General features: G+C 55.6%; 56 protein-coding genes (2 of these 56 cut by a window edge). 25 read left to right on the plus strand and 31 right to left on the minus strand.

Annotated elements, in window-relative coordinates; genetic code table 11:
• On the plus strand, positions 1-94 hold the end of the coding sequence (locus V5T82_RS07320; RefSeq protein WP_332894956.1) for a hypothetical protein. It extends 758 nt beyond the left edge of the window; only the last 94 of its 852 coding nucleotides appear in the window; the start codon falls outside the window, past its left edge; its stop codon occupies positions 92-94.
• Positions 95-105: 11 nt separating this feature from the next.
• Positions 106-279 carry a hypothetical protein gene (locus tag V5T82_RS07325; protein ID WP_332894957.1) on the plus strand — a complete coding sequence of 58 codons (174 nt, stop codon included), beginning with the start codon at positions 106-108 and terminating at the stop codon, positions 277-279.
• 149 nt (positions 280-428) lie between these two features.
• Here the strand turns inward: V5T82_RS07325 and V5T82_RS18220 are convergent, their stop codons facing one another.
• From V5T82_RS18220 to V5T82_RS07340, 5 genes are all read right to left on the minus strand, one after another.
• On the minus strand, positions 429-680 hold the full coding sequence (locus tag V5T82_RS18220; protein ID WP_442917367.1) for a DUF551 domain-containing protein: 252 nt from the start codon (positions 678-680) through the stop codon (positions 429-431).
• Positions 681-698: 18 nt separating this feature from the next.
• Positions 699-1,340, minus strand: a complete 642-nt coding sequence (locus V5T82_RS07330) for a hypothetical protein (protein WP_332894958.1) — start codon at positions 1,338-1,340, stop codon at positions 699-701.
• Positions 1,333-1,917 (minus strand): hypothetical protein, encoded by a 585-nt coding sequence (locus V5T82_RS07335; RefSeq protein ID WP_332894959.1) that lies wholly within the window; start codon positions 1,915-1,917, stop codon positions 1,333-1,335. Before V5T82_RS07335 ends, V5T82_RS07330 begins: the two co-directional genes overlap by 8 nt.
• A 20-nt stretch (positions 1,918-1,937) precedes the next feature.
• The gene (locus V5T82_RS18225; RefSeq protein WP_442917369.1) at positions 1,938-2,159 is read right to left on the minus strand and encodes a helix-turn-helix domain-containing protein; all 222 of its coding nucleotides are present in this window, start codon (positions 2,157-2,159) and stop codon (positions 1,938-1,940) included.
• A 670-nt stretch (positions 2,160-2,829) separates the two neighbouring features.
• A complete protein-coding gene (locus tag V5T82_RS07340) occupies positions 2,830-4,068 on the minus strand; it encodes a tyrosine-type recombinase/integrase (RefSeq protein WP_332894960.1) in 1,239 nt (412 codons plus the stop codon).
• Between the two features lie 200 nt (positions 4,069-4,268).
• On the opposite strand from V5T82_RS07340, the gene V5T82_RS07345 reads away from it, so the two are divergent.
• The 13 genes from V5T82_RS07345 to V5T82_RS07405 all read left to right on the plus strand — a co-directional run bounded on the left by V5T82_RS07345 (position 4,269) and on the right by V5T82_RS07405 (position 17,138).
• A complete protein-coding gene (locus V5T82_RS07345) occupies positions 4,269-6,224 on the plus strand; it encodes an SLC13 family permease (protein ID WP_332894961.1) in 1,956 nt (651 codons plus the stop codon).
• A 1-nt stretch (position 6,225) separates the two neighbouring features.
• Entirely contained in the window at positions 6,226-6,396 is a 171-nt protein-coding gene (locus tag V5T82_RS07350) for a hypothetical protein (RefSeq protein ID WP_332894962.1), read from the plus strand.
• An 83-nt stretch (positions 6,397-6,479) separates the two neighbouring features.
• Positions 6,480-6,725 (plus strand): ribbon-helix-helix domain-containing protein, encoded by a 246-nt coding sequence (locus V5T82_RS07355; protein ID WP_332894963.1) that lies wholly within the window; start codon positions 6,480-6,482, stop codon positions 6,723-6,725.
• Complete coding sequence (locus tag V5T82_RS07360; protein ID WP_332894964.1) at positions 6,725-7,018, plus strand: type II toxin-antitoxin system RelE/ParE family toxin; 294 nt, start codon at positions 6,725-6,727, stop codon at positions 7,016-7,018. The genes V5T82_RS07355 and V5T82_RS07360 overlap by 1 nt, the downstream gene beginning before the upstream one ends.
• Before the next feature lie 233 nt (positions 7,019-7,251).
• Entirely contained in the window at positions 7,252-8,412 is a 1,161-nt protein-coding gene (locus tag V5T82_RS07365) for a phosphoserine transaminase (protein WP_332894965.1), read from the plus strand.
• A gap of 11 nt (positions 8,413-8,423) precedes the next feature.
• Positions 8,424-10,001 carry a phosphoglycerate dehydrogenase gene (gene serA, locus V5T82_RS07370; RefSeq protein WP_332894966.1) on the plus strand — a complete coding sequence of 526 codons (1,578 nt, stop codon included), beginning with the start codon at positions 8,424-8,426 and terminating at the stop codon, positions 9,999-10,001.
• A 153-nt stretch (positions 10,002-10,154) separates the two neighbouring features.
• Complete coding sequence (locus V5T82_RS07375) at positions 10,155-11,345, plus strand: PAS domain-containing sensor histidine kinase (RefSeq protein ID WP_332894967.1); 1,191 nt, start codon at positions 10,155-10,157, stop codon at positions 11,343-11,345.
• Positions 11,346-11,614: 269 nt separating this feature from the next.
• Complete coding sequence (locus tag V5T82_RS07380; protein WP_332894968.1) at positions 11,615-12,094, plus strand: 4Fe-4S dicluster domain-containing protein; 480 nt, start codon at positions 11,615-11,617, stop codon at positions 12,092-12,094.
• Positions 12,095-12,108: 14 nt separating this feature from the next.
• Positions 12,109-13,956 (plus strand): aldehyde ferredoxin oxidoreductase family protein, encoded by a 1,848-nt coding sequence (locus V5T82_RS07385; protein ID WP_332894969.1) that lies wholly within the window; start codon positions 12,109-12,111, stop codon positions 13,954-13,956.
• A 97-nt stretch (positions 13,957-14,053) separates the two neighbouring features.
• On the plus strand, positions 14,054-15,283 hold the full coding sequence (locus V5T82_RS07390) for an NAD(P)/FAD-dependent oxidoreductase (RefSeq protein WP_332894970.1): 1,230 nt from the start codon (positions 14,054-14,056) through the stop codon (positions 15,281-15,283).
• A gap of 15 nt (positions 15,284-15,298) precedes the next feature.
• A complete protein-coding gene (locus V5T82_RS07395; protein ID WP_332894971.1) occupies positions 15,299-15,550 on the plus strand; it encodes a MoaD/ThiS family protein in 252 nt (83 codons plus the stop codon).
• 1 nt (position 15,551) lies between these two features.
• Complete coding sequence (locus V5T82_RS07400; RefSeq protein ID WP_332894972.1) at positions 15,552-15,914, plus strand: winged helix-turn-helix domain-containing protein; 363 nt, start codon at positions 15,552-15,554, stop codon at positions 15,912-15,914.
• 261 nt (positions 15,915-16,175) lie between these two features.
• Positions 16,176-17,138 carry an IS110 family RNA-guided transposase gene (locus V5T82_RS07405; protein ID WP_332894973.1) on the plus strand — a complete coding sequence of 321 codons (963 nt, stop codon included), beginning with the start codon at positions 16,176-16,178 and terminating at the stop codon, positions 17,136-17,138.
• A 6-nt stretch (positions 17,139-17,144) separates the two neighbouring features.
• Here V5T82_RS07405 and fdhF read toward each other — a convergent pair whose 3' ends face one another.
• A complete protein-coding gene (gene fdhF / locus V5T82_RS07410; protein WP_332894974.1) occupies positions 17,145-19,874 on the minus strand; it encodes a formate dehydrogenase subunit alpha in 2,730 nt (909 codons plus the stop codon).
• Positions 19,871-21,478: an NADH-ubiquinone oxidoreductase-F iron-sulfur binding region domain-containing protein gene (locus tag V5T82_RS07415; RefSeq protein ID WP_332894975.1), complete on the minus strand. Its 1,608-nt coding sequence runs from the start codon at positions 21,476-21,478 to the stop codon at positions 19,871-19,873. The genes fdhF and V5T82_RS07415 overlap by 4 nt, the downstream gene beginning before the upstream one ends.
• A 50-nt stretch (positions 21,479-21,528) precedes the next feature.
• Between V5T82_RS07415 and V5T82_RS07420 the strand changes: the two genes are divergently transcribed.
• The 5 genes from V5T82_RS07420 to V5T82_RS07440 all read left to right on the plus strand — a co-directional run bounded on the left by V5T82_RS07420 (position 21,529) and on the right by V5T82_RS07440 (position 27,828).
• The gene (locus V5T82_RS07420; protein ID WP_332894976.1) at positions 21,529-22,155 is read left to right on the plus strand and encodes a histidine phosphotransferase family protein; all 627 of its coding nucleotides are present in this window, start codon (positions 21,529-21,531) and stop codon (positions 22,153-22,155) included.
• 175 nt (positions 22,156-22,330) lie between these two features.
• Positions 22,331-25,201: a hybrid sensor histidine kinase/response regulator gene (locus tag V5T82_RS07425; RefSeq protein ID WP_332894977.1), complete on the plus strand. Its 2,871-nt coding sequence runs from the start codon at positions 22,331-22,333 to the stop codon at positions 25,199-25,201.
• A gap of 161 nt (positions 25,202-25,362) precedes the next feature.
• Positions 25,363-25,728: a response regulator gene (locus V5T82_RS07430; protein ID WP_332894978.1), complete on the plus strand. Its 366-nt coding sequence runs from the start codon at positions 25,363-25,365 to the stop codon at positions 25,726-25,728.
• 98 nt (positions 25,729-25,826) lie between these two features.
• Positions 25,827-26,954, plus strand: a complete 1,128-nt coding sequence (locus tag V5T82_RS07435) for a protein-glutamate methylesterase/protein-glutamine glutaminase (protein WP_332895189.1) — start codon at positions 25,827-25,829, stop codon at positions 26,952-26,954.
• Between the two features lie 34 nt (positions 26,955-26,988).
• A complete protein-coding gene (locus V5T82_RS07440; protein ID WP_332894979.1) occupies positions 26,989-27,828 on the plus strand; it encodes a CheR family methyltransferase in 840 nt (279 codons plus the stop codon).
• A gap of 18 nt (positions 27,829-27,846) precedes the next feature.
• Here the strand turns inward: V5T82_RS07440 and ctrA are convergent, their stop codons facing one another.
• Positions 27,847-28,548 (minus strand): response regulator transcription factor CtrA, encoded by a 702-nt coding sequence (gene ctrA / locus V5T82_RS07445; protein WP_332894980.1) that lies wholly within the window; start codon positions 28,546-28,548, stop codon positions 27,847-27,849.
• A gap of 253 nt (positions 28,549-28,801) precedes the next feature.
• On the opposite strand from ctrA, the gene fliI reads away from it, so the two are divergent.
• Positions 28,802-30,340 (plus strand): flagellar protein export ATPase FliI, encoded by a 1,539-nt coding sequence (fliI, locus tag V5T82_RS07450; protein ID WP_332894981.1) that lies wholly within the window; start codon positions 28,802-28,804, stop codon positions 30,338-30,340.
• 32 nt (positions 30,341-30,372) lie between these two features.
• Positions 30,373-30,804: a flagellar FliJ family protein gene (locus V5T82_RS07455; protein WP_332894982.1), complete on the plus strand. Its 432-nt coding sequence runs from the start codon at positions 30,373-30,375 to the stop codon at positions 30,802-30,804.
• Positions 30,805-30,813: 9 nt separating this feature from the next.
• Here the strand turns inward: V5T82_RS07455 and V5T82_RS07460 are convergent, their stop codons facing one another.
• From V5T82_RS07460 to V5T82_RS07515, 12 genes are all read right to left on the minus strand, one after another.
• Positions 30,814-31,413, minus strand: coding sequence for a 2-hydroxychromene-2-carboxylate isomerase (locus V5T82_RS07460; protein ID WP_332894983.1), 600 nt, complete (start codon positions 31,411-31,413; stop codon positions 30,814-30,816).
• Between the two features lie 3 nt (positions 31,414-31,416).
• Positions 31,417-31,812: a hypothetical protein gene (locus tag V5T82_RS07465; RefSeq protein ID WP_332894984.1), complete on the minus strand. Its 396-nt coding sequence runs from the start codon at positions 31,810-31,812 to the stop codon at positions 31,417-31,419.
• Between the two features lie 46 nt (positions 31,813-31,858).
• Entirely contained in the window at positions 31,859-33,514 is a 1,656-nt protein-coding gene (locus tag V5T82_RS07470) for a hypothetical protein (RefSeq protein WP_332894985.1), read from the minus strand.
• A 53-nt stretch (positions 33,515-33,567) separates the two neighbouring features.
• Positions 33,568-34,371: a MinD/ParA family protein gene (locus tag V5T82_RS07475; RefSeq protein WP_332894986.1), complete on the minus strand. Its 804-nt coding sequence runs from the start codon at positions 34,369-34,371 to the stop codon at positions 33,568-33,570.
• Between the two features lie 19 nt (positions 34,372-34,390).
• Positions 34,391-36,532: a flagellar biosynthesis protein FlhA gene (gene flhA / locus V5T82_RS07480; RefSeq protein WP_332894987.1), complete on the minus strand. Its 2,142-nt coding sequence runs from the start codon at positions 36,530-36,532 to the stop codon at positions 34,391-34,393.
• A 25-nt stretch (positions 36,533-36,557) separates the two neighbouring features.
• Positions 36,558-37,928 (minus strand): sigma-54-dependent transcriptional regulator FlbD, encoded by a 1,371-nt coding sequence (flbD, locus tag V5T82_RS07485; protein ID WP_332894988.1) that lies wholly within the window; start codon positions 37,926-37,928, stop codon positions 36,558-36,560.
• Positions 37,929-37,942: 14 nt separating this feature from the next.
• Positions 37,943-38,752 (minus strand): motility protein A, encoded by an 810-nt coding sequence (locus V5T82_RS07490; RefSeq protein WP_332894989.1) that lies wholly within the window; start codon positions 38,750-38,752, stop codon positions 37,943-37,945.
• Positions 38,753-38,796: 44 nt separating this feature from the next.
• Complete coding sequence (gene fliN, locus V5T82_RS07495; protein WP_442917431.1) at positions 38,797-39,093, minus strand: flagellar motor switch protein FliN; 297 nt, start codon at positions 39,091-39,093, stop codon at positions 38,797-38,799.
• Between the two features lie 104 nt (positions 39,094-39,197).
• Positions 39,198-40,220, minus strand: a complete 1,023-nt coding sequence (locus V5T82_RS07500; RefSeq protein ID WP_332894991.1) for a FliH/SctL family protein — start codon at positions 40,218-40,220, stop codon at positions 39,198-39,200.
• A 22-nt stretch (positions 40,221-40,242) separates the two neighbouring features.
• Positions 40,243-41,262 (minus strand): flagellar motor switch protein FliG, encoded by a 1,020-nt coding sequence (gene fliG / locus V5T82_RS07505; RefSeq protein ID WP_332894992.1) that lies wholly within the window; start codon positions 41,260-41,262, stop codon positions 40,243-40,245.
• 18 nt (positions 41,263-41,280) lie between these two features.
• A complete protein-coding gene (gene fliF, locus V5T82_RS07510) occupies positions 41,281-42,939 on the minus strand; it encodes a flagellar basal-body MS-ring/collar protein FliF (protein WP_332894993.1) in 1,659 nt (552 codons plus the stop codon).
• 297 nt (positions 42,940-43,236) lie between these two features.
• The gene (locus tag V5T82_RS07515) at positions 43,237-44,310 is read right to left on the minus strand and encodes a hypothetical protein (protein WP_332894994.1); all 1,074 of its coding nucleotides are present in this window, start codon (positions 44,308-44,310) and stop codon (positions 43,237-43,239) included.
• Positions 44,311-44,552: 242 nt separating this feature from the next.
• Between V5T82_RS07515 and V5T82_RS07520 the strand changes: the two genes are divergently transcribed.
• Together V5T82_RS07520 and V5T82_RS07525 are read left to right on the plus strand one after the other, a co-directional pair.
• On the plus strand, positions 44,553-45,041 hold the full coding sequence (locus V5T82_RS07520) for a hypothetical protein (protein WP_332894995.1): 489 nt from the start codon (positions 44,553-44,555) through the stop codon (positions 45,039-45,041).
• Positions 45,042-45,291: 250 nt separating this feature from the next.
• Positions 45,292-47,055, plus strand: a complete 1,764-nt coding sequence (locus V5T82_RS07525; RefSeq protein ID WP_332894996.1) for a tetratricopeptide repeat protein — start codon at positions 45,292-45,294, stop codon at positions 47,053-47,055.
• 1 nt (position 47,056) lies between these two features.
• Here the strand turns inward: V5T82_RS07525 and sciP are convergent, their stop codons facing one another.
• From sciP to V5T82_RS07580, 11 genes are all read right to left on the minus strand, one after another.
• On the minus strand, positions 47,057-47,314 hold the full coding sequence (gene sciP / locus V5T82_RS07530) for a CtrA inhibitor SciP (RefSeq protein WP_332894997.1): 258 nt from the start codon (positions 47,312-47,314) through the stop codon (positions 47,057-47,059).
• 98 nt (positions 47,315-47,412) lie between these two features.
• Complete coding sequence (locus V5T82_RS07535) at positions 47,413-48,384, minus strand: transketolase family protein (RefSeq protein WP_332894998.1); 972 nt, start codon at positions 48,382-48,384, stop codon at positions 47,413-47,415.
• Complete coding sequence (locus V5T82_RS07540; protein WP_332894999.1) at positions 48,384-49,220, minus strand: transketolase; 837 nt, start codon at positions 49,218-49,220, stop codon at positions 48,384-48,386. The genes V5T82_RS07535 and V5T82_RS07540 overlap by 1 nt, the downstream gene beginning before the upstream one ends.
• Before the next feature lie 14 nt (positions 49,221-49,234).
• Positions 49,235-49,969, minus strand: coding sequence for an SDR family NAD(P)-dependent oxidoreductase (locus V5T82_RS07545; RefSeq protein ID WP_332895000.1), 735 nt, complete (start codon positions 49,967-49,969; stop codon positions 49,235-49,237).
• The gene (locus V5T82_RS07550; protein ID WP_332895001.1) at positions 49,966-50,385 is read right to left on the minus strand and encodes a gluconate 2-dehydrogenase subunit 3 family protein; all 420 of its coding nucleotides are present in this window, start codon (positions 50,383-50,385) and stop codon (positions 49,966-49,968) included. The genes V5T82_RS07545 and V5T82_RS07550 overlap by 4 nt, the downstream gene beginning before the upstream one ends.
• Entirely contained in the window at positions 50,382-51,989 is a 1,608-nt protein-coding gene (locus V5T82_RS07555; protein ID WP_332895002.1) for a GMC family oxidoreductase, read from the minus strand. The genes V5T82_RS07550 and V5T82_RS07555 overlap by 4 nt, the downstream gene beginning before the upstream one ends.
• Entirely contained in the window at positions 51,989-52,462 is a 474-nt protein-coding gene (gene fabZ / locus V5T82_RS07560) for a 3-hydroxyacyl-ACP dehydratase FabZ (protein ID WP_332895003.1), read from the minus strand. The genes V5T82_RS07555 and fabZ overlap by 1 nt, the downstream gene beginning before the upstream one ends.
• Positions 52,463-52,491: 29 nt before the next feature.
• Positions 52,492-53,709: an acyl-CoA reductase gene (locus tag V5T82_RS07565; protein ID WP_332895004.1), complete on the minus strand. Its 1,218-nt coding sequence runs from the start codon at positions 53,707-53,709 to the stop codon at positions 52,492-52,494.
• Complete coding sequence (locus V5T82_RS07570; protein ID WP_332895005.1) at positions 53,690-54,775, minus strand: LuxE/PaaK family acyltransferase; 1,086 nt, start codon at positions 54,773-54,775, stop codon at positions 53,690-53,692. Before V5T82_RS07570 ends, V5T82_RS07565 begins: the two co-directional genes overlap by 20 nt.
• Positions 54,745-56,154: an AMP-binding protein gene (locus V5T82_RS07575; protein ID WP_332895006.1), complete on the minus strand. Its 1,410-nt coding sequence runs from the start codon at positions 56,152-56,154 to the stop codon at positions 54,745-54,747. The genes V5T82_RS07570 and V5T82_RS07575 overlap by 31 nt, the downstream gene beginning before the upstream one ends.
• Complete coding sequence (locus tag V5T82_RS07580; RefSeq protein WP_332895007.1) at positions 56,154-56,393, minus strand: acyl carrier protein; 240 nt, start codon at positions 56,391-56,393, stop codon at positions 56,154-56,156. Before V5T82_RS07580 ends, V5T82_RS07575 begins: the two co-directional genes overlap by 1 nt.
• Before the next feature lie 188 nt (positions 56,394-56,581).
• Between V5T82_RS07580 and V5T82_RS07585 the strand changes: the two genes are divergently transcribed.
• Positions 56,582-56,847, plus strand: the 5' portion of a protein-coding gene (locus V5T82_RS07585; RefSeq protein WP_332895008.1) for an AAC(3) family N-acetyltransferase. The gene runs 640 nt beyond the window's last position; 266 of the gene's 906 nt are visible here — the first part of the coding sequence; the start codon lies at positions 56,582-56,584; its stop codon lies off the right edge, out of view.

Consider the following 56,847-nt stretch of genomic DNA (forward strand, 5'->3'; position numbering starts at 1 on the left):
CACATATGGTTCACCCGTGTATGGGGATGCTACCAATATCCACTATTTGAGTGACCGTGAAACAACCCGCAATCGTGTTTATCCGTTCACGTAATCGGTGACAGTATGAGACCGCCCAACAACAAGCAGATCGCGGACGCCCTAGAACAGACCCTGCTTGACCTCGGTACGGACTGGGTCAACGATCCCGATCTGGCTTTGTACCGGTTGCAAGAGTTGGTCTCTGAACTGCACTTGATGCATCGAGAGATTCTCGGTCAGGATGTTCGTGTACACTAACCGCGCCCCGGCTCATCTGGGGGACCGGACCCAAGTTCGCTGAGGCCCGGATATGGGCTTGAACGGCTTTCATCAGTTGTTCATTCATGGGTCACCTCATCAACGTATAGCTTGCGCACGTCCAAGACGTCGCCTTCATTGCAAATCCACTAACGACAAGGTGGAGTCGGTAGGGCCATCCAATGTGTTGGCGTGTGATGCCCCTCCAGCTTTGTCTGTGTGATGCTGTTCTCTATGTAAGACCACCATCCGGTGTCATCATCTGTCCAGCCCATTGACTTGTCGTTGTTGTCAACTTCACGCCAGAATGCGACGTGTACCACCCACACCGTACCAAAGTCATATCCGACAATAATATCTGTCTCATCCTTCGGTGCTGATTCAATTGGTTGCCAATTCATGGGACACCTTACCCTTTTCTAATTCAGTACCGGATAAAAGTCACATTCCCGGTCTGGTAGGTCGGCTTCGATCCGCGCGTCCAACTCGTCCATTGATCTCCACGACTTCGGCTTTTTCAGACTACTAAGACGGATACGGCTAAACCGGGTCGGCTTCGGTTCCGGCTTCGGCTCTGGTTTTTTGAACATCCCCCGGATGTCCTCGACCGTATACTTGAGTTCGGTCCGGGCGGGTTTTTGTTTTTGATCACGGTACTTCGCCATATACTCTTTTACAGATAGCTCGCCGTCCTCGACCACCTGATCCAAATCGACCCCGACGCGGTCGAACGCGGTTCGGAAAATACGATCGGTATCGATCTTGCGAATATCGTCATAGGTGCGGTGTGAGGTCGAGATGATCTCGTTCAGGTCGCGGGAGTCGCCAACCATATCAGTCGCCATTTCAAAGTATTTGCAGATGTTGTCCTTGAACTGGCTCAGATACAAGTCGCCCTCTTTCAGGACAAGCCGTCTGGTGTACCGGGAGAGAGCGCCCGTCTTGTGGTTGTCGCCATGAAAGTGATCGATTAAATGCGCGATAGTCTCCGCCATCAAAACAATTTCTTCCCTGGTCATTTTCAAATAAAATGTGGTCCCAGCTTTGAAGATGTTAGCCATGATCGTCACCCCCTTGATCTTGATGACGTTCGACAAAGTCAGGCGCGATCAGATCGATCAATTCGGGATCGTCCAACGCCTCGACCAGAAGAGACGAGCCCGAACGGCTTGCTTCATTGATCAGCTTTGCGATCAGGTGGTCCGCGTCGATCCGCGCGTTATCGGTTGGGCTGAGGTCACGATTGTACACAGTCTCACCCGCACCTTCGCGGATTTCGAAATAATCAACATCGTTGTCGTCGTTGAACCAACGAGCGAGGAGACCGCGCCAATTGTTATTTGAATACTGGTCCGGTAATTCGTTGTCTTCACGCATCAAGGTCAGCACGAACTTGATGTCAGATTGGACAAGTTCATCCATGGCCGCGTTGGTGTACCGGACGAACTTGTCGTACCAGGACAGAAATGCGTCGGGGTTTGAAGTGATGTGTTCGAAAAAGCGGCGCTCGTTCGCGCACTTCGGGGTGTCATCTTCGAACCGTGAGATGATCGATGTGCTGATCCGCGATCCACACACCTCACTAATGTAGTAGCCCCGCGTATCGTCGGGGGCCGGACGTTTGGGATAGCTTGGCATAGCTGAGGACCTCGTCTGTTTTAATTACTTACACGAGGACGATCAAAACCGTGCACCGGCTCGACACGCATGGCTTCGATATACGCGTCTAGGTCGTCTTGTCGTACCCTGTACCGGCGGTCAAATTTGTAGTAGGGAAAGGGTGTGTTACCCGCGCCGATCTTTGCGTATAACGTCTTAACGGGTAAGCCAAGTTGTTCAGCCGCTTGGCTGAGGGTGATCCAGTGGAATGAGTCTTTCATTGTTTTAGTCTCGATTAGTGTCCGGGCAACTGCCCGCACTGACTAGATGATATCGACACAGCGCGCCGTCAATAGACTCTATTGACAAAAATCATTTATATGGACAAATCACAAAAAGATCGTGACGAAATTAATTTGATCGACTGGTTCATTTCGCATCCTGTCCCCAGAACAACCGCCTCTAACAGGACCCGCCTCTAACAGTGCACCGCCCCTAACGTCAAACCGCCTCTAACAAATGTCGCCCCTAACGAGGACCGCCCCTATTAAACATTAACACACACACCCCTATCCTTGGGAGGTGAACTGGACAGTTGACTGAACCCAGGACGGGAAGTAACACGAACTCCGTTCTGTTGGTTGACCCATTCAATGTTCAGCTTCGCAATCAATCTTTGAATCCTCAATCGCTTCGCTCAATCGGATTCAAAGACGGACCGTCTCGTATCTCGCGAGTATCTTCGATACGTCGCATCGGTGTGGGCGGTCATTTTTGTTTTGATTCGAATTCAAATGAAATGGATCGAATTGATGAATTGGTGAACTCGCTCCGCTCGACCTCTCATCTCGTGATGCCCATTGTCGTGTCGAATCAGAACGGCCCCCCAGTACGCCACAGAGACGCGCCAGGAGGCCGTTGAGAAGTCGAGGGTCAGTTAGACGCCCGGAACTAAACAGGGCCGTCCTCGGTTGATTCTGGACCGGGGTATACCCCGATCATAGAGCCAATTCCGTTGCCGACCGCGTCGTATTTATCACTGCTAGGAGTCATGTAATATTTGCTGGTCGTGTTCGTGTCAGCGTGCCCAACCAAACCGGCTGCATCACTCAGGGTCAACCCTACCCGGTTCGCATACGAAATCAGTCCGGCTCTGAAGTTATGCACGATTAAACCAGGATACCCGGCCCGTTGTTTGACCATATTCCAGGTCCAAAACATTCGCGTCAAAGGTTTGTGCGGGTCCCGACGCATATGCGCGGTACAATTCGACAGGAAGAAATGCTCAGCCTCATCTCGACCCTCTTCGGCTTGAATCTCCAAAACCCGTTTCAGGATCATCATGGCCGCGTCAGACAAATTTATTACTTTCACGCCGGTGTCATGCCCGGTCTTGTGCTGGTCCGGTTGGAAAGTGATCGTTTTGTGACTGAAATCAACCTGATCTTTTCTGAGTGCCATACATTCGCGGTTGCGCATCCCGGTCACCATCACCAACAAGATCGCATGATGCTCATAAATGTTGCCCTCACCAGCCGCGATCATCTCATGAATGATCGCCCCGAATTGCGCATATGCCTCGTCTGGGACAATTTGTTTTCGTGTCTGAATATTGTACCGCTTTGTTAGCTTAACCGGACATGGCCGCTCCCACGGGATATCCCCGCGCTCTTGGCTGAATGTCCAAGCGGAAATCATTATTGATCGCAAATTATTCCAGGTGGATCGGTTGCAGCTTAACTGGTCTCGCCACTCGAAGAACATCGGCGGTGAAAGGTCGGTCCACTTAAGTCGGCCAAGCTTGTCCGTGATCCGACCATCCAGTTGTCGTTGGCATGATTGTTTAGAAGAGGGAGTCTTCCTTCGGGTGTCGATATAATTCTGGATCAGATCAACGAATGCCATGGCATCTTGATCGAACTTGGTCGGGTCCTCGATTGTGCCGGTGCGTTGGTACTCAAGTAAGTAGTCGCGCGCAGATTGTCGAATCTGTTCGAGGCTCGTGTGCACACCGGGCCAATCGGTTATCTTTTTCTTCGATCTCTTCGGCCCGTATTGAAGGAAGAACGACTTGGACCCCTTGGGGGTCACCTTCAAATACAATCCGGGTACCATAGTGTCGCCGACAAGGCGGACCTTGTCGGCGGGTTCAATCTGCTCTATGAATGTTTTTGTCAGTTTCTTTTTCATGGTGGTCTCCTTGACCTTTTCTCAAGTTACCCTCCATCACATGATTGTGATCTGAATATCTCCAGTACGAAAGTCAACCCCAAAAAAGAGATTATACGAGATTGAGATATTTCACGGATCACTAAGTCATTGATAAGAAGGCTTCTTCCTAAACAGTAACACTGCCGTTGGGGAACGTCGGCCAGACGGAAGGAAATTGCATGCACGCCAGCGCGACAGCCGCCGCGGATTTTCAAATGTGGGTGACGTTTTTTGTCATCATCTCTGCTTTTGCTCTCTACGCCTGGGAAAAGGTTGCCATTGAGGTCACCAGCCTGGGCGTGTTGTGCGTGCTCATGGTTTTTTTCTATTTATATCCGGTCGCGGGCACCACTCAGCACGGTGGCAGCGTGCCCAATGTCTTATCCCCGGAAATTTTGCTCGCCGGTTTTTCCAACCCAGCCTTGATCACCGTGTTAGCTCTGCTGGTCATCGGCCAAGGCATGGTGCGCACGGGTGTGTTGGATTTGGTCGCACACGGTGTGCTGAAGTGCTGTGGCGCGACCAATTGGTTAGCGATTTTGGCGGTGCTGTTCATCGCCACCGTGGTCAGCGGCTTTTTGAACAACATCCCCGTGGTGGTGATTTTCATCCCCATCATGCAGGCCTTGGCGGATCGTTTCGATATGTCGCCCAGCAAGCTGATGATGCCGCTGAGCTTTGCGGCCATCTTGGGTGGAATGACGACGCTGATCGGGTCGGGTTCGAACCTGTTGGTGAACTCGGCTTTGTTGGGGATTGATCAGCAGCCCTTCGACTTTTTTGACTTTACTATTCCAGGTCTCGTTCTGGCGGGGGTGGGGCTGGTTTATTTGTTGTTGATCGCACCGCATTTGCTGCCGGACCGCGAAGGCATGGCCGAAACCTTGGCTGGTAGCAAAGGCACCGGCGGCAAGCAATACATTGCGCAAGTTACGGTCGGGAAATCTTCGCACTTGGTTGGCAAAAAAGCCGTCGGCGGTATCTTTCCCGCACTTGGCAATATGACGCTGCGTATGGTTCAGCGCGAAGAAGAAGCCATCTTGCCACCGTTCGAAGATTACGAAGCCCAGCGTGGTGATGTTTTGGTGGTGGCGGCGACCCGTTCAGAAATCCAAGACGCCTTGGCGCGCGATCCCGAAGGTCTCTATCCCGACTTGGAAGAAGCGGGGGGCGGGGCCGTGCTGAAGCGCGACGGCCACCGCATTCAGGAAATGGAAGAAAGCGAAGGCAACTACGACGAAGGTGAATTGGACGACGATGGCATGCCGTGGCACGGCGGCGAACGGGTTCTGGCCGAAGCCATGATCCCGCCCGCGTCGCGTATCATCGGTCAAACGCTGCCCCAAGTGGGCTTTCGCTTTCGAACGCATTGCATCGTGCTGGGTGTGCAGCGCCGTTCGCGCATGATCCGCACCCGCTTGACCGAGATCCGGTTGCAGGCCGGCGATGTGTTGTTGGTCCAAGGGCGTCCGCGCGACGTGCAAGCCTTGCGCACCAACCAAGACGTTTTGTTGATCGAATGGTCGGCGTCTGAGCTGCCCGCCCACCATCACGCCAAGCGTGCGGGCACGATTTTGTTGTCTGTGGTGTTGCTGGCGGCGTCGGGCTTGATGCCCATTGTGATTGCCGGGCTCAGCGGTGCTGCGGCCATGGTGGCGTTGGGTGTGCTCAACGTGCGCCAAGCGTTTCGGGCCGTGGACACCAAGATTCTCACCATGATTCCGGCGGCCCTTGCCATGGGGGCGGCGATGCACGCCACGGGTGGTGCGCACTTTGTCGCCGAGGCCGTCATGGGCCTCTTCGACGGTATGGGCCCGTGGGTCATCTTGTCGACGTTCTTCATCACCATGGTGGTGCTCACCAACATCATCAGCTCCAAAGCCATGGCGGTGCTGTTCACCCCCATCGCGGTGGACTTGGCGATTTCCATCAACGCCCCGGTGGAGGCCTTTGCCGTCGCCGTGGTGTTCGCCGCCAACTGTTCGTTCGCGTCGCCCATCGGCTATCAAACCAACTTGCTGGTGATGGCCCCCGGCCACTACCGCTTCATCGACTTCGCCCGCGCAGGCATACCGCTGATCTTGATTTTATGGGCGGTGTTTAGTGTGTTTGTGCCGTGGTGGTATGGGGTTTGATATGGGGGAAGGCGGTTTAATCCCCTGGCAAGACCTCACCCCTGAGCGCCAGCTCGAACTTCGCGAGGCTTACGGCCATTACCTCGACACTCTGCCGCCGACATGTGATGTGGATAGAAAAAACGAGCGGTTTCGTGGCTGGTTGGCTGAGCAAGGCGTGCGCTATCCATAGAAGTTCATCTCGAAGGCTTTTGCTATCGGATTATATCTGATAAAATCCGATAAGTGTTTCTGGAGGAGGCTGAGTGCTGACTTATGGCTAAATTTTCAATCACGATGTCAGACGATTTGGGTAACTACGTTCAAGACGAGATTGCCGAAAAACACTTCGACAATGTGAGCGAATATTTTCGCCATTTGATTCGTCGTGAACGCGAACGTCAAGTTGCCGAAACCGAGTTGCGGTCTTTGATTGACGAAGGTCTGCGCAGTGGGCCCAGTCATCGTTCCGTTCAAGACATTTGGGCCGATGCCCTCAGTCAGACCGATCAAGCCGATTAATGGCGAAATTTATACTCTCCAACGCTGCCGACGCAGATTTGCTCGGCATTGCGCGCTTCACCATCGATAGCTTCGGTCCCAACCAAGCTTTGACATACGCAAAAGGCTTTGAGGCATGTTTCAACACGATTGCCGGGCAGCCACATATCGGGTTAGCACGCGATGAAATACGCCTTGGATTGCGGTCATTTAATTACAAAAGCCGCATTGTCTTTTATCTTGAAACAGATGAAGGCGTTTTCATTGTACGCGTTTTGCATGCTCGCCAAGATCCGGCTCAACATTTGTCGTAGACCGAAGGCCTGAGCCTACAAGCATTCCAAAAGATTCCCGTTTCAGACACCCCCAAAATCGGCTATACCCGTTGTGGGCCACGTCCTCCCAACGGGACGCGACCCTTCTGCCGTATGGCGAAGGGCATTCAAAATCTGGGGAAGTTTTTGCTGTGGGCGCGCGTGAGCGGTCCTTTTCTCCCAACTGATTTTGCACTCTCCCTTCGTTTGGCATTTCTGAAGGGAGATTTTTTATGACCAACGCACAACCGAGCATCCGCCCGGCGAACCCCAACTTTTCCTCTGGCCCTTGCGCCAAGCGTCCCGGCTGGTCTGTGGACGCTTTGTCCGACGCCCTGACGGGCCGTTCGCACCGTTCCGGTCCGGGCAAGAAGAAGCTCGCCGAAGCCATCGATCGCACCCGCGCCATTTTGGGTGTTCCCGACACGCACAAGATCGGCATCGTTCCGGCGTCCGACACGGGTGCCGTTGAAATGGCGCTGTGGAGCCTTTTGGGTGCACGCGGTGTTGAGCTGTTGGTCTGGGAAAGCTTCGGTGGCGGCTGGGCTACGGACGTGACCAAGCAGTTGAAGCTCGACGACGTGACCGTGACCACAGCCGACTACGGCCAAATCCCCGATTTGTCCGCCGTGGACTTTTCCAAAGACGTGATCTTCACCTGGAACGGCACCACGTCCGGCGTGCGCGTGCCCAACGGCAAGTGGATCCCAGACGACCGCGAAGGTTTGACCATCGCAGATTCAACGTCCGCAGCGTTCGCCATGAACCTGCCGTGGGACAAGCTCGATGTGGTGACGTACTCCTGGCAAAAAGTCATGGGTGGCGAAGCCGCCCACGGCATTTTGATTTTGGGGCCGCGCGCGGTTGAGCGTCTGGAATCCTACACGCCCCCTTGGCCGATGCCGAAGATTTTCCGCATGACCAAAGGCGGCAAGTTGAACGAAGGCATTTTCCGTGGCGAAACCATCAACACGCCGTCCATGATTGCGGTTGAAGACGCCATCGACGGTCTGAAATGGGCCGAAGAGGTTGGCGGCTTGGAAGGCTTGAAAAAACGTTCCAACGCAAACTTGGCAGCCATCGAAGCCTGGGTGGAAAAATCCGACTGGGCGGCGTTCTTGGCCGAAGACGCGAACATTCGTTCCAACACGTCTGTGTGTTTGAAAGTCAAAGACGAAGCGTTCACGTCGCTGGACGCTGACGTTCAAGCGGCTGAGCTGAAAAAGCTCACCAAGATGCTCGACGAAGAAGGCGTGGCTTACGACATCGGCGGTTACCGCGATGCTCCGGCTGGTTTGCGTCTGTGGGCCGGTGCGACGGTGGAAACGTCCGATATGGAAGCGTTGCTGCCGTGGCTCGACTGGGCCTTTGCTGAAATCAAAGCCGGATTGTAAGGGGCATAATCATGGTGAAAGTACTTATTTCCGACAAAATGAGCCCGCGCGCCGAAGAAATCTTCAAAGAGCGCGGCGTTGATGTGGACTACAAGCCGGGCATGACCCCGGATGAATTGAAAGCCTGCATCGGCGAGTACGATGGTTTGGCTATTCGTTCTGCGACCAAAGCGACGGCGGACATCATTGACGCGGCTGACAACTTAAAAGTCATCGGCCGTGCAGGCATCGGCACCGACAACATCGACAAGCCCGCTGCGACGTCTAAAGGTATCGTGGTGATGAACACGCCATTCGGCAACGCCATCACCACGGCAGAGCATGCCATCACCTTGATGATGGCGACGGCGCGTCAAATCCCAGCGGCCAATGCCTCGACCCACGCCAGCAAGTGGGAAAAATCCCGCTTTATGGGTGTGGAAGTCATGGGCAAAACCTTAGGCCTCATCGGTGCGGGCAACATCGGTTCCGGTGTTGCGGAACGCGCCATCGGCTTGAAAATGAAAGTCGTGGCATATGACCCGTACTTGTCGCCGGAACGCGCGCAAGAAATCGGTGTCGAGAAAGTTGAGCTGGACGACTTGTTCAAGCGTGCCGACTTCATTTCTCTGCACACGCCCATGACCGACAGCACACGCGGCATCGTCAACAAAGACGCGTTTGCCAAAATGAAAGACGGCGTGCGCATCGTGAACTGTGCGCGCGGTGGCTTGGTTGTCGAAGCGGACTTGTTGGACGCTTTGGAAAGCGGCAAATGCGCTGGTGCGGCTTTGGACGTGTTCGAAGAAGAACCCGCCAAAGACAATGCGCTGTTTGGCCGCGATGACGTGATCTGCACGCCGCACTTGGGCGCATCCACATCGGAAGCTCAAGTCAACGTCGCCGTGCAAATCGCCGAACAAATCTCGGACTACTTGCTCACGGGTGCGGTGACCAACGCGCTCAACATGCCGAGCGTGTCCGCCGAAGACGCACCGAAGTTGGCTCCGTATCTGAAGCTCGCCGAACAACTGGGCAGCTTTGCCGGTCAAGTGACCGTCACGGGTATCGAAAAGGTCGAGATCGAATACGAAGGCCATGCGGCAGAGCTGAACACCAAGCCCATCACGGCGGTGGTGTTGCAAGGCTTGTTGAGCCCGATGTTGGAAGGCGTGAACATGGTTTCCGCTCCGGTCATCGCCAAAGACCGCGATATCGACATCACGGAAATCCTGCACGAACGCCCGACGGAATATCAAACCCTGATTTCCGTCACCATCACCACCGAAGCGCAAACCCGCACGGTGAAGGGTACGCTGTTCGCCGGTCGCGAGCCGCGTTTTGTGGACATCAAAGGCATTTCCATGGACGCCAAAATGGGCGAACACATGCTGTTCCTCACCAACGAAGACAAACCGGGCTTCATCGGTGGCTTGGGCACGGTGTTGGGTGACGCAGGCATCAACGTCGCCACGTTCAACCTGGGCCGCGCCGAAGAAGGCGGCGAAGCCATGGCCTTGGTCGAAGTCGATCAAGCCGTGGGCGAAGAGGTCCTGGATGCCCTTCGCGAACTGCCCCAGGTTATGCGGGCACAGGCGTTGCGGTTCTGATCTCGCGCCACGTTCTTGTGAATTTCAAGGGCCTCCTTCGGGAGGCCCTTGTCATTTGTAGACATACTATAGAAGGATGTACGCGGGCTTCTCCGACAGCTATACTTTTCCATCGCTCAGATGAGCGGATGAAACTCAACGCTGGACAGAACCGTGGATCAAGTGGCCTCCCCAACCGACGATCGCTATAAGATTTTGTTTGAACACTCCGCCGATGCCATGTTGATCATCGACGGGGAGAAGTTCGTCGACTTCAATCAGGCGACGCTTGACATGTTGGGATATGAGACCCGCGACGAGCTATTCGCCACGCATCCCTCTCAACTTTCACCGGAATTTCAGCCCGATGGCCGTGCCTCGTTCGAAAAAGCGAACGAGATGATTGAGACAGCGCTGAAAAACGGATCGAACCGGTTTCAGTGGATGCACACCCGCGCCAACGGCCAAGACTTCCCGGTCGAAGTTTCGCTGACCGCCGTTCCGTTCGAAGGCAGCACCTTGGTGCACGTGGTGTGGCGCGACATCACGCGTCGGCTTAAAGCCGAAGAAGAGCTGATCCAACACCGCGACAACCTGCAGCAACTCGTCGAAGAGCAAACCCGCGAACTGCGTTTGGCCAAAGAAACCGCGGAAGTGGCCAATGAAACCAAGACCCAGTTCTTTCGCAATATGAGCCACGAGCTGCGTACGCCCTTGAACGCAATCATCGGCTTTTCCAACACCATCCGCCAAGAGATTTTCGGTCCCATCGAAAACGCGCGTTACAAGGACTACATTGAAGATATCTCGGCTTCGGGTGAGCACCTGTTGGCGTTGATCAACGATATCTTGGACTTTTCCGCCATCGAGGCGAACAAGTTGGAGCTATTGGAAGAAGACCTGGATGTGCCCGAGCTTACCGATGCCTGCAAACGCATCGCTGCTCCCTTGGCGGAAAAACGCAACATCACGCTCAACTCATCTCTCACATGTGAATTGCCAAAATTGCGTGGGGACGAACTGCGTATGAAGCAGATCATGATCAACCTGCTGTCCAACGCGATCAAGTTCACCGATCCGGGTGGGCAAGTGGATTTGATGGTGACGTGTTCGCCCCAGGGCGGGCATGTTTTTACGGTCGTCGATAGCGGCATTGGCATGACCGAAGAAGAGGTCGCCAAATCCATGGAACAGTTCGGCCAAGTGGACCGCTCCACCAACAAAGAAATGCAAGGTACAGGGCTGGGCCTGCCGCTCACCCAAAGTTTGGTGCAGATGCACGGCGGCACCTTAGAGATTTCCAGCGAAAAGGGTGTTGGGACGACCGTGCGTGTCAAACTGCCGCCTGGGCGTGCGGGTAAATGAGCCTCTTCTAATTTTGCGGCGCAACATATTGAGCCGGAAGCACTTTTTTCACATCATCATTAAAAAGTCACTTGCCGTGCTCTCGTTATGGGAGTTCAATATTGCGCGCGTCCCGCCACTTTTTGAGCGAAGTGCCGTGCACGCAGGTCTGTGAGCAGGGGGCAGATCAAGACAAGTTAAAGTGGGCGCGCCGCGCTGCATTGAAGGATGCAGGCGCGCTCACCATATGATGAGCAATCAAAATCACAATATTGTCTAGGGAGGTGTACATGGAAAAAGCTCTGGTTCTCGACGCCGGAAAATGCACCGGGTGCGAACAGTGCGAAATCGCCTGTTCAATGACCAACGAAGGTGTATCCAATCCGGCCAAGTCACGCATCAAGGTTTTCAACTTCCACGACGAAGGGCGCTTTGTGCCCTACACCTGCACCCAATGCGACGAAGCTTGGTGCATGCAGGCCTGTCCCGTGGATGCGATTTCGGTGTCCGGCGCTACGGGCGCAAAAGTGGTGTCTGATCAGCTCTGTGTCGGCTGTAAAGTCTGCACCATTGCTTGCCCGTTCGGCACAGTGAATTACAACACGGCCACCGGCAAAGTGATCAAATGCGATTTGTGCGGCGGTGATCCGGCCTGTGCCAGTGCGTGTCCGACAGGTGCCATCACCTATACCGATGCAGGGGCCACGGGCCTTGCGAAAATGGAAGCCTGGGCGGCAAAAACGGATGCCGGCCAACAGGCCAACGCTTAAAGGGAGGATTTAATATGTCATGGGCTAAACGAATTCTCCGCGTGAACCTGTCAGAAGGCACGTGCGCAGAAGAACCGCTCAACATGGAGTGGGCAAACCAGTACTTAGGCCAACGCGGTCTCGCGACCAAGTATCTCACCACGGAAATCGATCCGAAAGTTGATCCGCTGTCGCCTGACAACAAGCTGATCATCGCCACCGGACCTTTAACCGGAACGGCGGCATCTACAAGCGGGCGCTGGTCCGTTATCACCAAGGGCGCGCTGACGGGGGCTATTGCGTGCTCAAACTCGGGCGGTTTCTTCGGGGCTGAACTTAAGTTCGCCGGATGGGACATGATCATCTTCGAAGGCAAAGCACCAAACCCGGTGTATCTGTTGATCCAAGATGACGAAGCCAAATTGGTTGACGCATCCGACTATTGGGGTCGCACGGTTTGGGATACGGAAAAAGGTCTCAAAGCCGAATACCAAGACCCGCAAATGCGTGTTGCCTCCATTGGTCAAGCGGGTGAGCAAGGCGTGAAGTTCGCCTGTGTGGTGAACGATCTTCACCGCGCGGCTGGGCGCTCCGGCGTGGGTACGGTGATGGGTTCGAAGAACCTCAAAGCCATGGCCGTTCGCGGCACCAAAGGTGTCGCGGTCGATGATCCGGCTGCGTTTGTGAAAGCGACTAACGACGGCAAAGCTGTGTTGGCTGAAAACGCAGTGACGGGTGAAGGCTTGCCTGCGTTGGGCACACAGGTGTTGATGAACGTCATCAATGAAACGGGTGCGTTACCGACCCACAACTTCAAAGACGTTCAGTTCGACGGTGCGGCGGATATCTCCGGCGAAGCCATGCAAGAGCCGCGTCGCTCCGACGGTAAGCCGAACCTGACGCGCAATGGTGCGTGCTTTGGCTGCACCATTGGCTGCGGGCGGATTTCCACCATCGACCCGGAACACTACACGGTCAAAGACCGCGAACAGTACCAGATCGCTTCCGGCGGTTTGGAATACGAAGCGGCTTGGGCCTTGGGTGCTGCGACGGGCATCAATGATTTGGATGCGTTGACGTTTGCCAACTTCATCTGCAACGAACAAGCGTTCGATCCCATCTCGTTCGGCGCAACGGTCGGTGCGGCGATGGAGCTTTATGAGATGGGCGTTCTCACCAAAGAACAAACCGGTGGGATCGATCTCAGCTGGGGCAACGCCGAAGCGCTGACCACCTTGGCCGAGTTGACGGGCCGGGGCGAAGGCTTCGGTGCGGAAATCGGTTTGGGTTCTAAGCTGCTGACCGAAAAATACGGCCATCCGGATCTGTCCATGTCTGTCAAAGGCCAGGAATTCCCGGCCTATGACGGGCGCGGTATCCAGGGCATGGGCTTGACGTATGCCACGTCCAACCGCGGCGCGTGTCACTTGCGCTCTTATACTGTGGCGTCGGAAATTCTGGGCATTCCGGAAAAAACCGATCCGCTGTCCAGTGACGGCAAAGCGGGCTTGGTCATCGCGTTCCAAGACGCCACCGGTGCGGTGGACAGCGCTGGCATCTGCGTGTTCACCACGTTCGCGTGGTCCTTGGACAACATCGCCCCGCAAATCGATGCGGCGTGCGAAGGCGACTGGTCGGTGGACAAGCTGTTGGAAGTGGGTGAACGCATCTGGAACTTGGAACGCAAGTTCAACCTGGACGCAGGCTTTACGGGCAAGGACGACACCTTGCCCAAACGCCTGTTGAAAGATGCAGCCAAAACCGGACCCGCCGAAGGCAAGGTCAACGAACTGGGTAAAATGTTGCCGGAATACTATTCGCTGCGCGGATGGACCGACGACGGTGTGCCCACCAACGAAACCTTGAACCGCTTGGCTCTCTAGAGCTTTAGGCTTCAATCGCGGCCCCGCCCGTCTGTAACAGGGCGGGCGGGGCCTTTGTTTGAAGCGTGGTGCGTTTGATGGATTTGGGAGAACTCTCATGAAACATGTCATTCTCGGTGCGGGGCCTGCGGGCGTGATCGCTGCGGAAAACCTGCGCAAGGCCGACCCGTCGGCGCACGTGGTGTTGATCGGTGGGGAAGACAAACCGCCGTATTCGCGCATGGCTATTCCCTATGTGCTCACCGGAAAAATTGAAGAACAAGGCACCTATCTGCGCAAAACGGACGGCCACTATGCAGACAAAGGCATTCAGTACGTCCAAGGCCTCGCCAGCACAGTCGACAGCGTAGGTAAAACTGTTACCTTGCAAGACGGCCAAAGCTTTGATTACGACAAGCTGTTGGTCGCGACAGGGGCAACGCCGATAACCCCACCCGTTCCGGGCTTGGATTTGGACGGCGTCCATCACTGCTGGACCTTGGACGATGCCGAATACATCGCTGCGCGCGCCCAAAAGGGTACGAACGTCGTATTGATGGGCGCGGGCTTTATTGGTTGTATTATTCTGGAAAGCTTGGTGGAGCGCGGCGTCAACTTGACCGTCGTCGAAGCCGAAGACCGCATGATTTCCAAGATGATGGACACGACAGGTGGCGAAATGTTGAAAGCTTGGGTGGAAAAACAAGGTGTGAAGTTGCTCACCTCCACCAAAGTGACAGGTGTGGCACAAGATGGCGATGCCTTAAAGGTGTCCACCGATCAAGCGGGTGATCTCCCAGCTGATCTGGTGGTGGTGTCCGTCGGCGTCAAACCCAACACCGCCTTCTTGGATGACTCTGGGGTTGAGGTCGCTACGGGCATTAAAGTGAATGACCGATTGCAAAGCTCAGTCCCCGATATCTACGCCGCTGGCGACGTGGCTGAGGGCCCGGACTTCGGCGGTGGTTTTCAGGTTCATGCCGTTCAGCCCACGTCCGCCGAACACGGGCGCATTGCGGCACTGAACATGACGGGGGCGGATGTGAAGTATCACGGCTCGCTGATCATGAACGTGCTGGATACGCTGGGCCTGATCTCTGCGTCCTTTGGGCACTGGATGGGTGAAGATGATATGGCGGTGAAGATGGACCATGACGAACACCGCTACACCAAGCTGGCGTTCCATGGCGACCACATCGTCGGCGCGCTGTCTCTTGGGCGCACAGATCAAATCGGCGTGCTGCGCGGCTTGATCCAAAGCCGGGTGAAATTGGGGGCGTGGAAAGAAAAACTCAAACAAGATCCAAGCCGCATTGCTGAGGCATACGTGGCTTGCACGCAGAAATAAACAGAACGGACCTACATGCAGATCACCATTAAACTTTACGCCTCATTGGATAAATACCTGCCCGCAAATGCGGAAAAAAACATCGCCGAACTCACGGTGGATGAGGGCTCAACGGTCATGGACGTCATCAAGTCCTTGAGTTTGCCACAAGAACATTGTCATCTGGTGTTGGTGGAAGGCGTCTATGTCTCGCCTTCAGAACGTGACACCCGCCCGATGGCCGAAGGGGAAGCTTTGGCCATCTGGCCTCCTGTTGCAGGTGGATAAGATGACGGACGACAACAGCCCTAAACACCCAGCCGGTCCGCGCGTGCGCATTTTGCTGGGTGGGGCTACGGCGTTGGGCCCGGGCAAGGTGGGACTTTTGCAAGCCATAGAAAAGTGCGGATCGATTTCCAAAGCGGCCAAAGACATGGGCATGAGCTATCGCCGCGCCTGGATGTTGGTGGACACCATGAACGATTGTTTCACCGATGACTTGGTGGTCACCGCCACGGGCGGCAAAGGTGGTGGCGGTGCGAAGGTGACAGCGCTTGGGCTCGACGTGATCGCGCGTTATCAGGACATGGAAGCCAAGGCTGCAGCCTCTATTGCTCAAGAGGCGTTAGAGATGGGCAAGTTATTAAAGTAGGCGTCATTGCTTCGCTGCGCTCGCAATTGTCTGTTCCAACTATCGTATATTGATGGAGTTCCGCTTAATGCGGGATGCCTTGGTCCAGGCGGCCGCCTGGACCAAGGCGCGGATTGGTAGACCGTCTCGCAATGGGGCATATCGCCCGCCGTCATCAGGGTCGCCAGTCCGCTTCCCTTTCACCGCTTGAAGAGTTGAAAGGACCCCTGCGCTGTCGCGCACGTCCGCAGACAATCCCAAGCCAAAAGAGGATATACGATCATGACGCCAAGCTCCACAGTGCCCCTTCGCTTTATCGGTTGCGACGTTGGTAAGCACGAAATCGTTGCTTTTGATACCGCCCGTAACACGACCCTGTGCATTCCCAATACGCCTAAAGACCTAAGCCGTTTCGCCCACACCTTAGACGCACAGAGTTTCGTCGTGTGCGAAGCCACCGGTGGTTATGAGGCCGCTCTGCTGGAGGCCTTGCTCGCCGCCCGTGTGCCCGCACACCGCGCGGATGCGCGTAAAGTCAAAGCCTTCATCCGCTCTTTCGGAACGTTGGGCAAAACCGACGCTATTGATGCCAAAGCCTTGGCCCGATACGGTTGTGAGCGCTATACCAAGCTCCCCCTTTGGCATGCTCCAGATAAACACCGCGCCAAACTCCAAGCTTTGGTGTTGGTGCGCAGTGACTTGGTTAAAGAGCGAACCGCTTACACCAACCGCCTGAAAGCCCCCGGTGGGTTGCATGGAGCAGCGTATCTGAAGAAGGTTTGTGCGACCATCGAACGCCAGATCCAGGCCGTTGAACGCGACATCGCCGCCCTGGTCGAAGACCATGAGGCGTTGGCACAAAGCGCACGTGTCTTACAAAGCATCGTGGGCATTGGCCCGACGTCGGCCATGGCCTTGATTGCTTTGATGCCTGAGTTGGGTGGACTAAATCGTCGCCAAGCCGCCGCTTTGGCCGGACTTGCCCCGCATCCCTTTGAGAGTGGTACGGCAAAAGGCTACCGCAAGACCCGGGGCGGGCGACCGGAGGTCAAGCGCGTCCTGTTCATGGCCGCTCTCAGCGCCGCAAAGCACAACCCGGAACTCAAGACATTCCATCAAAGACTTTGCAAAAACGGCAAAAAACCGATCGTGGCCATAACAGCCGTCATGCGCAAACTCATCATCATCGCCAACGCAAAAATTAGAGATGAGATCAAAATTCAGGGGAAATACGAACTGAGTTGATGACGGTTAAGTGTGCACCTCAATCTTCACCGCACAATACTTTAACTCTGCAATCTTGCCGAACGGATCCAGTGCCGGGTTGGTGAGTAGGTTTGCCGCAGCTTCCCGAAACGCAAACGGTAAGAACACGACCCCTTCGGGCACGTCCGTGTCGGCCCGTGTCATGGCACAAAGCGATCCACGACGGCTGGACATGGTGACATGGTCTCCAGCATGAATGCCCAGCTTTTTAATCTCCAAAGGATGAAGCGCGATGGTGGGGCCGGGCTCTATGGCATTGAGCACGCTGGCCCGGCGTGTCATGGAACCTGTGTGCCAGTGTTCCAACATGCGTCCCGTGGTCAGCACAAACGGATAGGCTTCATCAGGTTCTTCATCGGGGGGCAACACATCGGCAGGTACCAATTTGGCCTTACCTGTGGTGGTCGGGAAACCATCACCGAATAACACGGGGCTTCCGGGATCGGTTTCGTTGGCGCAGGGATAAGTCACGAACCCTTCGCTGCCCAAGCGCGCATGGGTGATGCCCGCGTGCGACGGCATCACCTGACGCATTTCGGTGAACACATCGGCGGCGGTGGGATAGTTCCAGTTCAGTCCTAAACGTTTGGCGAGCTCTTGAATGATCCAAAGGTCTTCGCGGGCGTCACCTGGGGGCGGGACCACCTTGCGGCCCAACTGCACTTGGCGGTTGGTGTTGGTGAAGCTGCCGTCTTTTTCATAAAACGTGCTGGCCGGCAAAATGACGTCGGCAAACGCTGCGGTTTCGGTCATGAAGATGTCTTGCACCACCAAGTGATCCAGGCTTGCCAATGCCTTGCGCGCTTTGTTCAAATCCGGGTCTGACATGGCCGGGTTTTCGCCTTGGATGTACATAGCGCGGATGTCGCCGGCTAAGGCTGCGTGCATGATTTCAACCACCGTCAGACCAGGCTCTGGATCGATTTTTGTTCCCCAGGCATCTTCAAACCGTGCACGCCCTCTGTTGTCTCCAACAGGTGTGTAGTCGGGCAAGACCATGGGGATGAGGCCCGCGTCCGACGCCCCTTGCACATTGTTTTGACCACGCAGGGGATGCAGGCCCGCACCGGACTTGCCGATGTTGCCCGTCAAGGTCGCTAAAGCAATCAAACAGCGCACATTGTCTGTGCCGTGGGTGTGTTGCGACACGCCCATGCCCCACAAGAATAAAGTGCTATCCGCTTTGGCGATGGTGTGGGCGAGGGTGCGGATGGTTTCCGCGTCAATGTCGCAACGTTCCGCCATGCGTTCCGGGCTGAAGGATTGGATGTGGATGCTGAAATCTTCAAAGCCTTCGACGAACTGCTCGACATAATCTTGGTCCACCAAGTCGTCATTAACGACCACGTGCAAGATGGCGTTGAGCAAGGCGACATCGCTGCCGGGCTTGAACTGAACCATGTGATCCGCGTGACGGCTGAGGGCTTGCCCACGCGGATCCATGACAATCAAAGTCGCGCCATTGCGTTTGGCGTCTTTGATAAAGGTTGAAGCAACCGGGTGGTTCTGCGAAGGACGTGCGCCGATGACGACGATAACGTCGGCTTGATCGACATCGGTAAACGGAGCCGTGACCGCACCGGATCCGATGCCTTCCATGAGGGCTGCGACGGACGAGGCATGACACAGGCGCGTGCAGTGATCGACGTTGTTGGTTTTAAGCGCCGTGCGGATCAGCTTTTGAAAAAGATAAGCTTCTTCGTTGGACCCTTTGGCCGACCCAAAACCGGCCAAACTTGATGGGCCGAATTCTTCTAGGCTGCTTTTCAAACGCTCTGCCGCGAAGTCCAGTGCTTCGTCCCAATTGGCTTCGCGGAACTGCGCCCTCACATCCCCGCCGTCGAGGATTTCCGGGTCTTTGCTTGCACCTTCAAGACGGATCAATGTGCGCGTGAGGCGTTCGGGGTTGTGGGTGTAATCAAAGCCGAAGCGTCCTTTGACGCACAAACGGTTTTGGTTGGCCGGACCATTGCGCCCTTCGGCGTAGACGATTGTTCCGTCCGCCACGTGGTAGGTCAGCTGACAGCCCACACCGCAATAGGGACACAAGGATTCCACGGTCTCGGTCGTGATGTCGGGATCAAGCCCTTTGGGGCTCAACGCACCCGTCGGACACGACTGCACACATTCACCGCAGGCCACGCAAGAGCTTAAGTCGAGTGCATCGCCTTGGTCGAACACGATGCGCGTGTCTTTGCCGCGTCCTTCAAGGCCGATGACGGCGTTTGTCTGAATTTCTCCACATGCCCGCACACAGTTGGTGCACAAAATGCACTTCGCCATGTCCACATCAATGGCGGGGTGGCTGGTGTCTGGTCGGACGGCATCGGCGCGGGGTTGGAAGCGTGTGTCTTTGACGCCCATGTCTTGCGCGAGCTCCTGAAAGCGGTTGGCAGGTGCATAGCTTGAGCGATCTAAGTTTGGCCGGTCCGCCAACAACAGCTCCATCACATGGTCGCGGGCTGATTGGGCGCGTTCGGAATGTGTGGTGACGATCATGCCTTCGCCAGGTGTTCGTTTGCAACTGGCGGCCAAGGTGCGTTCGCCTTCGATCTCGACCATGCACAAACGGCAGCTTCCGTCATCGCGGTATCCTGCGTTAAGCCCCGAACACATGCCGGGGATCCGAAGGCCCAAACGTTCGGCACAGTCCTTGATGGTTTCGCCGTCCAGAGCGTCAACTTCGATGTCGTTGAGAAGGAATGTGGTGCTCATGACGGGTCCTCCTCGGTGAAGTGGTTGAAGATGCTCAACACCGGATTGGGTGCCGCTTGGCCTAGCCCGCAGATGGACGCGTCTTGCATGGTCTGGGACAGAACACGAATGGTGTCTTCGTTCTCATGCGGGTTTTGCAAAAGTCCCACCATCTTTTCTGTACCGACCCGGCAAGGGGTGCACTTGCCGCAGCTTTCGTGCGCAAAAAAGTCCATCATGTCCCGCGCCACGTCCCAGACATCGTCTTGGTCAGACAGAACAACCAAAGCGCCAGAGCCGACAAAACCGCCCAGCTCTTCGAACACGCCGAAGTCCATGGCACGTTCGGCAAAGCGTGCGGGGAAGATGCCGCCCGACGCACCACCGGGCAGAAAGGCCGTGAACGTCTGGCCGTCGGCCATGCCCCCCGCCATCTCAATCAACTGTGAGACCGTGGTAGACGCGGGTGCGCGATAGACACCTGGGTTTTTGACGCGGCCCGACACGGAATAAAACCGAGGCCGTTCCTCGTCCGCGTAGGCTTGTTCGCCGCGCTCAGCAATGTCGGCAATCCAATACAAGGTCTCGACATTGTGCGTGACGGTGGGCCTGCCCAAGTAGCCCGATTGCGCGGGATAAGGCGGGCGGTCGCGCGGTTGTCCGCGTTTGCCTTCCAAGCTGTTGAGCAATGCGCTTTCTTCACCACACACATACGCCCCCGCACCCCGGCGCAAGTGAACGCGGCAATTGGGGATGTCTAGCTTTGGCAGCGCTTCGTGCAATGCGTCATAGATGTGCGGGTATTCGTCCCGCAGATAGATGAATGCGTCGCGCACGTCCAAAGCATGGGCAGTGATGGCCATGCCGCGCAAGACCTTTTCAGGTTCTGTTTCAAACAAGTACCGGTCTTTAAATGTTCCGGGTTCGCCCTCGTCGGCGTTGACCACAAGGACGCGGTCACGTCCGTCGTCCGCCAGGAATTTCCATTTCTGCGCCACGGGGAAACCCGCACCGCCCATGCCCCGCAATCCGGCGCGTTCGAGCTCTGGGGTGATGTGGGGAACGGGTGTTGTGTCAACGGCACTGATGCTTGGCACGCTGGAGGTGGCCTTTAAGGTTTGGGCTGTGGCGGGCGCAATGCGCGAGCGGCCGATCATCACAGAAGGTGCTGTCTCGCACGCACCCTGACATGGGGCAGGGATGGCGTTGTCGAGATCGTTGAGCAGTTTCGCGCTGCCCGCCATGCGGCACGCCGGGCCTTGGCAGACGCGCACGGCAGGGGCGTGGTTGGTGTTTTCATCCGTGATTTCAAAATGAGCGTAGAAGCTCGCCGTGTCATATACATCGACTTGGGCCAGTCCCAGCTTCTGCGCCAGCGCGGCTAAGCGGTCTTTGCTCAGCGCGCCGAACTGGTCGTTGAGGGTGTGCAGGTGTTCGATCAGGTGCTGGCGCCCTTTTGCCACGTCGCCAAGCAGGTCATCAATTTGAGTGCGGGCATCCAAAGAGGGGTGTCTGCCCTTGGGGAAGGCGCGCGCTCCGCGTTTTTTTGCTTTTTTCGCCATGGCGTGCCATTTCCTTTGTTTGGGCTCTTGCAGGCGCGAACTGTCCACGCCAATATGGGCCATGAGTTTAGGCCAACACATTAAAATACATAAGTATTTGCGGAGCAATCTTCATGCAAGTCGATCATCGCATGGCACAATTATTGGTTTCTCGGGTCTGTCACGACTTGGCAGGGGGGATCAGCGCCATCTCCACGGGCACGGAATTGATCGCGGAAGAGGCCTCTGCCTTTGACGCCGATGCCCTGAACGTCATCGCCATGAGCGCCAAACAAAGCGCGGACCGATTGAGCTTTTACCGTGTGGCCTTCGGTCTTGGCGGGGGTGAAAACGACACCATCACCACAAACGAGTTGAAGATCTTGAGCGAAAATTTTCTCAACTCCAACCGTTTGAGCGTGGATTGGGGTGCTGAGAATACACGCATTGGCTTGATGTCGGCGAAGTTGCTGATGAATTTGTGCCTGTTGGGGGCCGAAGCCTTGCCGCGCGGTGGCGTGTTGCGTGTTGATATCACCGAAATCGGCGGGCGTTTGGGCTTCGCCGTGTCAGCCCGGGGACAAGGCGCAGGCCTGAAACCGGAACAAGCTGCGGCGATTGACCTTGAATGTGATGTCGAAAACCTAACCGCGCGGACCGTAAATGGTTATTTTTCTGCTGTTTTAGCCCAATCTTTGGGGGGCGAACTGGAAATATTACCCCCCGAAGGCGACGAAATCCGTCTGGCAGCGCTTTTGTGAACATAAAATAGCGTGCACTTTCGTTTATTATACGAAAAACATTGAAAAAAAATTGGATCAATTGAATTAGGACGTTAATATCTAAGTTGCAGGTAAATTGGGTTAAATTGTTAAAACAAGCCCAGGGCTAACCTGGCGCGATATTGCGCGGCTTTGTGAAATTGGGGATCGAGCCATGGACGATCTATTAAGTGAATTTATTACCGAAACCTCCGAAAGTCTGACTGAGGTCGACTTGCAGTTGGTGGAGTTCGAAAAGGACCCAACCAACGCCGAGATTTTGGGTAATATTTTCCGTTTGGTCCACACCGTCAAAGGGACTTGCGGGTTCTTGGGACTGCCGCGACTGGAATCCGTTGCGCACGCGGGCGAAAACGTACTCGACAAATACCGCGACGGTGCGCTGGATGTGACGGCGGAAGGTGTGTCTCTGGTTCTGACCTGTATCGACACCATTCGTGGCCTGGTGGACGAGCTTGCGGAAACTGCGACTGAACCCGAAGGCGACGATGCCGACCTGATTGCGAAATTGAATGCGCTGGCCAGCGGCGAATCCGCCCCAGCTGCGGCGGCGCCGGCACCCGAACCTGTGGCGGCAGCCCCTGCGGCTCCCTCGGGCCCGGTGACCGACGACAATGGCTTCCCCGTTGCGGCTGAATTGTTGGCCGAATACGAAGAAGCGACCACGGATTCTGAACCTGCAGGCGGACCTAAAACGTCTGATCAAGGTTTCCCGGTTGCCGCTGAACTGCTGGCCGAATATGAAGAAGTCACGGGTGGTGGCGTCTCCGATGAAGACGCTGCTGCGGCCGAAATGGCGGCCAATGCTGCGATGGAGGCGGCTTCTGCTGCTCCGGCACCTGAGCCCGCACCGGCTCCGGCTGCACAAGCCCCAGCCCCTGCACCCAGCGTTCCGGCCAAGACCGAAGAAAAGAAACCCGCTGCGAAGAAAAAAGAAGCCGCAAAAGCTCCGCCCGCCAAGGCGGATGCCGGTGGCGGCGTGACCGCGTCTTTGCGTGTGAACGTGGACGTTTTGGAAAACCTGATGACCTTGGTTTCCGAAATGGTGCTGACCCGCAACCAACTGTTGCAAATGGTGCGCGGTCACGAAGACAGCGAATTCACTGTTCCGATCCAGCGTCTCAGCCACATCACCACCGACTTGCAAGAAGGCGTGATGAAAACCCGGATGCAGCCCATCGGTAACGCCTGGGCAAAACTGCCCCGGATCGTGCGCGATCTGGCTTTGGAAACGGGCAAGAAGATCGATCTGCAAATGTTGGGTGCAGACACCGAACTGGATCGTCAAGTTTTGGATCTGATCAAAGATCCGCTGACCCATATGGTGCGGAACTCTGCTGACCACGGCCTGGAAGTTCCTGAAGAGCGCCAAGCCGCCGGTAAGCCGGAAACCGGCACCGTGACGTTGAACGCGTACCACGAAGGCGGTCACATCATCATCGACATCGCTGATGATGGCAAAGGCCTTAACATGGAGCGCATCCGCGAAAAATGCATCGAAAACGGTGTGTGCACCGAAGCTGAATTGGACAGCATGAGCGATCAGCAAATTCAGCAAAACATCTTTAAGGCTGGGTTCTCCACCGCTGAAAAAGTCACCAGCGTTTCCGGACGTGGTGTCGGTATGGACGTGGTGCGTACCAACATTGAAAAAATCGGCGGCACCATCGAACTGAAGTCCACCGAAGGGCGTGGCTCCACCTTTACCATCAAAATTCCGCTGACCTTGGCCATCGTGGCGGCGCTGATTGTGGAAAGCTGCAACGAAAAATTTGCCATTCCGCAGATCAGCGTTTTGGAATTGGTCCGTGCGTCGGCGCGCTCGGAATATTCCGTTGAAGTGATCAACGAAAGCCCGGTTCTGCGCCTGCGCAATCGTTTGTTGCCACTGGTACACTTGGGCGATTTGTTGAAATTGTCCACGGGCGGCAGCAAAGAGATCGCAGACGAAACCTTCATTATTGTGGCGCAAGTCGGCACTTACAGCTTCGGCATCATCGTCGATCGCGTCTTCGACACGGAAGAAATCGTGGTCAAACCGACGTCTCCGGTTCTTCGTGATATCTCGGTCTATTCGGGCAACACCATCTTAGGCGATGGTTCCGTTATCATGATTTTGGACCCGAACGGCATTGCCGCCTCCACGGGTGACATCAGCGCCCCGGGTGACGCCGACGCTGCCAGCGAAGAAGCCACGGGTTCTGTTGGCGAAGAACGTGTCTCCATGTTGATCTTCCGCGCAGGCGGCGATGAGCTCAAAGCCGTTCCGCTGGCTTTGGTTGCGCGCCTGGAAGAAATCGATATGGCTGAGGTTGAGGTTTCGCACTCCGAACACATGGTTCAGTACCGTGGTCAATTGATGCCGCTGGTTCCGTTCAGCCAAGATCACGAATGGAAAAGCGATGGGCGTCAAGCCGTTTTGGTCTTTACCGAGCAAGAACGCTCCATGGGGCTGGTGGTTGATGAAATCGTCGATATCGTTGAAGATCGCCTAAAAGTAGAAATCACGGCGGAGCGTGCGGGATTGATCGGCTCTGCCGTCATTGATGGTCGGGCGACCGATGTCATTGACGCTGGCTACTATCTCACTCAGGCCTTCCCCGATTGGTTCGGCAGTGTCGAAGACGCCGGTGGTGCCATGATCGCGGGCAAGCATGCTTTGTTGGTGGACGACAGCCCGTTTTTCCGCAACTTGCTGGCACCGATTTTGTCGGTCGCAGGCTTCAGCGTTACGACAGCAGAATCGGCCACTGAGGCCCTGAAAATGCGCGATCGCGGCAGCGCGTTTGACGTGATCATCAGCGACATCGAAATGCCGGAAATGGACGGCTTCGCCTTTGCTGAAGAAGTCCGGCGCGATGCGCGTTGGGGCCAAGTGCCGATGGTGGCGCTATCGGCCCATGCAACGGACACGGATTTTGAGCGTGGTCGCCAAGTTGGCTTTAATGACTACGTTGCTAAATCCGACCGGGACGAATTGGTTCGGTCATTGGCGCTGACGGTCAGCAGCGTGACGGCAGGCTAAAATTGTCAAAGCGAAGAAAAAAGGCTCCGCTGGTCGCAGTGGGGCCTTTTTGATGCGAAAAAAGCTTATCTTTAGGCACGTATTGCGGTATTCGTGGTGTGTAGGAAACTTTTAGCTGGAATTCAGGGGAATATCTGGCGCTTTTTGGGAAGAACGCACGTATGAAATCTTGTCTCATTGTGGACGATTCCAAGGTCATCCGCATGGTTGCAAAGAAAATCATGCAGGATTTAGACTTTGAAACCGTAGAAGCGGCTGACGGACAGCAGGCGCTGGATGCCTGCAAACAAGCCATGCCAGATGCGGTGTTGTTGGATTGGAATATGCCCGTGATGAGTGGTATCGAATACTTGCGCGAGCTGCGGGTTTTGCCAGGGGGCGATAAACCCGTCGTGGTGTTTTGCACCACCGAAAACGACATTGAGCATATTCAAGAAGCGATCGAAGCGGGGGCGAACGAATACATCATGAAGCCTTTCGATAGCGAGATCATTCAAGCCAAGTTCACGCAAGTGGGCTTGCTTTAAAAACAAGCAGCATTCTTTTTGGGTGCTGGGGGACGATTGAAACGGAAATACACGTGAGCGATACGGCACAAAATTCATCAAACGGCACGATCAATGTGATGGTCGTTGACGATTCGGCTGTGATCCGGGGCTTGATCACGCGCATGCTTGAAGGGGATTCAGAGCTAACCGTGACGGCATCTGTTGGTAACGGGCAGTTGGCGGTCAATCAGTTGACCCGCAAGCCCGGTGAGATCGATGTGGTCATTCTCGACATCGAAATGCCGGTCATGGATGGGCTCACGGCGCTTCCGCTGTTGTTGAAGGCGGACCCCAACGTCAAAGTGATTATGGCGTCCACGCTGACAAAGCGCAACGCCGAGGTCAGCATGAAGGCCTTGAGCTTAGGCGCGACCGAATATGTGCCCAAGCCGTCCACGGCGCGTGAACTTAGCGGCGAAAACGATTTCCGTATGGAGCTGTTGAACAAGGTCAAAGGTCTTGGCATTGTCCATCGTCAACAAGTCGGCAAACCGATGCCGAAAGCTACACCCGGAGCGACCCCGGCGGCAAAGCCAGCTGCGGGGGCTGCGCCCGCGGCACCCAAGGCCGAAGGCTGGAAGGTCAACAAATCCAGCGAAGTTCAATTGCGCCAAGCCGGCACCAACAAACCCGATATCATCGCCATTGGCAGTTCCACCGGCGGACCGCAAGCTCTGTTCGAGTTTTTGAAAGCCCTGCCCAAGACATTAAACTTGCCAATCGTGATCACACAGCACATGCCTGCGACGTTTACGTCAATTTTGGCTGAACACATCACCCGCATGTCCGGCTGGCCGTGCGCGGAAGCCACCGATGGCGCCGTGTTGGAGCCCGGCAAGATTTTGTTGGCCCCCGGCGACTATCATATGATCGTCACGCAAAAAGGCCCGCAACGTGCGGTGAAGCTCACTCAAGATCCGCCGGAAAACTTCTGTCGTCCTGCGGTTGACCCGATGTTCCGCTCCATTGCCCAGGTCTATGGCGGTCGTGTGTTGGGCGTGATCTTGACGGGCATGGGCAATGACGGATCCAAAGGCGCGCAGCATTTGATCGATGCGGGCGGAACCGTGATTGCGCAAGATGAAAAGACTTCGGTCGTCTGGGGTATGCCTGGTGCCGCCGCTGCCGCCGGCGTGTGCAGTGCCGTTCTGCCGTTGGGTGAACTGGCCGGACACGCGACCAATTTCATCAATCGCACCCGCTAATCCGGCTTCCACCTCTTAAAACGGGAGGTCAGGAATGGCGTCTGGATATTTCGAGTTCATCCGCGATTTCCTCAAAAACCATTCCGGTTTGGTGGTGACGCCGGAAAAAATGTACTTGCTGGAAACCCGCTTGATGCCGCTGGTGCGGGAACACGGGTATGCCTCCATCGACGCGTTGGTCGACGTTATTCGCAATAATCCCCACCACCCGCTTGCCACCGAAATATCTGAGGCCATGAATACCCATGAATCGCTGTTTTTCAGGGATCGTGAGCCGTTCGATACCTTTCGCGACACCATCGTGCCGGAAGTGTTGAAGCGCCGTTCTGGACAGCGCAAGCTCCGCATCTGGTGTGCGGCGTGTTCCTCCGGCCAAGAGCCGTATTCGCTTGCCATGATCTTGGATGAAATGACCGATGAACTGAAAGGCTGGCGGGTGGAAATTATCGCCACCGATATTTCCCGCTCTGTTCTGGACCGGGCGCAAGAAGGGATGTTCAGTCAGTTCGAAGTCCAGCGCGGCCTGCCCGTGAAGATGTTGATGAAGTACTTCAAACAACACGGTGAGTTTTGGCAACTCAGCAGCGAGATCCGCGCGAAGGTCACGTTTCGTCAACAAAATCTGCTGCAAAATTTAGGGGCACTGGGCACGTTCGACATGGTGATGTGTCGAAACGTGCTGATTTATTTTGATTTGGAAACCAAGGCCCAGGTGTTGGAAAGCATTGGCGAGGTACTTAGCCCCGATGGGGTTGTATTCTTGGGCAGCTCAGAATCGACCATGGGGATCACCGAAAAACTGTGGCCGGTGAAAAGCGGGCGCGGGGTTTACAAACACAAAGACGGCCCCACCTGTTTGGTGGAGCCGTCTTAAATCTTTTCGGTTTAACTCTTAAGCCTCTTTGGCTTGCGCGCCTTCTTCCGGGTCGCGCAGAACATAACCGCGTCCCCACACCGTTTCGATGTAGTTGTCACCGTCGGTCGCATCGGCGAGTTTTTTGCGCAGTTTGCAGATAAACACGTCGATGATCTTGAGCTCAGGCTCATCCATACCGCCGTAGAGGTGGTTTAAGAACATCTCTTTGGTCAATGTCGTGCCTTTGCGCAGGCTTAACAGTTCCAAAATGCCGTATTCTTTGCCCGTGAGGTGAATGGGTGCACCTTCCACATCAACAGTGGAGGCATCCAGGTTCACCGCCAGCTTTCCGGTCTTAATGATGGATTGGCTGTGGCCTTGGCTGCGACGGACGATGGCTTGAATACGGGCCAGCAGTTCTTCTTTGTCGAACGGCTTGGTCAGGTAATCATCCGCACCGGTGCCCAGACCTTTAACCTTCATCTCAGACTCGGTCAAACCGGACAGAATCAACACAGGGGTTTCCACCCGGGCATCGCGTAAACGGCGCAGGACTTCCAGACCATCCATATCCGGGAGCATCAGATCCAGGATAATAATGTCGTAGTCGTACAGTTTACCGATTTCCAGACCGTCTTCCCCAAGATCAGTCGCGTCCACCACCATACCGGCCGTTTTCAGCATCAATTCGACGCTTTGGGCCATGGCTGGATCGTCTTCTACAAGCAACACGCGCATGGGCGTAGCTCTCCCCTTTCGAAACTCTCTGTTAACCATATATGTAGTGCGAGGCACATTCAAGCGGTCAAGTGATGGTAGTGCATCTTACGTATTAATCTTTGTTAACGCGTTGAATTGCTTTACCATCCTTTAAAGGATATGGGCGCATATTGTAAACTGTGGAAAGGTGCAGAAGCGCATTTCTTAACATTTGAGCACAAACCGATTCGCAGAATGGGTGGTTTGGGGCTGTGACGCGCTAGGTATTTGAGTGCCAATTTACGTCAACAACATCATCAACGAAGTCGAACGCTTGCCGGATTTTGAAATCTACGGGCAGGTGGCGGCGGTCGTGGGTCTGTTGGTTGAGGTCTCCGGCGTGGAAGGTGTGTTCTCCATTGGCGACCACTGCGACATTTTAGCGCGCGACAAACACCGCATTGCTTGTGAAGTCATCGGCTTTCGCGAAGACCGGGCGCTGTTGATGCCGTTTGGTCCTTTGGACGGTGTTAGCTTGGGCTGTCGCGTTGAGGTGAGCTCTGCCGAGCCCGTGATTTATCCCACCGAAGGCTGGTTGGGCCGCGTGGTGGATGCGTTCGGCCACCCCATCGATGGCAAAGGTCCGCTGCCCAACGGCAATCATGCTTACCCTGTGCAGAACGAACCGCCGCCCGCGCACTTGCGCAAACGCGTTGGCGGCAAGCTGGATTTGGGCGTGCGCGCCATGAACACGTTTTTGACGTGTTGCATGGGCCAACGCATGGGCATTTTTGCCGGTTCCGGCGTGGGTAAGTCGACCTTGATGTCGATGATGGCGCGCAACACCGATGCCCAGGTCAACGTTATCGGACTGGTGGGCGAACGTGGTCGTGAAGCGCGTGAATTTATCGAAGACGATTTGGGCGAAGAAGGTTTGGCACGCTCCGTCGTGATCGTGGCGACGTCGAACGAACCGCCCCTGGTGCGTCGCCAAGCGGCCTATGCGACTTTGGCGGTGGCTGAGTTTTTCCGGGATCGTCAAAACGAAGTTCTGTGTTTGATGGATTCTGTCACCCGCTTCGCCATGGCGCAGCGTGAAATTTCTTTGTCGGTGGGCGAGCCCCCGGCGTCCAAAGGTTATACGCCGTCCGTCTTTGCCGAGTTGCCGCGCCTGTTGGAACGTGCCGGCCCCGGTCAAGAAGGGCAAGGTGACATCACCGGGCTGTTTACGGTCTTGGTCGAAGGCGACGACCACAACGAACCGGTGGCCGATGCTGTGCGCGGTATCTTGGACGGTCACGTGGTGCTGGATCGCGAAATTGCGGAACGGGGTCGCTTTCCGGCCGTGAACATCCTCAAAAGCGTGTCGCGGACCATGCCCGATTGCAATACGTCGGAACAAAATGCGCTGGTCAACCGGGCGAAGCGTTTGATTTCCACCTATGACGATATGTCCGAGCTGATCCGTTTGGGGGCCTATCGGCGTGGCACGGACCCACAAGTGGACGAAGCGATTTTCTTCAATGAGCCGTTGGAAACGTTCCTGACGCAGAACAAGGGCGACAGCAATACCTTTGACGAATGTTATGGGCGCTTGGCCAACATTTTGAACCAGCCCGTGAACAACGCCCAGCCGCCGCAACAAGGAACGCCTGTGCAAATGGGCTCTACCCAACCCCAAGCCGTACCGCCTGGGCAAGGTGCACCCCAAGGCACTCCAGGGGGGCAGCCGGGCCAACAACTGGGCCAACAACCGGGCCAACAACCGGGTAACTTGATGCCGGAAATGCCGACAGTCAGCAATTTGTCGACCAATATGGATGACCACTAAAACGAAAATACAAAGTTTGAGGATATAAACACGTGGCTGCCAATATGAAGAACCTGATCCGCTTGCACGAATGGAACGTGGACGAAAAGCGCCGCAAACTGGGCGAGCTTTTGCGTCTGCAGGGTGAGCTGGAAGATCAGATCAAACAGTTGGAAGAAGATTTGGTCCTCCAACAGGCCGCCGCCGCCGCCGACCCGACGTTGGCAGGATTGACTTACGGTGTGTATGCTCAGCAAGCCATTGAGCGCCGCGAAAACTTGCAAGATTCCATCAACCAGATGGACATTGTCATCGGTTATGCCCAAGACGAGTTGTCGGACGCGTATCAAGAGCTGAAGAAATACGAGACGGTGGACCGCAACCGCCAGCGCCGCTACGAGATGGAACAAAACCGTCGCGAACAAATCCAGTTGGACGAAGTTGCCATGAACCAGCACCGACGCAGGAAAGCGCAGGCTGGATAATAAGGCGGGTTAGTTTGGCGCCGCAGCAAACTTAAGCGCCATGTCCAAACGATCATTGCCCCAAAACAGTTCATCAACACAGACGAACATGGGCGCGCCGAAGATGCCGAGCGTTCGCGCCTGTTCGACTTGATCGCGCAGGGCGGTTTTGTTCTCAGCCGATTGAGCGCGCGCAAGTATGTCATCTGCATCGCCGGGGATGTGTTTATCCACCAAATCTCTCAACATTTCCCGATCGGCCACGTCTTTGCCTTCACCGAAATAGGCCGCATAGATGGCTTTGGTGATGGTGTTCGCCCATCCTTCTGATGCTCCCAAGAGCGAAAGGCGTGCAGCCATCAAGCTGTTGGCGGGAAAGGTTTGGGGCTTTTGAAACGCTAAGCCCAGCTCCGCCGCACAGCGTTCCATATCGCGCCACATGTATTCGCGTTTTAACGGAAACGCATTAAACGGGCTGTCCTGAAAGCCTTGGTCTTTAAAAATGGGCCCCAGCAACAGGGGCTTCCAGTTGACTGTGACGCCTACCTTGGCGGCTTCGTCTTCGATGCGCATGGCGGACAGATATGAATAGGGGCTGGCAAATTCGTACCAGAAGTCGATCTCAGCCATGGATCAGATTCTTTCCAGTCGGTTGAGCAACATAGGGTTATCCCAATCGGGTTGGCGGTCTTCCAAGACCACGCCGTGGGTTTCGATGGCGTGGTGCTGCAGATCAGGCGCGTTGACGGTGACTTGGACCCAGCGCGCGATCAGTTCGTTGTTGATGTCGGTGATCACGGTGACGGCCAGCTCTTCGGGGGACGGCCATACGATGGTGGATAGGGCTTCCAAGTAGGCCCCGAAGCTCTTCACATCCAATATATTTTTGTCCGGCACATAGCGCACTTGGACGGCTTGGCGCGCGCCGCCGCTGTTGGGCAGGTGGCCTTCCAAGGTGATTAAGTAGTCAAGCTTGCGGTCCGGGTTTGGTCCGACTTTGAGATGCCGGCGGCGCTCCATCAAATCCATCGTTGTGCCTTTCGTTGTCTCAATCCTTCATAACACGAAGTCGAGTTTATACGAATAGCCCCTGCGTTTGCCCCGGTCCCGGCGTTTTTGGCGGCGGGGTGAAGTCGACAAAATGACCAGGGGCAGCTTGAAAGGCAAGTGTACCGGCGATACCGGTGTACTCCTCAGCCGCCATGAAAATCTCGCCCATATCTGCGCGCATCTCTGCAGGCAGGGGCTGGTCAGTGCGGATGATCAAATCAAGCTTTTGGTTGTCTGTTTTCATCAGCCCGTCAATCTGGATATGGCCCATATTCGACAGGTCGAAATCTAAAACGAATCGTGTTCCTTCGTCTTCGTTGTGTTCCGCTCCTTGGCGCTGGCGATGTCGGTAATACATTTTGATTTGTTCAAGCGCGCCGTCGCTCATCAACGGGATCAACGCCAAGCGCCAATCATTTTGTTGCGGTTCATCGACCAAGCGGGCCATGGCCTGAAAGTCTGTGGACAGGCGGTTCATCATGCCTGGACGTTCATTGTCCAAAATGCGCGCCGTTGTGTCGCCCATCAAAGATTTGATGTCGCCGCCTTTCAGCGCGTTCATGAAAAACAACAGCTGGTTGGTGAGCTTTGGCCCCGGCTGGGGGATGTTTTGTTGGATTTGTTGGTAGCGCGCCGGGTCAATGGTGGCTATGGCTTTTAAGGCTTCGTCCAGCGTGCCCCAAGATTTCGACTGCACCAAAGTCTCTTTCATACCCGCTGCGCTCATATGCTGGGCAGCTTTGACGGCGGGGGGGGTGGGTGCGGTTTCAAGCCGCACGATCACGCGGGACCCCACATCAATCTTAGACGTGGTTTCCAGCGCAAAGGTCGCGTTGGGGCCTTGCACGATGGGTTGGCCCTTGGGCGTCGTGCCTGTGACGATGCCGCTCACTGTTGCCCCTTGGCTCAGGCCTTGGCTTGTTTGCGGCGCGGGTGTGTTGGGTGCCGTCTGTGGCGGATCGACGCGCACCACGGAAATTTGGAACTTGGTGCCCGACGGCAGGGGCGTTGCGTGTCCGCCAGACGGTTGGGCGGACGGGGTCGGCTGGGCAGTGGGTGTCGCGGCTTGCGGTGTCGGTGTTGCGCCAGTGGGCTGAGGCGTGGTTTGTGCGGTGGTGCCCGCCGCCGGGGTCGATGCGGGCTGTGCCGTGGGCGTTGGGGCAGCGTTCGGTGTGACTTGCCCCGCAGGTTGAGCCTGTGGCTGGGCGGTTTGGGCCGCCGCCGTAGATGTGGGTGGTGTGGTTGCGCGCACCAGTGTGGCCGTCAGGCGTGCACCGTCCTGCACGGGCAGGGACGGGGCGGCTTTTGCGGTTTGGGCTGCGCCAAAATTCGGTTGTTGAGCGGCTGTTTGAGCCGCTTGTTGGGCCTGGGGGACTGGCTTGCCATTAATTTCCGTGATCAAGAACTGGGGCCTGGGCTCCAAGCTTTGCAAAACCATCGTCAAGGTCGCGCCTTTGGGAATTTGCAGGGCCGTCTGCAAAGTCATAGACCCCATGGAGGTTTGCACCTGCACCTGTTTAGGCGGCAGTTGGGACGTGACGTCGGGTTGCTGTGTCGCTTGAATCTGCTGGCCCGGCTGCATGTTTTGCACAGCCGGCGGAGCCTTAATCGCGGTCGCGGTTGGGCTCGCGGCGGGGGGCGCCGATGGGGTGGGGGGTGTTGGCGGTGTGACGGTCGACATATGTGGCCTCCCGGGGTTCTCCCCAGTTTGCTAAGGCCCTCGGTGGAAAAGGTTTATTCGTCTTCCACCAGCTTGCGTGCAATGACGGCGATATCCTGGGCGGCTTCTGCGTTGGGGTAACGGGTCAACAGAGGCACTTGGGCCTTGATGGTCTCGCGCACCTTCGGATCACGGCGCACGACCCCTAATAATGGCGGGGAAATCTTAAGAAATCCTTCACAAGCTTTCAGCAGCGTGTTGTAGGTTCGCTCCCCTTCACGCGTCGAGTTAGCTGCATTGATGACAATGCGAATGTCCAACTGGGGACGTTCCATGTGGGTGAGCTTGATAAAGGCATACGCGTCCGTCAGCGATGTCGGTTCGTCCGTCGCCACCACCAAGCAAGTTCCCACATTGTGGGTGAGTTGGCGCACTGTGCGTTCTACGCCTGCACCAAGGTCCAAGATCACATGATCATAGGCTTGCGCCAACAGCGCCATGTCTTCGTTGAGCATCTGCAGGCGGGACGTGGGAATGTTTGCCAAGCCCCCAGATCCGGAGCGCCCAGCGATAATGTCAAAGCCGCCCACCGGGAACGGCAAGACAGCTTGGTTGAGCGTCAAACGGCCAGCGATGACAGAACCCAGGTCTTGCTGCGGCATCAAGCCCAATTGAATGTCCAAGTTGGCAAGCCCCAAATCGCCGTCAAACAACAAGACCTTGCGTTCTTTGTTGGCCAGCGCGTTGGCCAGCGTGATGGCCAAGAAGGTCTTGCCCACGCCGCCTTTGCCGGATGCGACAGCAATAATATTTTGCCCCTTGCCCTTTTTCGCAGGTGAGGTCGGTGTTTTCTCGGGTGTGGTTGTTTCGTTTGCCATGAGCAGAGATTACCGCGCCTTACACTTGTCCAACAGTCTTGATTTTCGCTTTGGGGTGAATTTCGTTTTGGCTCATGACCACAGTCGCCGGGCGGAAGCGTTCGATAATGGAGCGCACATAGGGGCGGATGCCCGGGCTGGTCAACAGTGCCGGAACTTCGCCCATCATGGCTTGGCGTTCGTAGGCCGTGCGCAGCTGAGCGATGAATTCTTGCAGATAGGTCGGCGGCATGGACAGCTGACGGTCGTCGCCTTGACCGACCAAGCTTTCGGCAAAACGTTGTTCCCATTCCGGCGACAGCGACAGCAACACGATGACACCTTCGTCGTTGGTGTTCATGTCGCTGATTTGGCGCGCCAAGCGGGCGCGCACGTGTTCGGTGATCATGGTGACGTTGCGGGTCATGCCACAGGCTTCGGAAATGCCTTCCAAGATGGTCGGCAAATCGCGGATCGACACACGTTCGGTGAGCAAGTTTTGCAAGACACGTTGCGTCCCACCCATGGAAATTTGGTTGGGGATCATGTCTTCGATGAGCTTTTTGTGATCGTCGTCCAATTCGTCCAACAGCTTCTGCGTTTCGGCGTAGGACAACAATTCGGGCATGTTGTCTTTGATGACTTCAGTGAGATGCGTGGTAATCACGGTGGACGGGTCAACCACAGTGTAGCCGCGGAACAGGGCTTCTTCGCGGTTTTGCTCGTCGATCCACATGGCGGGCAGGCCAAAGGTGGGCTCCACGGTTTTTTCGCCGGGAAGGGTGATCTCTTCGCCGCGCGGATCCATCACCAACAACATGTTGGGGTGCAGCTCGCCCCGACCGGCTTCGATTTCTTTGGTGCGGATAATGTAGGTGTTGGCTTCCAGTTGCATGTTGTCTTGGATGCGCACGGACGGCATGACGAAGCCCATTTCCTGGGCGATCTGACGGCGGAGCGCTTTGATTTGATCCGTCAGGCGTTTGCCGTCGCGCGGGTTGTTGATCAAAGACAGCAGGCCATAACCCAGTTCCAAGCGCATGAGGTCGATTTTGAGCGCTGTGGAAATCGGTTCTTCCGGTATGGCTTCGGCCTCTTCTACCTTCAGGGCCTGGGCTGCTTCGAACTCTTCGGTTTTGACGCGTTCTTGCATCCGGTTGGTGACGAACGCCGTGACCCCGGTGATGACACTGAGAAACATAAACGGGAAAAACGGAATGCCCGGCAGCAAGGCCAATGCCCCCAGCAAGAACGACGTCACGCCCAAGGCGCGGGGCTGGCCGCCGACTTGTTTGAACAGGGCTTTTTCCGTGGCCCCCGTCACGCCTGCTTTGGTGACCATCATACCGGCGGCGGTGGACACCACTAGTGCCGGGATTTGCGTCACCAGACCGTCACCGACGGTCAAGCGGGTAAAGTTGTTGGCGGCGTCGGCAAAGCTCATGTCGTGCTGGGCAACACCGATGATCATACCGGCAATCACGTTGATGAAGGTAATCAGCAAACCGGCGATGGCGTCGCCACGGACGAACTTCGACGCACCGTCCATGGACCCAAAGAAGGTGCTTTCGTCTTCCAGGTCTTTGCGCCGTGTGCGCGCTTGTTCTTCGTCGATCAGTCCTGTCGAAAGATCGGCATCGATGGCCATTTGTTTGCCGGGCATGGCATCCAAGGTGAAACGTGCCGACACTTCGGCGATCCGTCCCGAACCCTTGGTGATCACGATGAAGTTGACCAAGACCAAGATGATAAAGACGATGATGCCGATAACGAAGTTGCCGCCCATGACGAACCCGCCAAAGGCCTGAATGACCTGTCCCGCAGCGTCAGTGCCTTCGTGACCATGGGCCAAAATCAAACGCGTGGACGCCAAGTTCAGCGCCAAGCGGATCATCGTTGCCAACAGCAAAATGGTCGGGAACGTATTGAATTCCAGCGGCCGCTCGATAAACAGCGCGGTCATCAAAATCATCACGGAAAAGGTGATGGAAAACGCCAAGCTGGCATCCAGCAACCACGTCGGCAAGGGCAGGATCAAGACCACCAAAATGGCGACCACACCCAGGGCCATCATGATGTCGCCACGTTTGGAAATTACGCCGGCGAAATCACGAAGTGCGCTGAGAAAATCTCCGCCGCCTGCGGCTGGCGCAGCGGCTGTTTGTGGGGTTTCGTCTGCCATTGTTTACTTGACTGCGTCCCGTGCTCTAAAGGTTCGGCTGTTCACCGTCGGCACCGCCCGGTGACGGCACGGCGTAGCCGTCTTCGTTGTACTGTTTTAACTTGTTGCGCAGCGTGCGGATCGAAATGCCCAAAATGGTGGCCGCATGCGTGCGATTGCCCAAGCAATGGCTCAGCGTGCTGATGATCAGTTCGCGTTCGACTTCGGAAACAGTCTTTCCGACCATGGACGCAGCGTCCGCATCTGCGCCAGAAGACGCCGCCGCAGCGCTCGATGCAGGGCTTGGCGTACCAAAACCGGACTCGCTCAACAAAATTGCATCGGGACCGATTTCGTCGCCCGACGCCAACAGAACGGCGCGATGCACGGTGTTTTCCAGTTCACGGACATTGCCAGGCCAGGGGTGTGCCAACAACAGCTTTTGCACGTCCTCAGAGAGACCGCGTGCCTGAATGCCGTTGGCTTCAGCGTATTTGGCCGCAAAGTGACGGCCCAGCGCGATGATGTCGTCGGGACGCTCATTCAAGGGCGGCAAGTCCAAGCTGACGACGTTCAAGCGGAAGTACAAATCTTCGCGAAAACCACCGCTTTGGACATGTTGTTCCATGTTGCGGTTGGACGTCGCCAAGATACGCACATCAACCTTGACCGGCTTGTTCGAACCCACACGATCAATTTCGCGTTCTTGCAAGACCCGCAAGAGCTTGGCCTGCAGGCGCGGGTCCATTTCGCTGATCTCATCCAACAAGATGGTGCCGGCGTTGGCTTCTTCGAACTTGCCGATGCGCCGTGCGACGGCACCCGTGAACGCCCCTTTTTCGTGACCGAACAATTCGGATTCCAACAGGTTTTCCGGAATGGCTGCGCAGTTGACGGCGATGAACGGGCCTTCGCGGCGCTTGCTTTTCATATGAAGGTAGCGCGCCATCATTTCTTTACCCGTGCCGCTGGGGCCGGTGATCATGATCGACGCATCCGAAGGCGCGATTTGGTCGGCCAGCTTGACGACATCGTCCATGCGCGGGTCGGTATGGATGAAATCCGAATTTTCTTCGGCGACCGCCGTTAAGACCGCGCCGATCAATTCGGCGTCGGGGGGCAGGGGGATGTATTCTTTTGCCCCTGCTTTGATGGCACGCACGGCGGCTTGTGTGTCGTTGCCCACACCGCAGGCCACCACGGGCACGGCGATACGTTCAGATTCAAGACTCCCGACCAATGTGCTCAGGTCTTCTTGAACGTCGGCCAAAACCAAGTCGGCACCGCCGCCTGATCGCAGGAAGTCCAAACCGGCTTCGACCGTGTCCACATGATTGACCTTGGCACCACGCGACAGCGCGATCTTGCTAGCCGCGCCGACCTGTCCGTCCAATGTTCCAATAATGAGCAATCGCATGTCGGTTTACTTTCTTAGTCGAAATATTCTACACGCTTGGCGGGGGGCAAAACGCTGTTAAGCATCATTTCCAAACGACGGGGATTTTCCTGACGGCCGATAGATGCGGCCCCCATGACGTAGACGTTGTTGACCATGGATTCTTCGGACGAGTTGCGTTCCAGCTTCGCCGCCATTGGCGCAAACACCATGTTGGCCAAGACCGCACCATAAAACGTGGTGAGCAAGGCAACCGCCATGGCCGGGCCGATGGAGCTTGGATCTTCCAGGTTGCCCAACATTTGCACGAGACCGATCAAGGTCCCGATTAGGCCCATGGCCGGGGCGAATTCTGCAGCCTTTTTGAGGACGGACGCGCTGGATTGGTGGCGTTGAATGGTCGAGACCATTTCTTTGCGCAAAATCTGTTCGACTTCTTCACCGGGCGTTCCATCGACGACCATGGTCATGCCTTTGTGCAGCAACGGCTCGCTTTCCAACTGGTTCAACACACCTTGTAAGGACAGAACACCTTGGCGCCGCGCCAGCTCGGCGATTTGCAGAACTTGGATAGCGGCTTCGGACGGATCGCGCGCCGTGTGTGACATGGTTTTGAAGATGACTTTGATGGTGCGGGCCATCTCACCCAAAGTGAAACACATGGTGGTGACAAAAATGGTGCCGCAGATGACGATGGCGAGTGCCGCAAAATCAATGAACGAGCCCGGTGCACCACCCGCAACGATCGCGCCAATCACAAACCCGAACGCGCCGATCAGACCGGCAATGGTTGCCAGATCGATGGACGATTTCGCCGGAGTAATATTGATATTGCTGTCCGCCATGTGTGTGTCTCTATCGGTTTTTGCTGCGCGCAGCTCTCACGTCGTTAAGTACGATCCGTTTTGATGATTTCCGTCATGGTTACACCCAGCCGGTCTTCGACAACCACCACCTCGCCGCGCGCGACCAGGCGGTTGTTGACATAGATGTCGATGGCTTCACCGACTTTGCGGTCCAGTTCCACAACGGCACCGCGCCCCAGCTTCAACAGCTGGCTCACCTGCATCGTGGCTTTGCCCAAAACGGCGGACACTTGAACCGGAATGTCGTAGACGGCTTCCAGATCGCGGGCGTTGCGGGGCATATCTGTGATGTCGTCACCACCAAATCCCGGATCGCCCATGTCGCTGGGGGCGGGGGCGGGGGCGGGATCGTCTCCCAATTCGTTCAGTTCCAAACTTGTTTCGTCTGACATAATCGACCTCCTGAGCCGGTTGTGATGATGGACTACATGTCCGTATTTTCGGGCTCATCGTTGGTTATTTCGCTCGTCTCTTCGTCGCCTTCAGCAAGTATTTCGTCCAAAAGTGCATTTCCGGCCTCTTCCGACAGCGAATCCGGCTCGCTTGGTGCGTCTTCCGCCGCTTCCGCTTCCTGGTCCGAGGGCCCAGTTTCCTGCGGATTTTGGGGCTGTTCTTCAGCCGTGGGGGCGGGGTTTGTGGGCGACTCCACGCCGTGTTCCTCATTGTCCCCGACTGGGGCGTGCTCTACAACCTCTTGGTGGGCTTGCGGGGCAGCTTCCAGCTCGGCCTCTTGAGGTTTGGGGTCGTCGAAACGGTCCCCCCCCAGATTGCGTTCGATGACGTTATCGATTTCTTGCCACATCAGCTGAGAATCACGGATCATACCGCCGCCTTCCCATTCAACCGAAGCATCACCTTGGCCAACTGTTTCGTCTGCCATAACGGTGATCGCGCCCTCTTGACCACGCATGGCCGCCAATTCAGCGGCTTTTTCTTTGACGGTGTCTTTGAGGTCCGGGTGAACGCGGATGATCATTGTGGCTTCGCCGGATGTGCGCTGCAAAGCTTCGGTGACCATGTAGCCGATTTCATCAATGGCCTTGTCCATGTTCATCGCCGGGAACAGTTTGCGCACAATGATTGTGGCGACCGCAACGGCGTCGCGGTTGTGTTCTTCGCGGTCTTGTTCGTAGGATTCAAGCAGCCTATGGACTTGGGTATTGATGGCTTCAAGTGTGTCGGCAAGACGTTGTTCGATGGCCGATGAAAGATCGCGCGTGGCTTCGGCGTGGCCGTCTTGGAAGCCTTCGGCGCGGGCTTGGTCAAGATCTTCCTGACTGAACGTCGGCACGACAATTTCAGGTTCTTCCTCAATGACGGCAGCTTCAAGAGCTTGGGCCTCGGCCTCAGCGGCTTTGGCTTTTTGTGCGATCGCAGCCGGACGCGGATCGGCATCTGTCCCGAAGTCCAGATCGAACAAAAACTTTTTGTGGCCTGTTGCCGACATTTCTGATCCCGTCGAAATCATCTTAGTAAATCAATTCATCTTCTTCACCCTGGCCGGCGATGACGATTTCACCGCTGTCGGCCAGTTGTTTAGCTACCGAGACGATAGCAGATTGTGCTTCGTCCACGTCTTTCAAGCGCACAGCCTCCATGGCATCCATATCTTCGCGCATGATCTTGGCCGCGCGTTCCGACATGTTGGAGAAGAACAAGTCTTTGACGCCTTCCGAACCACCTTTGAGTGCGATGGACAGCTGACCTTTGTCCGTTTGGCGCAACAGAACCTGAATACCTGCACTGTCGACGCGTTCCAAATCGTCAAACGTGAACATCAACTGCTTGATGCGCTCGGCACTTTCGCGGTTGCGTTCTTCCAAGGCGCTCATGAAGCGCGTTTCCGTGTTGCGGTCCAGCGTGTTGAAAATGCCGGCCATCATTTCGTGGCTGTCTTGCCGTGCGGTGCGCGCCAAGTTGGTCATGAATTCGGCGCGCAGGGTCTTTTCCACGTGGTCCAGAATGTCCTTCGATACGGCTTCCATTGACAGCATGCGAATAACCACTTCCATTGCAAAATTTTCGGGCAAGGTGCCCAAGACGCTCGCGGCATGATCGGGACGAATTTTCGACAAAACCACAGCTACGGTTTGCGGATATTCGTTCTTTAAATAGTTCGCGAGCACCGCTTCGTTCACGTTGCCCAACTTGTCCCACATGGTCCGACCGGCGGGACCGCGCAGCTCTTCCATGATCTGCGAAACGCGGTCTTCGGGTAGGGCCTTGGACAGCAAACGTTCCGTGCTGTCGTAAGACCCCACCAGCGAGCCGGTGGAAGACAGCTGATCCGCAAAGTCGAGGAACAAACGTTCGACCACTTTGGAGTTGATCGAGCCCAAGTTCGACATGATTTGGGACAGTTCGCGGATTTCCTCGTCGTCCATCATTTCGAACAACGCGGTCGACTGCTCGTCGCCCAAAGACAGCATGAAGATTGCCGCTTTTTGTGGACCAGTAAGTGATCTGTAATCGTCCTTTACGCGTGCCATGGCCTGAAAACGTCAACCTTAGCCTTCTTGATACAACCAGTTGCGAACGATGCTGAGCGCTTCGTCCGGGTGTTTCTCGACGATCTCGCCGACTTTCTTCACGGAAGACGCTTTCACGCGGCCTTCCACACGATCGATGTCAATGAGCTCTTCGAACATTTCTTCTTCGGGGACCGCACCTTCGGGTGACGGTGGGGCGGCCAATGCGCCGGCAGCCAGTTGGGCTTGGTCGGCGATCATGCGGCCACCTTCGGCCATTTGCGACATAGCACCCGGCAGGGCTTCGAATGCGCGGCTGATAAGCGGGCGGATCACCAACAAGATCACCAAGATCGCCAAGATCAAGATTACGATCATTTCGGCAAACTGCAGCATGTCTTGCTTTTCTAAGCCTAAGAACAGATCAAGCGGTTCGGGCTCGGGGATGTCGGGATCGGCGAACTTCATGTTGACGACTTCAACGATGTCGCCACGATTTGTGTCAAAGCCAATGGCGGCGCGCACCAACTTGCTCAAGTTTTCCATTTCCGCTTCGGTGCGTTCGCGGTAGATGCGGTCGTCGTTCTCATCAAGTTCCCAGGCGCCATCCACCACGACCGAGGCCGAAATGCGGTTGATAATGCCAACGTCGCGGATTTTGTTGGTAACGGTTTTCGAAATTTCGAAACTGACGTTTTCTTCCGTGCGGTTGTCGTTGGAGCTACGAGACGTTTGATCGCCATCGATGCCGCCGCCGTCAGGCAGGTTGTTGTCAACCGTGACGGCTTGGTTTTCGCTATCCTTGGAAGCCGCAGTTTGTTCGACCGTTGAGGTTGCGCGAACCACTTGCCCGTCTGGGTCGTAACGCTCTTCGTTGGTGGTGATGCGGTCGAAATCCATATCCAGCGTCACTTCGGCTTGAACCTTGCCAAAACCAACGGATTTTTCGAGGATTTGCTCAATGGCGGTTTGCATTTCCCGCTCGGCGGCGCGGCGACGCTCATCGGTTTTTTGTGCCACTAAACTGGGGTTGGAGGACGGGTCGCCTTCAAATCCGCGTGCCAACAAAGAGCCTTTATCGTCCACAATGGAGATGGAGCTGGGCAACAATTCGGGCACGGCGGCGGCAACCAAGTGCTGAACCGCCTGGATTTGCGAAGCGTCCAAACGCATGGCGCCGCGCATTTTCAAAAAGATCGACGCGGTGGGCGTGTTCGATTTGCGGTCAAACAGTTTGCGCGTGGGCATGACCAAGTGGACGCGCGCCGTGCGCACTTTGTCGATGGTTTCGATGGTACGGATAAGCTCGCCTTCGAGGGCACGGATTTTGTTGACGTTTTGCTGGAAGTTGGTGGTGCCCAAGGTGCCTTGTTTATCGAACAGCTCCCAGCCGATGGTGCCGCTGGACGGTAGGCCGTTTTCCGCCATGATCAGGCGAATGCGGGCGGCTTGGTCGGTCGGCACCATAATGCGTGCGCCGCCGGCTAGAGATTCGTATGCAATCCCTTGGGTTTGCAGCTGGGAAATAACCCGCGCGGAATCTTGGGGTTCTAGGTTCCCATACAATTCAGCCATCGGCGGTGAGGAAAAACGCGTCACCATGTAGATGAAAAAGCCCACCAAGGCGAACAACACAACGCCCATGATGGCGATGCGTGCGGGGCCTAGATTGCGAATGGTTTGCGCAAGTGCGTCCACGAAGGAACCTCAAAAGTCCAGATGCCAAAGTCCATTTTCGCCCCTTCTGGGCCAATCCGGGCGACGGCTATTCTCATGCGCCAGATTCAAGGCGCACCCACAGCCCGGGTTTCCAGTCTTTAAGCTAGGGCCGGGGTGGTGAATAAGTTCTTAACAACGCGGCAATAATTGCCTAGCGAATCCCTTTTTTTCTGCCGAGTCGCAGCCGACTCGAATCCCTAGGTCATTGGTGTGTCGTTAGGCACTATATGTGGGGTGTTGTGGGGTTGCGTGCGAGTCGTAAAATCGTGGCTATGGTTAACAGAAGATTTCTGGTAGCCATGCGCAAATTCCGTATCTGGGAGTGCGATCTTCATTTCCGGCGAAGATTTTGATCGAGTCTCCGCGCTCTTCGTCGTAGCGGATGATTGTTCGGAGAGTCTGATCAAGTTTTTCGATTGCCGCATCGTCCAAAGGGTGTCGGGCGTATTTGCCGTTGGCGTTGAGTTTCATAAGTTCTTTAACGTGCAATTGGACGTTAATACTGCGAATTTTTTTCGCATCATCAATGGGGTTGTCCGCCGCAGTCAGGAAGGGGATTGGCATGACAAATTTATAAGTGACGTTCTGATTTGTTAGAGGGTGTTCTTTCAGCTCTTTGAGTTTTTTGGCTTTCCATTCTTCAGCTTTGAAAAAAGCGTCCAGTTGAGCTTGCTCAACAGCCGTGTGGTTGTAATCGAGGTCAGCCTTAATTGTTATATTCTCAATAACAAATGTAGCTTGGCTGCCTTCGTAGCCACCAAGCCTCCATCGAATGTGTTCGGTTAATCGTGCTTCGAATTTCTCTGCGTGCAGATTGTTTAATCGTTCTTCAAGAGGGTTATACGGCAGCAAAGATGAAGACGTAGAGGCGGCGCGCTCGCTCACCTGGGCAGGTCTCTCGAACATTTCGTTTTTGCTTGGAATCGAACGGTGGCCTTTTACGGCTTGCGGGAGGTCGTGGTGTTGTTTCGTGGGGCCCTTGCGCTCTACCGAGTTCGCAGGCTTCTTAAGGCAGTCGAGGATTTTGTTGTATTCAGTGAGGTCAAGCACGGGGTGTTTGGTTGCTGGGTGATTATCTTCGTCTTGTGTGGGTGTTTGCCCGTCATTTTTTTTGTCTACGAGTGTGCCGAGCGTATTTATATATGCATAAAGGGCTTCCATTTCTGTGTATTCACCTGATTGGGTCATGCAATTAGTTGATTTGGCAGGTGATTTGGCTTTTACGTTGTTTGGTTTGTCGTCAGCGAGGGGCTGCAATGTCATACTAATCGCAACGGTGGTTGCGAGGACGCCGAAAACCAATGCGGACTTCATCTGAAAATAGAAAATTGTAAAGAGGTTGTTTTTCAATGTATTAGACACCTACCCTAAGCGATTTCTTGTGTTTCCCACAGCTTATGATGTGCATGGCGATAGATTATCTATTTTATTAAGGATGACAAACGCTTTTCAAACGAAGAGTAACGGGCGGGGGTAAAGCAAACAAATGTATGGTTAACAAAATCTTTCTTGCACTTATTTGACGAATTGGGTATATTAATGAGCAGTGAGATAGAATTCTCATACAACAGCAGAAAGCAATGGTGAACGCTATGAGCGATTTATCAGTAAACACGGCACCCGAGAGTGTCGTCAGTGCGTCGAGAAAGACGGCTGCTCAAACCGAAGCGAAAACCGTGTCAGAAACAGACGCTAATGTTTCTGCACGTAAACCTTCTTCTGCAGATGTGACCAATTTCGTAACCTCGCCAAAGGGTGTCGTTGACCCCCAAAGCGGTGTGTACGTCCTGCAATATCGGGATGGCGAAACGGGTGAAGTGGAAATGCAATATCCGTCCAAAAAAGTTGTGGCTGCTTACCAACGCAGCGACGGTGCGGCGAGTGCTCCGGCTCCGGCCCCCACGACATCTACAGAGCAGGCAGGACCTTCGGTCCCGCAGAACAGCGGTGGAGAAAGTACCGGTACTGGTGCAGACGTTTCCTCCGTCTCGACGACAACGACGACTACGGCTTCGACCACTTCGGGAGGAACCGCTTCAGGCACTGGCACAGGTTCAACATCGACTGACGTCGACGTTTAATCCGCGCTTTAAGCCTTTATGATTTGAGTGTGCGCACCGCCTGAGTGCGCGCACGCGAACCCGTTTGTCCTCATTTCATGGATTGAACTGGAAGGGCCGTTAGATGGTTTGCGACTTTGCCTTGAGAAGGGCCGGATGGAAACGTCCGGCCCTTTTTTTCTGTTCAATACCGTGTCTTGCGGGTTTCCAGGGATTGGTATTGGGCATAAGCTGAATTTCGAGCCGAATCAGGAATTCTCTGAGATGCGTGATGAGCCAATCTGAATTACAGGCCAAAATGAACGAAGGGCTTGGGCTGTTCCAAGCGGGGCACCCGGCCGAAGCGTTCTCCGCCTACCAGGGTGTTTTGGCGCTTTCGCCCGATCACGTCGATGCTTTGAATATGGCCGGTGTCTGCGCGTGGCAGGCCGGGGACACATCGGTGGCTCTGGGTCTGCTTGACCAGGCCATGGCGCGTCACCCAAGCCACCCGGATGCGTATGCGAACCTTGGCGTGATCTTGGAAGTCTATGGGCGTTTTGAGGATGCGGCAAACGCGTACAAAGCGTCATTGGAAGCCAAGCCTGGTAACGTTTTGGTTTTGATGAACTTGAGCAACGCTCTGTCCCAAATGGGCGCTTATGGCGAGGTCTTAGACGTTCTCGACCAAGTGCTTTCCCGCACGCCCACGGATGTTGATGCGCTCAACAGCAAAGCCTTGGCGTTGAAAGAGTTTGGCCGCACCGAAGACGCCTTGGCGTGTTTGCAAACGGCTTTGGAGGCAGATCAAACGTCCGTGCGCACCTGGACCAACTTAGGCTTGCTATACCGCACCGACGGCCAACCGGAAAAAGCCTTTGAAGCCTATGACAAAGCATTGGAGATTGAACCCGGATCGCTGAAGGTGCTCAACAACGTGGCCGTCCTACACCGCTGGGAAGGCAATTTGGACGAAGCAGCGGCTATTTGCGAAGGCATCTTGTCGGCGCAGCCTGACCAAGTCGAAGTGCTGAATAATCTGGGCGACACCTATCAGGCTTTGGCGCGCCTGAAAGAAGCCCGCGTTTGTTTTGAAAAGGTCTTGGCGCTGGCGCCGGAGCATCCGGAGGGCCATCACAACCTGGCTGTGCTCTTGTTGTTGGCGGGCGATTTTGAAAACGGGTGGAAGCATTACGAATGGCGTTGGCTGGCCAAAGAATTCCCTTCCGAACGGCGGAACTTTCCCCAACCGCTTTGGACCGGAGAGGACTTGGGCGGGAAAACCATTTTGCTGTATGTGGAGCAGGGCTTGGGCGATGCGTTGCAGTTCGTGCGTTACGCGCCCTTGGTGCAGCAGCGCGGCGGCCGCGTTTTGGTGGAATGTCCCAAGGTTCTCAAAACCCTGTTTGAAGGTGTCGCAGGCATTGATCAGGTGATTGCACGGGGTGACAGCTTGCCCACGTTTGCTGTTCAGTGCCCATTTCTATCGTTACCAGGATTGCTGTCGCCAAACGAACAATCCATTCCGACGGATGTGCCTTACATTGAGATTTCTGACGAGACCCAAGAGGTTTGGGCCAAACGCCTAGCGTCCGATACGTCTTTCAAAGTCGGCTTGGTGTGGGCGGGCAACCCCACACACACCAATGATCGCGAGCGCAGTGTGCCGCTTTCCCGGTTTGAGCCCCTGTCAACAGTTCCCGGGTGTTCGTTTTACAGCCTGCAAATCGGTGAGCGGGCTGGACAGGTGAAGGACGTGTCCTGGCCGGTTCAGGATTTGACCGGAGACATTGACGATTACGCCGATACGGCGGCGTTTGTCGAACAGTTGGATGTGGTGATTACGGTGGATACGTCTGTGGCTCATGTCAGTGGGGCTTTGGGCAAAGACGTTTGGGTCTTGTTGCCGTTTGCGCCGGATTGGCGGTGGCAGATGGACCGCACAGACAGCCCGTGGTATCCCACGATGAAGCTGTTTCGCCAACCCAAACGCCGCGATTGGGACAGGGTCTTCCGAGACCTTCTCGCCGCATTAAGCGCACGGGTCGGCGGTTAGCTTAGCGTGATTTGCGAAATTGGTTGCAGCGTGTGACACGCAAGGCGGAAACGCCGTGATTGTCCAGCAAGCTTTGCCACGTGACAAATTCTTCCACGGACAGGGCATAACGTTTGCAGGCCTCTTCCAAAGTGATGAGGCCGGAGCGAACGGCATTGACGACTTGGGCCTTGCGCGTGGTCACCCAACGTTTGGTGTTGGCAGGTGGCAAGTCGTCCAAAGTCATCTTGGGCGTGTTTGTGGGTGTAGAAGCTGTCATCAAGCACGTTTTTTAAGTTTCGTTTGTGCTGAATAGACTTAAAGGTGCGCAGTTAAAGAATGCCTAACCTCTGCGAAAAATAAGCTTGTCCGGCTTTATCAATCTTTAAGGAAGTTGAGGACGCGCTCTGAGATCGCAGCGCTTGTCAGTCCTTGTTGTTCGAGGATATAGCCATACTCACCCGCCTTGACGAATTCATCCGGCAGGCCGATGGACAAATGGGGCGCACGGTCTGACTTGGGTGCGAAGTATTCGGCAACGGCGCTGCCCAAACCGCCAACGACGGAATGTTCTTCGATGGTGACGATGGCTGGGTGAGTACCTGCTAATTGATCTAATGCGTCCGTGTCCAATGGCTTGATGGTATGCATGTTGACCACGGTGGCCGCCACACCCTGTTCAGCAAGAACCTCGGCGGTCTTCAGAGCTTCGCTGACCATGGAGCCGCAGGCGATCAGGGCCACGTTGCTGCCTGTGCGCAGTGTATCGGCTTTGCTGATCTTGAAATCGTATTCTTCCGTATAGACCGGAGTGCAGGCACCTGCCGCACCGGTTAGGCGGATATACATCGGCCCGTCGAATTCAGCCGCAGCGCGCACAACTTGCACAACCTCTGCGCAGTCGGCCGGGGAAACCACGGTCATGTTGGGGATGGCGCGCATGACGGCGACATCTTCCAAACCGAAGTGCGAATTGCCCAGCAAGCCCATGGACACACCGCTGCCAATGGCGACGGCTTTTACGTTCATTTCCATGTAGCCTAAATTCATGCGGATTTGTTCGCTGGCGCGCATGGCGATGAACGGTGAGAACGATGTGGCGAAAACGTTATGGCCTTCTTTCGCCAATCCAGCGGCTACACCGATCATGTTTTGTTCAGCGATGCCGGTGTTCAAGAACTGATCCGGGAAAGCTTGGCGAAAGCGTTCCAGTCCGGATGAGCCACCGAGATCGGCGGATAAGACCATCATGTCCGGGTGCTCTTCGGCAACGGCCAGTATAGCTTGTCCAAAAATACCGCGCGGGCCTAAGCGTGACCACTGTCGTGCGCTACGTGCATTGATTTCCATTAGGCGTCTCCCTCATCCGGGACGTCAAAGCCCAAGGCTTCCAAGGCTGCGTGATAATTGGTTTTGGTCAGGCGGTTGTGATGCCACGCACCATCGTGTTCCATAAACGGCACGCCTTTTCCTTTGACGGTGTGGGCGACGATGACTTTGGGTTGTCCGTTGGGCGACGGCGTTTCAAAAGCCGCGACCAGCCTGTCGATGTCGTGGCCGTCAACGTCTTCTGCGTGCCAGCCGAAGGCTTGGAAGCGTTCGGCCATGTTGGTGACGTGGATGATGTCTTTGCTGTCCCCATCACTTTGCATCTTGTTGTAGTCAACGATGGCCGTGAGGTTGTCCAACCCTTGTTGGGCTGCCAGCATGGCCGCTTCCCAAATGGAGCCTTCGTTGGTTTCGCCGTCGCCCATGAAAACGTAGGTTTGAAAGTCCTTGCCTTTGCGTTTGGCGGCCAGCGCGATACCGATGCCCATGGACAGGCCGTGGCCGAGGCTGCCGTTGGACGATTCAATGCCCAAGTCCAAGTTCATCACCGGATGCGCGATTAAGTGACTGCCATTTTGTTGAAAGGTCTGAAACGTGTCTTCGGAAATGATGCCCGCGGCCAACAGGGCGGGGTAGTAGCCCAGCACGCCGTGTCCCTTACTCAGGATAAAGCGGTCGCGCTCTTCCCATCGGGGATTTGCGGGGTCAAAGCGCAGCACTTTGCCATAGATCACGGACATCACATCAACCATGGACAAGCCGCCGCCCAAGTGTGTTGAAGTGCCGCATTCAAAACTGATGTCGAGGATCTTGCGGCGCATGAATGTCGCCATGCGATCGATTTCAGGAAAGCTCATGGGTTCTCTCAATCTCAGATCATGCCGCCATCAACGCGGATAACCTGTCCAGTTATATGAGAAGACAGGTTCGATGCAAGGAAAACAGCCGCGTTGGCAATGTCGTGCGGCTCTGCGGCCTTTTTCAGTGCAGAGGCTTCTATGAGTTTTTCGCGCGCGTGCGGGTCCATCTGATCGGCCATGTCGGTTTGTGTCACGCCGGGGGCGATGGCGTTGACGCGAATGCCTTGCCCGCCCAGTTCCGTCGCCATACTCTGTGTTGCGCGCTCGAACGCGGCTTTGCTAGAGCCATACGCGATGGTTCCGGGCTCAGGGTTATCCGCTGCGGTGGACGATATATTGATGATCGATCCCGCCTTGTGGCGTGCCATCAAGCGGGAGATGCCTTGGCTCAAAGCGATTTGGCCAAAAAAATTGACTTCGAACACGTTGCGCAGTTCGGTCATGGATGTCATCTGAAACACGGCACCGGAGGCTATGCCTGCGCAGTTGACCAGAATGTCCACGGTTTTGCTGGCCGTGCGGATGTCCTTGATGGCGGCTTTGATGGAGGCCTCGTCAGACAGGTCAAGCCCGACGGGCGTCACGTCCAATCCGTCGAAAGTGCCTTCAACATTGCGCGCACAGGCCAAGACCGTTGCTCCATGGGCCAAGAAGACTTCTGTGATTGCGCGCCCGATGCCACGGTTGGCCCCCGTCACAACGGCGGTTTTGCCTTCGAGAAGGGGTTGAGACGTTAAATCTGTCATGAGCTCACCGTTCGATAAATTTCACCGCGTTCAAAAACTGGGGCCAACAGGGTCCAGTCGTCGTCGTGCATCGGGTTCCCGGTTGGAAACGGCGGCACGGCCCCTGCTGGCAATGCGGTTAAGACGGCAGGGTCAGTGTAGTAGGCCTGCAGACACAAGACGATCAACGACATGGCAAGACGCAGGTTTTTGCGTTTGGACAACTCGATACAGGCGAGGCGCTGTTCTGGGTCGAGGTCTTTGAACGCAGCCCCGAACTTTTCCAGGGCCAAGGCGTCTATCAGCGAAAAGAACTCATTCGCCTGTTGGTTGGCTTGGCGTTGCGTGACCAAGCCGGACACATCCACAGACGATCCCGGCGGCATGCCGAGGTCTGGGTCGCCAGGAAGAATGGTGTCGCAAAACAGATCGATCACGTTGCCCCCTCAATCTCTTGCAGATTATCACACAGGTGGTCGCAAATTTTCAATGTTAGCGCTTGGGCGGTGGCCACAGGGTTTACGGCGCCTGCGGTGACGAAAATGGAGCTGTCCACGATAAACAGGTTGTTCACCGCATGTGCGCGACCGTGTTCATTGACGACAGAGGTTTTGGGGTCCCGCCCCATGCGCGCGGTGCCCATGATGTGCCAGCCCGTGTGCTTGACCGGAGCGAACGATGATGTGACGCGTGCGCCGGCACTTTCGAACAGATGTTTGCTGCGCTCGATCCCATGCTTGAGCATCTTTTGGGAATTTTCGCTCAAAGTGTAGTGAACCTTGATACCGGCCATGCCGTTGGCGTCGGCGGTGTTGGTGTCTAACTCAATGAAGTTGTTTGGGTCGGGCAGGTCTTCGGCGATGATGGCGATGCCGACAGTGTGGTTGAAGGTCTTGGCAAAGGTTTTGTGATGGTCCGGGCCCAGGGGGATTTGGCGCATCATGTAGCCGTTCACCGCCGTCTCGACTGGGGCGGAGCCGCGCAACACATGCATGGTGTAGCCCCGGGTAAAGTTGCGTTTTACATCGGTTTCATAAAACTGGTGGGAGAAGAGAGAACAGCCCTGCGGCCCAATACTGGACGATAAGTCGTCGTCGAAGACAGCCTCCGTATACGCCAGCGGGTGAAGCATCAAGTTGCGCCCGACGACGCCGTGGTCGTTGAGCAAGCCGTCTGGAAATGCGCTGGATTTTGAATTCAACAACAGCCGTGGCGTTCCCGCACCGCTGCACGCCAACACGACAATGGACGCGGGTTGAACCTGTTCGTTGCCGTCTTGATCGATATAGCGCACACCTTCGGCCCGTGCGTTTTTGCCCAGAAGGATTTCTTGAACGGCGCAATTTTGACGCACTTCTACGCCTTGGGATTTGGCTTCGGGCCAATAGGTGACGTCGACACTGCCCTTGGCACCTTGGGCGCATCCGGTGTTGCAGGGGCCTAAGTTGATGCACGACGGGCGTTCGCCAAGCTTTTTGGTGTTGATGGCGGCGTAGGACGGCCACCAATGCCAGCCCAAATGATTGAACGCGTCGCCCATCCGGCGCCCCATGGGGCCTAAGGGCAGGGGCGGGGCCAGATTTTCATAGTCGGGGTAAGCCGGGTCCCCAACCAAGCCCGCAACACCCATCATGCGTTCGTTTTCTTGAAAGTAGGGTTCCAAATCGCCATAGCCAAAGGGCCAGTCTTCGCCCACCCCGTCCAGGCTTTGGGTGTGAAAGTCCGACGGATGAAAACGCGGGAAGTGGGCCGAATACAAAATGGTGCTGCCGCCAAAGCCGTTGAAGTTGGCGAGCGAAATGGGGGAGTCCGCGTTGTCGATGGGATAGTCAGCTGGATTGTTCCGCTCATTGGGGTCAGAGCTTGCCTGCCCATGGCGGCTGAGCTCCCAATTGGGGGCGGTGGATGGAAAATGCGCCGGGTCTTGTTCCCCCCCGGCTTCCAGACAGACGATCCGCAACGCTGTATTCCGGCTGAGCTTCCAGGCCGCAGCTGCGCCCGACGCACCGGAACCAACGATGACGATGTCGACAGGGTTCATCACTCCGGAGCTTTCGGCAGATATTGTTCCAAAATTTCGGGAATGGTGATCATCATGTCGGCTTCGCAGGCGATTTCATCACCGACCTTGGCGACACCTTTGCCTTTGCACACACCGCGTTTCCAAGACAACACTTCGGTATGAATGTCGAGACGTTCGCCCGGCAAGACTTCGCGGCGAAACCGAACGGTGTGCTGCAGGGCGTGGGTCACCTTGCCTTTTAAGCCCGGCAAGGTGGTGATGGCGACGGTTAACATTTGTGCCAATGCTTCCAGTTGCAAAGCGCCCGGCATGTTGGGGCCGTCGGGGAAGTGCACCGGGAAGTACCATTCGTTCATGGTGAGGTTTTTGTGCCCGCGCGCATATTCGCCGGGGACGACTTCGTCGACAAAGTCGATCATCAAAAACGGGTAGCGGTTCGGCTGATACTCTTGAAGTTCTAAGCTGTTCAGCTGCATTTTTGTCATTGTCATCTCGCAGTGTCATCTCGCAGTCTGGCGATTTAGCGCACATCAACAATTCTAGAAAGGCTGGCAATCACGTCAAAACCGTCCCAAATGGCGTCCATGTCCAGGGCTTGGCCAACGGGGACAATCCGGTCAACTCCACGCAAGTGCGCGGTCTTGGCGTAGTTGGACACCTCATCAGGACCGTAGCCAAAATAGGTTAAGGTTTGGTAGCGCTCCGTCACCGATGGGGTAAGCTCTTCGAGCGTGCCGAGGGTCACTTCGTGAACCGTGCCACTATAGCCCCGGCACGCGGATTGGTCAGAACTGAGCCCGTCAAGCTGTACCCGATAAAGGCTTCGCCCCTGGCGCTTGACGGACTGAATATGTGTGTTGGTGCAGGCGTTGTTCGACGCTTCAACAAATTTGTCCATGCTTTGGATGGGCTCAAGTAGATAGCGTTCATCGGCAAAGTCCGCGAAGACCGGCCAGAGCTTGTCTTGGGCTTTGCGGACGCGTTCGCCGTCACCAACCCACGCGATCAGTTGCGGCGACGAGCACGCCGCTTGGTCCATCAGATAGATGTCGTTGTAGAGCTTTTGGCAAAAGGCGTTGAGCTCTTCGTCGCCGAGGCCCTCAACCGCTTCCACCTTCAGCACGCACAAAGAATACCGGTCTGTGAACATCACTTCGCGCGAATGGGCTGGGGCAGGGTAGGCGCGCATGCGTTGCACGGTTTCATCCCCGCCCCAAACAATGCGTCCGTCAGCACACCCCATCCAATAGGCGTTAACGTCGTCGTCACGTTCGTAGCGCAGCATGAAGAGGGCACTTTGTAGGTTTGCGTGTTCCGGTGTGTTGAGAAGGGTTTTCAACGTCTCAACCAACAGGTCCAACGTCGGTGTGGACGCGCTGGGCAAACGCAGCACACAGGTGTTCCCGGCCAATAATCCGAAGGCCAAGGAAAAGGCCGCGTTGATGGGCACGTTCGACGGGCAGATGTGAAACACGAGCCCCAGCCCCATTTGCAGGCGCTCAGGACGCGATAGCTTGTCTTTGAGCGCCTGGAGATTGGCTTTGCGGCACCAATAGGCAAAGGTGACCACATCGGGGAACTCCCGCACGCCTGGGGCCGCCAACAGTGCGCGCGACAAATCGGACAAGAATGCCAGACGTGCGTCGTCCCAGCTTGGCACCGGATGTGTGTCGAGCTGCTCGAGATCGCCCACCAAAACGGTTTGGCGTCGCTTTAAGTCATCGGGAATAGGTGTCACTGCAACCTCTGACTTCCGCTTGTTCCAATCGGCCTTTGACTTCGAAGTACACACCTTTGCGGCCGCAGGCGCAATCGTCATGGCCTAAAATCGTGCCCATGTCTTCGCTCAGCAGCGCATGACCGGGGTAGCTGTGGGGGAGGACGGACAACAATTCGATCAATCCACTTTCTCCAACAGACAGTGGGCTAAAATCGATGGGGTCGCGGATCACGATGTCCGACCAGGCGGAGGCATGAAGATGGCCGTGTTCGCATTCCATGAAAATGGAACCGGTCTGTTCGACCATGCCATAATAATTGTGAAGCCGCGTCATGCCACACACGTTGGCGATGCGGTCTTTATATTCCGTTGTGCTGATGGCTTGGTCCGCCAACTGCTTCCAGCCGCCGCCGTGGATCAAAACGCCTTTGTTTACGTCTAAAGTCCGGCCCGATTGTTCTAGCGCTTTGACGAAATGAAGCCAGACGATGTAGGTGAAACCAAAGACCAAGATGTCTTGATCTTTGTGTTTGTCCAAAAACGCCTGCACCCGTTCGGTGTTCAACGACATGTCGTCGTCCAAAGCATAGGTCACGTTTCGCCCAAACATGGAAAAGCCTAAGATTCCGGCCGTGCGGGCGGAAAACCGTTTTCGGTTTGCCACCGTGGCTTCGCAATCGATCACCAACAGGGGCAGACGCTTCGGTCCAATGAAGTCGGTCATGATGCGCGACAAGACTTTGACTTGCAGGCTTGACGTGGTTTTGTCCAAAAAGATTTGCGACGGGCTTTGGCCGCTGGTGCCCGACGAGGTCATGGTTTTCACAACTTCGGCGTCGGGAACGCTCAACAGGCGTTGTTGCTTGAACAAACGCACGGGCAAAAATGGGATGTCTGGTAAGGTTTCGATATTGTCGGTGTCGTAGCCAAACTTCTTGATGATGTCGGCATAGGGCGCGCAGGCAGACATATGATGCGCGGTCAAACGACGCATTTCGGGCAAGAAGAAATTTTGCTTCTCTTCACACCCAAGGCCGAAGGTCGGCCAATCCATCAAGGTTGTTTGTGTTTTTTCATCAGACACTGATAATCAACCTTTCCCGTTTCAAGGCGTGGTAAGTCGGCAATGGCAGTTACGTCAATCGCTGAAGTGTTGATGTCGGCAAAGATTGCCAGTTCATGCCTCAGGTCATCGGCGGGCTGTGATGCTATATCGACGACCTCCACAATCAAATGGTCGTCCCAACCGTGTGCGGCGCAGTCATAGCCTTTATCTTGAACGAAACGCTCGATTTGATCCAAGGATATGCGGTTTCCGTAGATTTTCAAAAACCGGCCGAGGCGGCCTTCGATGTAAAAGTGTCCGTCTGCGTCCGCGCGGGCAAGGTCGCCTGTGCGAAGAATGCCATGGTTCTCATCACCAAGCGCCAGATCTTCAGCGCTGTGGGCATACCCCATGCATACGTTTGGGCCCTCATAGACCAGTTCACCCACTTGGCCGCTTTGGGTGATGTCGGCGGTGTTTTCACCTTCTACCCACAACCGTCCGCCGGGAATGGCTTTGCCGATGCTGGCGGGTTTGGCCTTGATGTCTTGTGGCGGCAGGTAGGACATTCGGGGTGACGCTTCGGTTTGTCCGTACATGGTCCAAAACTTGATGCCTTCAGCTTCACAGGCGTCTTGGACTTTGAGGATGTTCTCCGGGTCCAAACGACCACCGGCCTGGGTCATTTTCGCCAACGCCGGAAGCTTCAGGCGGGCCAGTTTTAGGCGCAACAGCATTTCGTAGTGATAGGGCACGCCAGCAAAACTGGTGGTCTCATGTTCGCGCATTAGCGCCCAGTGTTCTTTTTCCATCATGCCAGAGTTGGTCAGAACGATGGATGCGCCGCTGTAGAGATGGCTATTCACAACTGAGAGACCGTAAGAATAGCTCACCGGCAGCGAAGCGAGGGCACGGTCGTCTGGGCAGATGTCCAAATACTCAGCAATCGCCGCCGCGTTGCTGACAAGGTTGTTCAACGTGTGGCGCACCAACTTGGGCTCCCCGGTCGAACCGGAGGTGGCGGCCAAGTAAGCCAGGTCTGGGTGAAGCCGGGGCTCCGTGCTGTTGAGGTTTTGATAGAGTGTGTACGCACCCTCTTCAAAGCTTGGGCAGAAGCCGTCCATTTCAGTCCGGCAAAAGATCGATTGCGGCGCAAAGCGCTTGATCAGCTCTGCATAGTGCTCAACAGGTTTTTCACCGTTGAGCAATAGCGGCACGGTGCCTCTCGACAATGCAGATAAATAGAGCAAAACAGTGGGGTAGTCGTTCCGCCCGATGATGAATGTAAGCTCACGCGGACGAAGGTGTTGGGAAACACGCTCAATGTCAGCTTTGAGGTCTGAATAACTGATGGCCTGTCCTGCTTCGGTGATGATGGCAACCCGGTCGGGGGTGTCGAAGCAGACGAGGCCGAGCATTACACTTCGACCTCATATTTCTTCATGATCTCCATACCGACGGTATAGGAGCTGAAATCGATGATGTCTTCGGTTTCCATCATGATGTCGAAGGCGTCTTCCAGGGCGGCGATCATGCCCATGTGACCGACCGAATCCCATTCTGGAACGGACTGGTATTTCAAATTTTCATTGAGGTCTTCGGGACTGACGGAAAAACTTTCAATAAATGCTTGGTCGTACTTCTCTTTATTGCTCACAATGGCCTCCGATTATCGCTTTCTGCTCCACAAACCAAACCTGTTTGTGTCTCGTTTGTGCCTAAGGATATGGTGACATTACCTCCTCGTTCATGCAAGGCGAATGTGGCAAAATCCGTGCTTTCCCTATTGGGGGATTTGTCGTTAAACTTCAGCATGTTGCTGCCCTGCATTTATGGACCTTTTTGATGACAGCCTGTTGCTCGCTACCTTCAACGCCACCGACCATCCCTGAATTTATTGACCAGCTCAAAACGACGTTTTTTGCGGATATGGAGGCTGTGTATTGGGTGTCTGTGGATTTGCGGATGGTGATGCGCAGCTTGGATGTCCGCCACACCGCGGCAGAGGACTTTTGCGACACCTTCGTTCGCACCCTTTTGCACCGGCTTGGCGATCAGGCGACCGTGATCGTCCCGACTTTTTCCATGAGCTTCCCGGATCAAAAAGTGTT

The organism is Magnetovibrio sp. PR-2, assembly GCF_036689815.1.
Classification (GTDB): Bacteria; Pseudomonadota; Alphaproteobacteria; order Rhodospirillales; family Magnetovibrionaceae; genus Magnetovibrio.

Bases quoted from the DNA above. Each gene is read 5' to 3' on its own strand.
- V5T82_RS07355 (WP_332894963.1), top strand. From the start codon at position 6,480: ATGGCTAAATTTTCAATCACGATGTCAGACGATTTGGGTAACTACGTT.
- serA (WP_332894966.1), top strand. From the start codon at position 8,424: ATGGTGAAAGTACTTATTTCCGACAAAATGAGCCCGCGCGCCGAAGAA.
- V5T82_RS07435 (WP_332895189.1), top strand. From the start codon at position 25,827: ATGGTCGTTGACGATTCGGCTGTGATCCGGGGCTTGATCACGCGCATG.
- V5T82_RS07575 (WP_332895006.1), bottom strand. From the start codon at position 56,154: ATGCTCGGCCTCGTCTGCTTCGACACCCCCGACCGGGTTGCCATCATC.
- V5T82_RS07330 (WP_332894958.1), bottom strand. From the start codon at position 1,340: ATGGCTAACATCTTCAAAGCTGGGACCACATTTTATTTGAAAATGACC.
- fliN (WP_442917431.1), bottom strand. From the start codon at position 39,093: ATGGGCGATCCGGGATTTGGTGGTGACGACATCACAGATATGCCCCGC.
- V5T82_RS07335 (WP_332894959.1), bottom strand. From the start codon at position 1,917: ATGCCAAGCTATCCCAAACGTCCGGCCCCCGACGATACGCGGGGCTAC.
- V5T82_RS07340 (WP_332894960.1), bottom strand. From the start codon at position 4,068: ATGAAAAAGAAACTGACAAAAACATTCATAGAGCAGATTGAACCCGCC.
- V5T82_RS07500 (WP_332894991.1), bottom strand. From the start codon at position 40,220: ATGTCGGCAACAGGCCACAAAAAGTTTTTGTTCGATCTGGACTTCGGG.
- V5T82_RS07440 (WP_332894979.1), top strand. From the start codon at position 26,989: ATGGCGTCTGGATATTTCGAGTTCATCCGCGATTTCCTCAAAAACCAT.
- V5T82_RS07490 (WP_332894989.1), bottom strand. From the start codon at position 38,752: ATGGCGGACAGCAATATCAATATTACTCCGGCGAAATCGTCCATCGAT.
- V5T82_RS07460 (WP_332894983.1), bottom strand. From the start codon at position 31,413: ATGGCTGAGATCGACTTCTGGTACGAATTTGCCAGCCCCTATTCATAT.
- V5T82_RS07385 (WP_332894969.1), top strand. From the start codon at position 12,109: ATGTCATGGGCTAAACGAATTCTCCGCGTGAACCTGTCAGAAGGCACG.
- V5T82_RS07395 (WP_332894971.1), top strand. From the start codon at position 15,299: ATGCAGATCACCATTAAACTTTACGCCTCATTGGATAAATACCTGCCC.
- V5T82_RS07365 (WP_332894965.1), top strand. From the start codon at position 7,252: ATGACCAACGCACAACCGAGCATCCGCCCGGCGAACCCCAACTTTTCC.
- V5T82_RS07325 (WP_332894957.1), top strand. From the start codon at position 106: ATGAGACCGCCCAACAACAAGCAGATCGCGGACGCCCTAGAACAGACC.
- V5T82_RS07360 (WP_332894964.1), top strand. From the start codon at position 6,725: ATGGCGAAATTTATACTCTCCAACGCTGCCGACGCAGATTTGCTCGGC.
- V5T82_RS18225 (WP_442917369.1), bottom strand. From the start codon at position 2,159: ATGAAAGACTCATTCCACTGGATCACCCTCAGCCAAGCGGCTGAACAA.
- V5T82_RS07405 (WP_332894973.1), top strand. From the start codon at position 16,176: ATGACGCCAAGCTCCACAGTGCCCCTTCGCTTTATCGGTTGCGACGTT.
- ctrA (WP_332894980.1), bottom strand. From the start codon at position 28,548: ATGCGCGTGTTGCTTGTAGAAGACGATCCAGCCATGGCCCAAAGCGTC.
- fliG (WP_332894992.1), bottom strand. From the start codon at position 41,262: ATGGCACGCGTAAAGGACGATTACAGATCACTTACTGGTCCACAAAAA.
- V5T82_RS07400 (WP_332894972.1), top strand. From the start codon at position 15,552: ATGACGGACGACAACAGCCCTAAACACCCAGCCGGTCCGCGCGTGCGC.
- V5T82_RS07380 (WP_332894968.1), top strand. From the start codon at position 11,615: ATGGAAAAAGCTCTGGTTCTCGACGCCGGAAAATGCACCGGGTGCGAA.
- V5T82_RS07555 (WP_332895002.1), bottom strand. From the start codon at position 51,989: ATGAACCCTGTCGACATCGTCATCGTTGGTTCCGGTGCGTCGGGCGCA.
- V5T82_RS07345 (WP_332894961.1), top strand. From the start codon at position 4,269: ATGCACGCCAGCGCGACAGCCGCCGCGGATTTTCAAATGTGGGTGACG.
- V5T82_RS07425 (WP_332894977.1), top strand. From the start codon at position 22,331: ATGGACGATCTATTAAGTGAATTTATTACCGAAACCTCCGAAAGTCTG.
- V5T82_RS07390 (WP_332894970.1), top strand. From the start codon at position 14,054: ATGAAACATGTCATTCTCGGTGCGGGGCCTGCGGGCGTGATCGCTGCG.
- V5T82_RS07525 (WP_332894996.1), top strand. From the start codon at position 45,292: ATGAGCCAATCTGAATTACAGGCCAAAATGAACGAAGGGCTTGGGCTG.
- V5T82_RS07520 (WP_332894995.1), top strand. From the start codon at position 44,553: ATGAGCGATTTATCAGTAAACACGGCACCCGAGAGTGTCGTCAGTGCG.
- V5T82_RS07350 (WP_332894962.1), top strand. From the start codon at position 6,226: ATGGGGGAAGGCGGTTTAATCCCCTGGCAAGACCTCACCCCTGAGCGC.
- fdhF (WP_332894974.1), bottom strand. From the start codon at position 19,874: ATGAGCACCACATTCCTTCTCAACGACATCGAAGTTGACGCTCTGGAC.
- V5T82_RS07465 (WP_332894984.1), bottom strand. From the start codon at position 31,812: ATGGATTTGATGGAGCGCCGCCGGCATCTCAAAGTCGGACCAAACCCG.
- V5T82_RS07545 (WP_332895000.1), bottom strand. From the start codon at position 49,969: ATGACAGATTTAACGTCTCAACCCCTTCTCGAAGGCAAAACCGCCGTT.
- V5T82_RS07415 (WP_332894975.1), bottom strand. From the start codon at position 21,478: ATGGCCCATATTGGCGTGGACAGTTCGCGCCTGCAAGAGCCCAAACAA.
- V5T82_RS18220 (WP_442917367.1), bottom strand. From the start codon at position 680: ATGAATTGGCAACCAATTGAATCAGCACCGAAGGATGAGACAGATATT.
- fabZ (WP_332895003.1), bottom strand. From the start codon at position 52,462: ATGACAATGACAAAAATGCAGCTGAACAGCTTAGAACTTCAAGAGTAT.
- sciP (WP_332894997.1), bottom strand. From the start codon at position 47,314: ATGACAGCTTCTACACCCACAAACACGCCCAAGATGACTTTGGACGAC.
- V5T82_RS07430 (WP_332894978.1), top strand. From the start codon at position 25,363: ATGAAATCTTGTCTCATTGTGGACGATTCCAAGGTCATCCGCATGGTT.
- V5T82_RS07420 (WP_332894976.1), top strand. From the start codon at position 21,529: ATGCAAGTCGATCATCGCATGGCACAATTATTGGTTTCTCGGGTCTGT.
- V5T82_RS07540 (WP_332894999.1), bottom strand. From the start codon at position 49,220: ATGAGCTTTCCTGAAATCGATCGCATGGCGACATTCATGCGCCGCAAG.
- V5T82_RS07475 (WP_332894986.1), bottom strand. From the start codon at position 34,371: ATGGCAAACGAAACAACCACACCCGAGAAAACACCGACCTCACCTGCG.
- V5T82_RS07470 (WP_332894985.1), bottom strand. From the start codon at position 33,514: ATGTCGACCGTCACACCGCCAACACCCCCCACCCCATCGGCGCCCCCC.
- flhA (WP_332894987.1), bottom strand. From the start codon at position 36,532: ATGGCAGACGAAACCCCACAAACAGCCGCTGCGCCAGCCGCAGGCGGC.
- flbD (WP_332894988.1), bottom strand. From the start codon at position 37,928: ATGCGATTGCTCATTATTGGAACATTGGACGGACAGGTCGGCGCGGCT.
- V5T82_RS07535 (WP_332894998.1), bottom strand. From the start codon at position 48,384: ATGGAAATCAATGCACGTAGCGCACGACAGTGGTCACGCTTAGGCCCG.